50 protein-coding genes and 2 pseudogenes (1 of these 52 cut by a window edge) are annotated in these 56,470 nt (G+C 71.8%); 33 read left to right on the plus strand and 19 right to left on the minus strand.

Annotation, left to right across the window (positions count from 1 at the left end):
- The 7 genes from QQA02_RS00005 to ffh all read left to right on the plus strand — a co-directional run.
- The coding region (locus QQA02_RS00005) for an AAA family ATPase (protein ID WP_284862882.1) at positions 1 to 1,080 on the plus strand (1,080 nt) is incomplete at its 5' end.
- A 93-nt stretch (positions 1,081 to 1,173) separates the two neighbouring features.
- Positions 1,174 to 4,662 carry a hypothetical protein gene (locus QQA02_RS00010; protein ID WP_284862883.1) on the plus strand — a complete coding sequence of 1,163 codons (3,489 nt, stop codon included), beginning with the start codon at positions 1,174 to 1,176 and terminating at the stop codon, positions 4,660 to 4,662.
- Positions 4,663 to 4,772: 110 nt separating this feature from the next.
- Positions 4,773 to 6,656 (plus strand): signal recognition particle-docking protein FtsY, encoded by a 1,884-nt coding sequence (gene ftsY, locus QQA02_RS00015; RefSeq protein WP_284862884.1) that lies wholly within the window; start codon positions 4,773 to 4,775, stop codon positions 6,654 to 6,656.
- Positions 6,657 to 6,838: 182 nt separating this feature from the next.
- Positions 6,839 to 8,140, plus strand: coding sequence for an ammonium transporter (locus QQA02_RS00020; RefSeq protein WP_284862885.1), 1,302 nt, complete (start codon positions 6,839 to 6,841; stop codon positions 8,138 to 8,140).
- Positions 8,141 to 8,182: 42 nt separating this feature from the next.
- Entirely contained in the window at positions 8,183 to 8,521 is a 339-nt protein-coding gene (locus QQA02_RS00025) for a P-II family nitrogen regulator (protein WP_284862886.1), read from the plus strand.
- 4 nt (positions 8,522 to 8,525) lie between these two features.
- Entirely contained in the window at positions 8,526 to 10,694 is a 2,169-nt protein-coding gene (locus QQA02_RS00030) for an HD domain-containing protein (RefSeq protein ID WP_284862887.1), read from the plus strand.
- A 77-nt stretch (positions 10,695 to 10,771) separates the two neighbouring features.
- Entirely contained in the window at positions 10,772 to 12,412 is a 1,641-nt protein-coding gene (gene ffh, locus QQA02_RS00035; RefSeq protein ID WP_284862888.1) for a signal recognition particle protein, read from the plus strand.
- Positions 12,413 to 12,577: 165 nt separating this feature from the next.
- On the opposite strand, the gene QQA02_RS00040 is transcribed toward ffh, so the two are convergent.
- The 3 genes from QQA02_RS00040 to QQA02_RS00050 all read right to left on the minus strand — a co-directional run bounded on the left by QQA02_RS00040 (position 12,578) and on the right by QQA02_RS00050 (position 15,950).
- Positions 12,578 to 14,158, minus strand: coding sequence for a purple acid phosphatase family protein (locus QQA02_RS00040; protein ID WP_284862889.1), 1,581 nt, complete (start codon positions 14,156 to 14,158; stop codon positions 12,578 to 12,580).
- Between the two features lie 368 nt (positions 14,159 to 14,526).
- Positions 14,527 to 15,393 (minus strand): hypothetical protein, encoded by an 867-nt coding sequence (locus QQA02_RS00045; RefSeq protein ID WP_284862890.1) that lies wholly within the window; start codon positions 15,391 to 15,393, stop codon positions 14,527 to 14,529.
- A gap of 80 nt (positions 15,394 to 15,473) precedes the next feature.
- Positions 15,474 to 15,950 carry an ankyrin repeat domain-containing protein gene (locus QQA02_RS00050; RefSeq protein WP_284862891.1) on the minus strand — a complete coding sequence of 159 codons (477 nt, stop codon included), beginning with the start codon at positions 15,948 to 15,950 and terminating at the stop codon, positions 15,474 to 15,476.
- 231 nt (positions 15,951 to 16,181) lie between these two features.
- On the opposite strand from QQA02_RS00050, the gene rpsP reads away from it, so the two are divergent.
- The gene (gene rpsP / locus QQA02_RS00055) at positions 16,182 to 16,712 is read left to right on the plus strand and encodes a 30S ribosomal protein S16 (protein ID WP_284862892.1); all 531 of its coding nucleotides are present in this window, start codon (positions 16,182 to 16,184) and stop codon (positions 16,710 to 16,712) included.
- A gap of 78 nt (positions 16,713 to 16,790) precedes the next feature.
- Here rpsP and QQA02_RS00060 read toward each other — a convergent pair whose 3' ends face one another.
- Entirely contained in the window at positions 16,791 to 17,105 is a 315-nt protein-coding gene (locus QQA02_RS00060) for a cupin domain-containing protein (protein ID WP_284862893.1), read from the minus strand.
- Between the two features lie 651 nt (positions 17,106 to 17,756).
- Positions 17,757 to 19,541, minus strand: a complete 1,785-nt coding sequence (betA, locus tag QQA02_RS00065; protein WP_284862894.1) for a choline dehydrogenase — start codon at positions 19,539 to 19,541, stop codon at positions 17,757 to 17,759.
- A gap of 404 nt (positions 19,542 to 19,945) precedes the next feature.
- On the opposite strand from betA, the gene rimM reads away from it, so the two are divergent.
- Together rimM and trmD are read left to right on the plus strand one after the other, a co-directional pair.
- Positions 19,946 to 20,455, plus strand: a complete 510-nt coding sequence (gene rimM, locus QQA02_RS00070) for a ribosome maturation factor RimM (RefSeq protein ID WP_284773255.1) — start codon at positions 19,946 to 19,948, stop codon at positions 20,453 to 20,455.
- A gap of 10 nt (positions 20,456 to 20,465) precedes the next feature.
- Positions 20,466 to 21,281: pseudogene (gene trmD, locus QQA02_RS00075) on the plus strand (tRNA (guanosine(37)-N1)-methyltransferase TrmD); the annotation flags it as partial.
- A 463-nt stretch (positions 21,282 to 21,744) separates the two neighbouring features.
- Here trmD and QQA02_RS00080 read toward each other — a convergent pair.
- Positions 21,745 to 22,266 (minus strand): CGNR zinc finger domain-containing protein, encoded by a 522-nt coding sequence (locus QQA02_RS00080; protein WP_284862895.1) that lies wholly within the window; start codon positions 22,264 to 22,266, stop codon positions 21,745 to 21,747.
- Positions 22,267 to 22,292: 26 nt separating this feature from the next.
- Here QQA02_RS00080 and QQA02_RS00085 point away from each other — a divergent pair, with 26 nt between their 5' ends.
- Both QQA02_RS00085 and QQA02_RS00090 read left to right on the plus strand, forming a co-directional pair.
- The gene (locus QQA02_RS00085; RefSeq protein WP_284862896.1) at positions 22,293 to 23,123 is read left to right on the plus strand and encodes a sulfite exporter TauE/SafE family protein; all 831 of its coding nucleotides are present in this window, start codon (positions 22,293 to 22,295) and stop codon (positions 23,121 to 23,123) included.
- Between the two features lie 193 nt (positions 23,124 to 23,316).
- Positions 23,317 to 24,702 (plus strand): annotated as a pseudogene (locus QQA02_RS00090) (anaerobic C4-dicarboxylate transporter).
- Positions 24,703 to 24,752: 50 nt separating this feature from the next.
- Here the strand turns inward: QQA02_RS00090 and QQA02_RS00095 are convergent.
- Both QQA02_RS00095 and QQA02_RS00100 read right to left on the minus strand, forming a co-directional pair.
- Positions 24,753 to 25,679: a DUF1648 domain-containing protein gene (locus QQA02_RS00095; protein WP_284862897.1), complete on the minus strand. Its 927-nt coding sequence runs from the start codon at positions 25,677 to 25,679 to the stop codon at positions 24,753 to 24,755.
- A complete protein-coding gene (locus tag QQA02_RS00100) occupies positions 25,676 to 26,095 on the minus strand; it encodes a GntR family transcriptional regulator (RefSeq protein WP_284862898.1) in 420 nt (139 codons plus the stop codon). The genes QQA02_RS00095 and QQA02_RS00100 overlap by 4 nt, the downstream gene beginning before the upstream one ends.
- Positions 26,096 to 26,228: 133 nt before the next feature.
- On the opposite strand from QQA02_RS00100, the gene QQA02_RS00105 reads away from it, so the two are divergent.
- On the plus strand, positions 26,229 to 28,559 hold the full coding sequence (locus tag QQA02_RS00105) for a Tex family protein (protein WP_284862899.1): 2,331 nt from the start codon (positions 26,229 to 26,231) through the stop codon (positions 28,557 to 28,559).
- A 51-nt stretch (positions 28,560 to 28,610) separates the two neighbouring features.
- Here the strand turns inward: QQA02_RS00105 and QQA02_RS00110 are convergent, their stop codons facing one another.
- The 5 genes from QQA02_RS00110 to QQA02_RS00130 are packed head-to-tail and all read right to left on the minus strand — an operon-like array spanning position 28,611 to position 32,621.
- Positions 28,611 to 29,735, minus strand: a complete 1,125-nt coding sequence (locus QQA02_RS00110; RefSeq protein ID WP_284862900.1) for a ThiF family adenylyltransferase — start codon at positions 29,733 to 29,735, stop codon at positions 28,611 to 28,613.
- Positions 29,736 to 29,745: 10 nt separating this feature from the next.
- On the minus strand, positions 29,746 to 30,537 hold the full coding sequence (locus QQA02_RS00115) for a thiazole synthase (RefSeq protein ID WP_284862901.1): 792 nt from the start codon (positions 30,535 to 30,537) through the stop codon (positions 29,746 to 29,748).
- A gap of 2 nt (positions 30,538 to 30,539) precedes the next feature.
- Entirely contained in the window at positions 30,540 to 30,737 is a 198-nt protein-coding gene (thiS, locus tag QQA02_RS00120; RefSeq protein ID WP_284862902.1) for a sulfur carrier protein ThiS, read from the minus strand.
- 49 nt (positions 30,738 to 30,786) lie between these two features.
- Complete coding sequence (gene thiO / locus QQA02_RS00125; protein ID WP_284862903.1) at positions 30,787 to 31,917, minus strand: glycine oxidase ThiO; 1,131 nt, start codon at positions 31,915 to 31,917, stop codon at positions 30,787 to 30,789.
- Entirely contained in the window at positions 31,917 to 32,621 is a 705-nt protein-coding gene (locus QQA02_RS00130) for a thiamine phosphate synthase (protein ID WP_284773266.1), read from the minus strand. Before QQA02_RS00130 ends, thiO begins: the two co-directional genes overlap by 1 nt.
- A 276-nt stretch (positions 32,622 to 32,897) precedes the next feature.
- Here QQA02_RS00130 and rplS point away from each other — a divergent pair, with 276 nt between their 5' ends.
- A complete protein-coding gene (gene rplS / locus QQA02_RS00135; protein ID WP_075664106.1) occupies positions 32,898 to 33,239 on the plus strand; it encodes a 50S ribosomal protein L19 in 342 nt (113 codons plus the stop codon).
- 130 nt (positions 33,240 to 33,369) lie between these two features.
- Here the strand turns inward: rplS and QQA02_RS00140 are convergent, their stop codons facing one another.
- Positions 33,370 to 35,142, minus strand: coding sequence for an ABC transporter ATP-binding protein (locus QQA02_RS00140; RefSeq protein ID WP_284773267.1), 1,773 nt, complete (start codon positions 35,140 to 35,142; stop codon positions 33,370 to 33,372).
- A 7-nt stretch (positions 35,143 to 35,149) separates the two neighbouring features.
- Here QQA02_RS00140 and lepB point away from each other — a divergent pair, with 7 nt between their 5' ends.
- The 7 genes from lepB (at position 35,150) to QQA02_RS00175 (ending at position 41,227) form a co-directional block, all read left to right on the plus strand.
- Positions 35,150 to 35,977 (plus strand): signal peptidase I, encoded by an 828-nt coding sequence (gene lepB / locus QQA02_RS00145; protein WP_423777737.1) that lies wholly within the window; start codon positions 35,150 to 35,152, stop codon positions 35,975 to 35,977.
- A 22-nt stretch (positions 35,978 to 35,999) separates the two neighbouring features.
- Complete coding sequence (locus tag QQA02_RS00150; protein ID WP_284773271.1) at positions 36,000 to 36,659, plus strand: ribonuclease HII; 660 nt, start codon at positions 36,000 to 36,002, stop codon at positions 36,657 to 36,659.
- Complete coding sequence (locus tag QQA02_RS00155) at positions 36,656 to 36,964, plus strand: DUF2469 domain-containing protein (RefSeq protein WP_284773273.1); 309 nt, start codon at positions 36,656 to 36,658, stop codon at positions 36,962 to 36,964. Before QQA02_RS00150 ends, QQA02_RS00155 begins: the two co-directional genes overlap by 4 nt.
- Before the next feature lie 232 nt (positions 36,965 to 37,196).
- The gene (locus QQA02_RS00160; RefSeq protein WP_284773275.1) at positions 37,197 to 37,589 is read left to right on the plus strand and encodes a YraN family protein; all 393 of its coding nucleotides are present in this window, start codon (positions 37,197 to 37,199) and stop codon (positions 37,587 to 37,589) included.
- Positions 37,576 to 39,135, plus strand: a complete 1,560-nt coding sequence (locus tag QQA02_RS00165; protein WP_502870953.1) for a YifB family Mg chelatase-like AAA ATPase — start codon at positions 37,576 to 37,578, stop codon at positions 39,133 to 39,135. Before QQA02_RS00160 ends, QQA02_RS00165 begins: the two co-directional genes overlap by 14 nt.
- Positions 39,132 to 40,295: a DNA-processing protein DprA gene (dprA, locus tag QQA02_RS00170; protein ID WP_284773278.1), complete on the plus strand. Its 1,164-nt coding sequence runs from the start codon at positions 39,132 to 39,134 to the stop codon at positions 40,293 to 40,295. The genes QQA02_RS00165 and dprA overlap by 4 nt, the downstream gene beginning before the upstream one ends.
- Positions 40,296 to 40,300: 5 nt before the next feature.
- Positions 40,301 to 41,227 (plus strand): tyrosine recombinase XerC, encoded by a 927-nt coding sequence (locus tag QQA02_RS00175; protein ID WP_502870954.1) that lies wholly within the window; start codon positions 40,301 to 40,303, stop codon positions 41,225 to 41,227.
- Here the strand turns inward: QQA02_RS00175 and QQA02_RS11640 are convergent.
- The gene (locus QQA02_RS11640; RefSeq protein ID WP_336620392.1) at positions 41,190 to 41,939 is read right to left on the minus strand and encodes a M23 family metallopeptidase; all 750 of its coding nucleotides are present in this window, start codon (positions 41,937 to 41,939) and stop codon (positions 41,190 to 41,192) included. The two genes, QQA02_RS00175 and QQA02_RS11640, sit on opposite strands and share 38 nt — an antisense overlap.
- A 367-nt stretch (positions 41,940 to 42,306) precedes the next feature.
- Between QQA02_RS11640 and rpsB the strand changes: the two genes are divergently transcribed.
- The 6 genes from rpsB (at position 42,307) to QQA02_RS00210 (ending at position 46,871) form a co-directional block, all read left to right on the plus strand.
- Positions 42,307 to 43,143, plus strand: coding sequence for a 30S ribosomal protein S2 (rpsB, locus tag QQA02_RS00185; protein WP_284773282.1), 837 nt, complete (start codon positions 42,307 to 42,309; stop codon positions 43,141 to 43,143).
- 61 nt (positions 43,144 to 43,204) lie between these two features.
- Positions 43,205 to 44,032, plus strand: a complete 828-nt coding sequence (gene tsf, locus QQA02_RS00190; protein ID WP_284862906.1) for a translation elongation factor Ts — start codon at positions 43,205 to 43,207, stop codon at positions 44,030 to 44,032.
- Between the two features lie 81 nt (positions 44,033 to 44,113).
- A complete protein-coding gene (locus QQA02_RS00195; RefSeq protein ID WP_284862907.1) occupies positions 44,114 to 44,350 on the plus strand; it encodes an SGNH/GDSL hydrolase family protein in 237 nt (78 codons plus the stop codon).
- A gap of 156 nt (positions 44,351 to 44,506) precedes the next feature.
- Positions 44,507 to 45,193, plus strand: a complete 687-nt coding sequence (pyrH, locus tag QQA02_RS00200; protein ID WP_284863043.1) for a UMP kinase — start codon at positions 44,507 to 44,509, stop codon at positions 45,191 to 45,193.
- A gap of 58 nt (positions 45,194 to 45,251) precedes the next feature.
- Complete coding sequence (gene frr, locus QQA02_RS00205; RefSeq protein ID WP_284773288.1) at positions 45,252 to 45,809, plus strand: ribosome recycling factor; 558 nt, start codon at positions 45,252 to 45,254, stop codon at positions 45,807 to 45,809.
- A gap of 252 nt (positions 45,810 to 46,061) precedes the next feature.
- On the plus strand, positions 46,062 to 46,871 hold the full coding sequence (locus QQA02_RS00210) for a phosphatidate cytidylyltransferase (protein ID WP_284863044.1): 810 nt from the start codon (positions 46,062 to 46,064) through the stop codon (positions 46,869 to 46,871).
- A gap of 8 nt (positions 46,872 to 46,879) precedes the next feature.
- Here QQA02_RS00210 and QQA02_RS00215 read toward each other — a convergent pair whose 3' ends face one another.
- Entirely contained in the window at positions 46,880 to 47,353 is a 474-nt protein-coding gene (locus QQA02_RS00215; RefSeq protein WP_284862908.1) for a LapA family protein, read from the minus strand.
- A 62-nt stretch (positions 47,354 to 47,415) separates the two neighbouring features.
- Here QQA02_RS00215 and rlmN point away from each other — a divergent pair, with 62 nt between their 5' ends.
- Complete coding sequence (rlmN, locus tag QQA02_RS00220) at positions 47,416 to 48,522, plus strand: dual-specificity RNA methyltransferase RlmN (protein WP_284862909.1); 1,107 nt, start codon at positions 47,416 to 47,418, stop codon at positions 48,520 to 48,522.
- Between the two features lie 81 nt (positions 48,523 to 48,603).
- Here the strand turns inward: rlmN and QQA02_RS00225 are convergent, their stop codons facing one another.
- The gene (locus QQA02_RS00225) at positions 48,604 to 49,089 is read right to left on the minus strand and encodes a DUF2631 domain-containing protein (RefSeq protein ID WP_284773291.1); all 486 of its coding nucleotides are present in this window, start codon (positions 49,087 to 49,089) and stop codon (positions 48,604 to 48,606) included.
- Positions 49,090 to 49,459: 370 nt separating this feature from the next.
- Here QQA02_RS00225 and dxr point away from each other — a divergent pair, with 370 nt between their 5' ends.
- The 5 genes from dxr to map all read left to right on the plus strand — a co-directional run bounded on the left by dxr (position 49,460) and on the right by map (position 55,839).
- Positions 49,460 to 50,650, plus strand: a complete 1,191-nt coding sequence (dxr, locus tag QQA02_RS00230; RefSeq protein ID WP_284862910.1) for a 1-deoxy-D-xylulose-5-phosphate reductoisomerase — start codon at positions 49,460 to 49,462, stop codon at positions 50,648 to 50,650.
- Positions 50,651 to 51,790, plus strand: a complete 1,140-nt coding sequence (locus QQA02_RS00235; protein WP_284862911.1) for a M50 family metallopeptidase — start codon at positions 50,651 to 50,653, stop codon at positions 51,788 to 51,790.
- Between the two features lie 119 nt (positions 51,791 to 51,909).
- Positions 51,910 to 53,088: a flavodoxin-dependent (E)-4-hydroxy-3-methylbut-2-enyl-diphosphate synthase gene (gene ispG, locus QQA02_RS00240; RefSeq protein WP_284862912.1), complete on the plus strand. Its 1,179-nt coding sequence runs from the start codon at positions 51,910 to 51,912 to the stop codon at positions 53,086 to 53,088.
- A gap of 4 nt (positions 53,089 to 53,092) precedes the next feature.
- The gene (locus QQA02_RS00245) at positions 53,093 to 54,946 is read left to right on the plus strand and encodes a penicillin-binding transpeptidase domain-containing protein (protein ID WP_284773298.1); all 1,854 of its coding nucleotides are present in this window, start codon (positions 53,093 to 53,095) and stop codon (positions 54,944 to 54,946) included.
- Positions 54,947 to 54,966: 20 nt separating this feature from the next.
- Entirely contained in the window at positions 54,967 to 55,839 is an 873-nt protein-coding gene (map, locus tag QQA02_RS00250) for a type I methionyl aminopeptidase (protein ID WP_284862913.1), read from the plus strand.
- Between the two features lie 113 nt (positions 55,840 to 55,952).
- Here map and QQA02_RS00255 read toward each other — a convergent pair whose 3' ends face one another.
- Positions 55,953 to 56,330 carry a hypothetical protein gene (locus QQA02_RS00255; RefSeq protein ID WP_284862914.1) on the minus strand — a complete coding sequence of 126 codons (378 nt, stop codon included), beginning with the start codon at positions 56,328 to 56,330 and terminating at the stop codon, positions 55,953 to 55,955.
- Positions 56,331 to 56,387: 57 nt separating this feature from the next.
- Positions 56,388 to 56,470 carry the 3' portion of a hypothetical protein gene (locus QQA02_RS00260; RefSeq protein WP_284862915.1) on the minus strand. The gene runs 259 nt beyond the window's last position, so 83 of the gene's 342 nt are visible here — the last part of the coding sequence; its start codon lies off the right edge, out of view — the gene reads right to left on this strand; it ends in the stop codon at positions 56,388 to 56,390.

Below are 56,470 nucleotides of genomic sequence, written 5' to 3' on the forward strand. Positions count from 1 at the left end.
GAGCTGGCCGCCGCCGTCGCCGAGTCCGCGGGTGAACTGGCCGAACGCGTCGCCGCCGCCACCGGCCGGGCGGCGGAGGCCCGCGAGGCCGCCGCCGAGCGGCGCACCCTGGCCCAGGCGCACCAGAACGAGGCGCGTCGGGCCGAGCAGTCCGCCCGCAGCGAGCGCGACCGGCGCTCCCAGGCCGCCCACGAGGCCGAGATCAAGCTCAGCCAGGCCCAGGTGCGCGCCGATGAGACCGAGCACACCACCGTCGAGCGCCTCGGCGTGCCGGTGGCCGACCTGCTCGCCGAGCACACCCCGGGCGAGGACTTCGACGTAGCCGCTGAGCGCAAGCGCCTCAAGCAGGCCGAGAAGGACCTCGGTGCCCTGGGCAAGGTCAACCCGCTGGCGCTGGAGGAGTACAAGGCCCTCGAGGAGCGCCACAGCTACCTGGCCACCCAGCTGGCGGACGTCGAGGAGGCCCGCGACGACCTGCGCGGGGTCATCGAGGACGTCGACGCGCGCATCCTGCAGCTGTTCACCGACGCCTGGCACGACGTGGCGAAGGAGTTCCCGAGGGTCTTTGCCACCCTCTTCCCGGGCGGCGAGGGGCGCCTCGTGCTCACCGACCCGGAGGACATGCTGGGCACCGGCATCGAGCTGGAGGCCCGCCCGCCGGGCAAGAAGGTGCGTAAGCTCTCGCTGCTCTCCGGCGGCGAGAAGTCGCTGACCGCGCTGGCGATGCTCGTTGCGATCTTCCGCGCCCGGCCGAGCCCCTTCTACGTGCTCGACGAGGTCGAGGCCGCCCTCGACGACGTCAACCTGCGCCGCCTGATCAACCTGCTCGTCGAGCTGCGCGCGGACTCCCAGCTGATCGTGATCACCCACCAGAAGGCCACGATGGACGTGGCCAACGTCCTCTACGGGGTGACCATGCGCGGCGACGGTGTCACACGCGTGATCAGCCAGCGCATGCAGCCCGCCGGCTGGACCGGCCCCGCGGAGTCCGGTGCCGTGTCCTCCCCGGACTCCGCACCCGCGCCCGGCGCCGCGGCGGGGAACCCTGTTCCGGGTGGCGGCGCCGAGGTGCCGAACTAGGCTCGTGAGGCATGCCCCGCGGCCTCGTCCGGGCCGCCGCCACAACTGAAACGACGACAACCGCAGACACCACAGACAAGGAGCCCGTATTCCATGAGCGCCGGCCGCCCCGCCGAGGCCACCCCCTTCGCAGATCCCACCGACACCCTGCTGGGCTGGGCGTCCCGCAGCGAGCTGACCTTCGGTGAGGCGATGGCCGCCCACCCGTGGTTCCCCGCGGCCGGCTACACCGACGACCAGCTCGAGCGCACCGAGCGCCTCTACGGCACCTTCCTGGCCCGCCAGGTTGCCGCCGGAGCGGAGCTGTCCGACCTGCTCGGCGTCACCCCCTCGCTGGCGTGCGCGACGCTCATCGCGCGCGCCGGCCGCCTGCGCGAGCCTGACGCCCTGGCCGGGGAGTACGTCGCCGGTCTCGGCCTCGAGGGTACGGAGGGGCAGGAGAAGCTCATCGCCGAGTTCGCCGACGGGCTCCCCGCCCGCGTCGGCCTCGAGGCACCCGAGTCCGCCACCCCGACCGAGGTGCTCACCCTGCACGCCGGGGTCACCGCCGCGGAGGTGCCGGGTCTGATCGAGATCCTCGACGCCGCCTCGCCGGCCGCCGACGCCGACGTCGGGGCCCTGGTCACCGACCTCGCCGAGCGTGCCGAGGAGCTGCCGCTGACGGCCGCCGTCATGCGCATCGCCCCCGAGCGCGGCCGCGAACTGATCGCCGGCATCGAGGCCGTGCGCGCCTTCAGCCTGGCGCACCCGACCTCCTGGCTCGACCGCGACCGCTCCGGGCTCGAGCCCGCCCTGCCGCGGCGCGTGGAGCTGGCCGTCGTCGCCGAGCTGCGCGAGCGCCCCGTCGGCACGCCCGAGCGCGCCACCGCCGTCGGCGTCGCCCCGCGCGAGCTGCGCCCGCGCCTGATTTTCGACGCCGTGCGTGACCGCGTCTGCCTGCGTCTCCCGGAGCAGCGCGTGGCCGCCGCCCCCGGCGCCGACGACGCCGAGCCGCAGGTGACCTGGCGGGTCACCCAGGGCGGCACCACCCGCGTCTTCCGCACCCAGCGCCCCTGGGGCGAGGAGGTCTACGCCGAGGCCCTCGACGTCGCCGTCGAACAGCCGGTGCGCGAGGTCACCGTCGCCGACACCACCAACGGCATCACCTGGGTCGTCGACGTCGTCGACGGCGAGGACCCGGCCCTGATCTTCGCCGCCAACGGCCAGGACATCACCGACAAGGCCTCGCTGCACCACTCCCGGATGACGGTGCTGGTGCCCGCCGACGCCCGGCTGGTCGACGTCGTCACCGGCGAGGACCTGCCCGTGACCGACTCCGGCGAGATCCAGGGCTGGGCCGGCTGGGAGCACCGCGTCATCGACGCCTCCCAGACCGCCAGCCTGCAGGTCGTGCGCGCCGGCAAGGAGCCCAGCGCCATGCTGCCGCTGCGCTCGGTCGACCCGCGTCAGCGCGTGCGCTTCGTGCACCCCGCCGAGCCCGTCGCGGGCCTGCGCACCCACAACCGCCTGCCGGTCAACCCGGCCGGACTCATCGCCGAGTTCCCGCCGACGCTCTCGGGCAGCGACGAGATCTGGCAGCTGTCCATCTCGGCCTACGCCGGTGTCGGCGAGCCCGCCGAGGAGATCGCCGAGCCCGAGCCGCTCGAGGTGCCCGCCGAGGGCGGCGAGTTCGCCGTCTTCGACCCCGAGGCCTACGACTCGCCCTGGGTCGGCGAGTACCTGGTGCGCCTGAAAGGCCCGCGCAACGAGTCCTTCCGCCACCGCTACGCCGTGGTCGAGGGCCTGGGCCTGCACGGCGAGGTCGAGGGCGAGACGGCCGTGCGCATCCCCGCCGGCGCCGGGCTGTCGGTGGTGCACGGGCGCATCACCTGCGGCGAGAAGGAGTTCACCGCCGAGCCCGCCGAGCCGGTGGTGCCGGCCACCGAGGCCGGCTGTGAGATCGTCTTCGCCACCGCCGACGGCGACCGCCTGCCGCTGATCTGGGCGCCCGAGGCCCTGCGCTTCGAGCTGGTCCTGACCACCGAGCCGCCGCAGTGGCGCACCAGCCGCATCTGGCTGAATTCCCGCGAGGTCGACCCCGCCGGCCGCCTGCGCGTGCGCGCCGGCCGGGGGCTGAAGGACGTCAAGGTCACCGTGCGCAACCGGCACGGCTCGCCGGTGCGCACCGAGACCCTCGAGCTCGAGGACCCGGTGACCTACTCGACCGCCACCGCTGGCATCGCGCACGCCGTGGCCGTCATGCCCGAGGGCCGCATCGACCTGGAGTGGACCGACCCGGCCGCCGGCCGGCGCATCTCGGTGGCGCTGGCCCGGGTCAGCTCCGTGCCGCACGCCACCTCGGTGACCGTCGAGGACGGCGAGCTCGTCTTCGCCGACCTGGCCGCCGACCGGGACCTGGCCGCCTGGGTGTGGCCGGCGACCGCCCCGTGGGCGCCGGCGCGCACCGTCGGAAATCTCGCCGAGCGCACCGCACTGCCGGAAGGCATCGTCGGCGCCGGCGAGCTGACCGTTCAGCTGCACTCGGCCGACCCGTTCTCGGCGCTGCGCGCGCCCGAGCGCCCGGCCGCCGGCGCGCTCACCGCCGAGCAGGACGGCTACCTGACCGACCAGTCGGAGGCCTTGACCGCGCTGTCGGCGTTCTTCTCCGGGGCCACCGAGGAGCCGCCCGCCGGCGGCGAGGTGCTGCCGGTGATCTGGGACCACTTCGGCGCCACCCCGCGCGAGCGCGAGGTCGCCCGCAGCGTCTTCCAGGCCGAGCCGGCCCGAGCGCTGCTGGCGCTGTCGGCCTCGCTGGTGCCCGCGCACCTGCAGCCCGGCCGGATGATCTCCTCGGGTCTGGTCACGCTGCCGATGACCGGCGGCGAGGAGGTCTCGGAGCCGGGCCGGCACCGCTCGGCGTGGATCTCGACGATGCTCACCCTCGGCGAGCTCTCCGAGGCCATCGACGAGGGTGCGGCGGGCCACGACACCGTGCGCGGGCTGCTCTCCCGCCTCGAGGAGCTGGCCGGACACCGCCTGGTGGAGACCGTGCTCACGGGCCGCGACGCCACGCTGGACACCGCGGTGATCGACAGCTCGACGGTGCGCATCAGCCACATGGACCCCGCGCAGCAGGAGCAGCTGATCAAGATGTTCTTCGCCAGCGCGGACATCGTGCCCGGCCCGGCGATGGACGACGGCCAGCGGCTCATGGCGGTCTTCGAGACCTTCCGCCGCCGCGACGAGCTCACCGAGATCGTCGCCAGCGAGGGCCTGATCAAGCCGGCCGTCTCGCTGCTGCGCGCGGTGCGCGGCGCCAACCGCGGGCTGTACTCGGCGGCGCGCGTGCGCTTCGACAAGATCGACGGCGTCAACACCGAGGACCGGGGCAACGCCTGGGCCCTGGCCCCGGTGGTCTCGCTGGTCTTCGCGCTGGCCGCGCGCCTGCACGCCCACGAGATGCTGGGCAAGTCGGCGAAGCTGGACCAGGCCGCCGAGGGCTGGGCGCAGCTCGCCGACGTCGTGCCCGACCTGGTCACCGGCGACCTGATGTCCGCCGAGGCGATGGTCATCGCGGCGAAGGCCGCGCGGTCCGCCCGCTGACCGGGCCGCCGGGTCGGGAGGCGTCTCCCGCCCGGCCATCGGAGGGGTGAGCCGCACGGGGCGGGGGCCTCGTGCTGCGCGGGGGCGGGTGGACCTGCCATCATGGGGCCATGACGAACTCGACCATCCTCATCATCGGCGGCATCGTCCTCGCCGTCGTCATCATCCTTCTCATCGCGCTTGTCGTCATCGGACGCAAGCGCGGTGAGGCCAAGACGGTCTCCTTCACCCCCAAGGAGGAGAAGGAGGAGCCGAAGGAGCTGACCCAGCAGGAGAAGTCCGGCAACTACCAGGCCAAGGGCGGTTTCAACTTCGCCGCCGGCGGGGGAGCGGCCCCGGGCGCGGCGGTCAGCGACTTCACCGGTGAGAAGAAGGCGGAGAAGCAGCCCGTCGCCGAGGCGGCCTCGAAGCCGGAGCCGAAGGTCGTCGACGAAAAGAAGCCGGAGGTCCCGGAGCCGAAGGTCAAGGCCGAGAAGTCTGCGGCTGAGCAGGTCGAGCCGAAGGAGGCCGAGACCGAGAAGCCCCAGAAGGCCGAGCCGGTCGAGGAGAAGAAGCTGGAGCCGAAGGTCGTCGACGAGAAGGAACTGGAGGTCCCGGACTCTGACGTCGACGCACCGGTCGCCGACGAGCCCGCCGTCGTCGACACCGAGGTCGTCGCGCCCGTCAAGAACGAGTCGAAGGGCGCTGCGGGTGCCGCGGCCGTCGGTGCCGCGGGCGCTGCGGGCGTCGCCGGTGCCGCCGCCGCAGCGGGGGACGTCTCCGCCGACGAGAAGTCCGAGGACAAGGCCGAGGCTGAGGCCCCGGCCGAGACCCCGGAGCAGGAGACCACCGAGTCGGAGGCCCCGGCCGAGCCCGAGACCGAGGCGCCCGCCGAGGAGACCCCGGAGGAGATCGCCGACGACGCCGTCGACGAGGCCTCCACCGAGGACGACTCGGCCACCGAGGCCGAGGCCGAGGAGGCCGCCGCCGCGGCCGCCGTCACCGCGGACGCCGCCGAGGAGGCCCGCGAGTCCACCGAGGTGCCGGCCGAGCCGGCCGTCTCCCCGGAGCCGGAGGAGCCGGTCGAGGAGATCGCCCCGGCCGCCGGCCGCCTGGGCCGCCTGCGCGGCCGCCTGTCGCGCTCGCAGAACATGATCGGCAAGTCCGTGCTCGGTATCCTCTCCGCCGGCGACCTCGACGAGGACGCCTGGGAGGAGATCGAGGACACCCTGATCATGGCGGACCTGGGCACCAAGGTGACCATGGAGGCCGTCGAGAAGCTGCGCGAGCGCATCGCCGAGCGCGGCGTGTCCAGCGAGGCTGAGGCCCGCGCCATGCTGCGCGAGGTGCTCATCGAGGTCGGCCGCCCCGAGCTCGACCGTTCCATCAAGGCCATGCCCTACGACGGCAAGCCCGCCGTCGTCCTCATGGTCGGCGTCAACGGCACCGGCAAGACCACGACCACCGGCAAGCTCGGCCGCGTGCTGGTCTCCATGGGCCACAAGGTCCTCTTCGGCGCCGCCGACACCTTCCGCGCGGCCGCCGCCGACCAGCTGGAGACCTGGGGCCGCCGCGTCGGCGCGACCACCGTGCGCGGCAACGAAGGCGCCGACCCGGCCTCCGTCGCCTTCGACGCCGTGGCCCGCGGCATCGAGGAGCACGCCGACGTCGTGCTCGTCGACACCGCCGGCCGCCTGCACACCTCGGTCGGCCTGATGGACCAGCTCGGAAAGGTCAAGCGCGTCGTCGAGAAGCGCGCCAAGGTCGACGAGGTCCTCCTCGTCCTCGACGCGACCGTCGGCCAGAACGGCCTGATGCAGGCGCGCACCTTCCGCGACGTCGTCGACATCACCGGCGTGGTGCTCACCAAGCTCGACGGCACCGCCAAGGGCGGCATCGTCTTCCAGGTCCAGGAGGAGCTCGGCGTGCCCGTCAAGCTCGTCGGCCTGGGGGAGGGCGCCGACGACCTGGCGCCCTTCGAGGTCGAGGGCTTCGTCGACGCCCTGCTCGGCTAAGAGCCACCCCGTCGGCGGCCCGGCCGACAGGCCCGCCGGACAACCCACCAGCTGACCGGCGGGCATCCGGACAAGAACCCGCAGAGTGACATGCCGCACACTCTGCGGGTTTTGTCTTCGGCGATAAACCTATAGGGCTACAGGGAGAAACTGTCAAGACATCCCGACCAGGAGGAAAGACCATGAACCCCACGGAACTGGCGGCCGCGACCGGCGACTCCGCCTGGATGCTGGTCGCGGCGTCACTCGTGCTGCTGATGACGCCCGCCCTCGCCTTCTTCTACAGCGGCATGAACGGCAGGGCCGCCACCCTGAACATGATGATGTCCTTCGGCGCCCTCGGCGTCGTCGCCGTCGTCTACGTGCTGTGGGGCTGGTCGATGTCCTACGGCACCCGCTCCATCGCCTGCGTGGTCGCTGACCCCTTCGAGTGCTTCGGCCTCCACGGCACCGTCACCGACGACGCGGGGGAGTACCTCGTGGGCGCCAACGGCTACGCCAACATCATCGACGTCGGCTTCCAGCTGACCTTCGCGGTGATCTCCACGGCGATCATCTCCGGCTCGCTCGCGGCCGCGCTCTTCGGCGCCGACGCCGAGGACGAGGCGCTCATCGAGCCCATCGACTTCGCCGGCGGCACCGTCGTGCACATCTCCGCCGGCACCGCGGCCCTCGTGCTCGCGCTCGTCGTCGGCAAGCGCCGCGGCTTCCCCGGCAATGTCTCGCGGCCCTCCTCGTTGCCGCTGGTCATGCTCGGCGCCGCGATGCTGTGGTTCGGCTGGTTCGGCTGCAACGGCGGCTCCGCCTTCGCTGCCGACGGCCTGGCCGGCCTGGCCTGGCTGAACACCACCGTCGCGGCGGCCGCGGCCATGCTCGGCTGGCTCTTCTGCGAGCGCCTGCGCGACGGCCGGCCCACCAGCCTCGGCGCCGCCTCCGGCGTGGTCGCCGGGCTCGTCGCCGTCACCCCGGCCGCCGGCGACCTCGTGCCGGCCACCGCGGTGCTTCTCGGCGGGATCGGCGGCGTGCTCGCCTGCCTCGGCGTGGGGCTGAAGTACCGCTTCGGCTACGACGACTCCCTCGACGTGGTCGGCGTCCACCTCGTCGCCGGCCTCTGGGGCACCGTCGGCGTCGGCTTCATCGCCACCGACACCGGCCTGTTCACCGGCGGCGGCGTCGACGGCCTGAAACTGTTGGCCATCCAGGTCATCATCGCCGTCGTCGCCATGCTCTTCGCCGGGGCCGTCACGGCCGTCATCGCCCTGGCGCTGGCCAAGACCGTCGGCTGGCGCGTCGACGCCGAGGCCGAGCACGACGGCATCGACCTCGCCGAGCACGCCGAGTCCGCGCGCGACCTCGGCGGCGACCGCCCCGGCACCTCCCGTGGGGCGCTTGCCGCCCCGGTAGAATCGAAGGCCACGGTCCCGACCGCCCCCGCCGTGCCGCGGGAGGTGCCGGCCACCGGCCGCGACGAGCGCGACGCCTGAGCCGCAGCAGAGTCCACCTCGAGAACAGGAGCCAGTACCGCGATGAAGCTAGTCACCGCGATCGTCAAGCCGTTCACCCTCACCGACATCCGCGCCGCCCTCGACCAGGCCGATGTCCACGGCATGACGGTCACCGAGGTCCAGGGCTACGGCCAGCAGCGCGGCCACACCGAGGTCTACCGCGGTGCCGAGTACGCCACCGACTTCGTGCCCAAGGTCAAGGTCGAGGTCCTCGTCGCCGACGACCAGGTCACCGACGCCCTCGACGCGATCATGCAGGCCGCCTACACCGGCAAGGTCGGCGACGGCAAGATCTGGGTCAGCCCCGTCGACCGGGTGGTGCGCGTGCGCACCGGCGAGGTCGACGACGACGCCCTGTGACCGCGTGACGCCGCCGCGCACCACCCCGCCCCGCGCCCACGGCGCGGGGCGTACTGCACCCGCCGCCGACGGGGCGGGGCCCGCGACGGCGACCGCCGCGGCGTCGGCAATCGAGCGCCGCAGGCTCGCCACGCTGGAACTGCCCGCAGGCACCGCCCTGGCGGCCACCGGCTCGCTCGCCCGCGACGAGCTGACCGGCCACTCCGACCTGGACCTGGTGCTCATCCACCGCCCCGGCGCCGCCCCCGAGGCCGACGCCGTCGAGGCCGTCTGGGACGCCGCGCGCGCCTCCGGGCGCCACGTCGACCACGCGCTGCGCACCCCGGCCGAGAACGCCGAGGTGCTCGCCGCCGAGCCCATCGCCGCGCTGGCGCTGCTGGACCTCTCGGCGGTGGCGGGGGAGGCAGCCCTGGTCGAGGAGGCCCGCCGGCTCGTGCGCACCGCCTGGCGTCGCGAGCTGCCCCGGCGCCTCGACGCCGTGCTCGACGCGGCGATCGAACGCTGGCGGCGCTCCGGCTCCGTGGTCGCCATGACCCGTCCCGACGTCAAGCACGGCCGCGGGGGCCTGCGCGACCACGAGCTGCTGCGCGCCCTGGCCCTGGCCAACCTCTGCGACGCGCCGGCGCTCACCGACGAGCGCGACCTGCTGCTACGCGTGCGCGCCGCCCTGCACCGCCTGGCCCGGCGCCGCCGCGACATCCTCGACCCCGAGTTCGCCGCCGACATCGCCGTCGAACTCGGCTTCGCCGACCGCTTCGACCTCGCCCGCGGGGTCGCCGACGCCGGGCGGGCCATCGACGCGGCGCTGACCGCCGCCGTGGCCGGCAGCCGCGATGTGCTGCGCACCCCGGCGAGGCGGGAACCGCGCCGCCCGCTCGACGTCGACGTCGTCGAGTCCGGCGGTCAGGTGCGCCTGGCGCGCAACGCGGCGCTGGAGGACCCCGGCCTGCCGCTGCGCGTGGCCGCCGTCTCCGCGCGCACCGGCCTGCCCGTGCCGGCGGCGACCTGGGACCGGCTCACCGGCGCCCCGGGGCTGCCGCGGCGTCTGCCCAAGCCCGCCGCCGCCGACTTCGTCACCGCCCTGTCCTCACCGCTGCGCACCGCCGAGAACGTCGCCGCGCTCGACGCCCGCGGCCTGTGGACGCCGCTGGTGCCCGAGTGGGACCGCATCCGCGGGCTGATGCCGCGCGAGCGCACCCACGTCCACACCGTCGAGCGCCACACCCTCGAGACCGTCGCCGGCTGCGCGCGGGTGGCCATCCACGTCTCGCGCCCGGACCTGCTGCTGATCGCCGGGCTCTACCACGACGTCGGCAAGGGCAGCGGACGCCCGCACGCCGCCGTCGGCGCCGAGGCCGTCGCCCGCCTCGCCGGCCGCCTCGGCCTGCCGCTGCGCGACCGCTCCTGCCTGCAGACCGTGGTGGCCGAGCACTCCACCATCGCGCGCATCGCCGCCCGCCGCGACCCCGACGACCCGGCGGCGCTGGGCGAGCTGCTCGACGCCACCGCCCACGACCTGCGCACCATCGAGCTGCTCGCCGCGCTCGTCGAGGCGGACTCGAAGGCGACCGGACCCGGGGTGTGGACCCACCAGCTCGCCCTGTGCCGCGACACGCTGCTTGCCGCCGCGCGCCGCAGGCTCTCGCGCTTCACCCCGGTCGCGCCCGTGGTCTCCGCGCCGGCCGGCGGCGAGATGTCGCTCGTGGAGCGCGGGGAGGGCCGCAGCGTGCTGCACTGGCGCGGCCGGCCCGGTGAGCTCTCCCGACTGGTCGCCGTGTGCAACGCCCTGGCCTGGGTGATTGACCAGGCGCGCTGCCGCGTGGACCCCGAGGGCCTCCTGGTCACCGAGCTCGAGGTGCGTGGCAGTCTCGGCGGGCGCCTGGACCTGCCCGGCTTCCGCCAGGCCTTCCTCTCCGGGGTGCACACCACCCCGCCGGTGCCCGCGCCGGGGCCCGTCGCCGTCAGCTGGGAGGGCCGCTTCGTCGACGTGCACACCCGCGACCGCCCCGGCGTGCTCGCCGTGCTCGCCGACGTCCTGCCCGAATTCGAGTGGCTGACACTGACCACGGCCGGGGCCACCGTCACCGCGCGCGCGGCGTTGCGGGTCCGTCCCGGGGTGGCCGAGAGACCCGCGCTTGATGACGCCGTGCGCGCCGGGCTGGGCGGAATGTGACCGGTCCCCGTTGCGACGGCTACCATGGGTAGGCAATTCGCTTGAGGAGCCACGACCACGAGGGAGCGTAACCACACGTGTTTGAGTCACTGTCCGATCGTCTCGCAGGGGCGCTCAAGGGCATCCGGGGCAAGGGCAAGCTGACCGAGGCGGACATCAACGCCACCGCCCGGGAGATCCGCCTGGCCCTCCTGGAGGCCGACGTCTCGCTGCCGGTCGTCCGCGGCTTCATCAAGCGCATCAAGGAGCGCGCCGCCGGTTCCGAGGTCTCGCAGGCCCTCAACCCGGCCCAGCAGGTCATCAAGATCGTCAACGAGGAGCTCACCGACATCCTCGGCGGCGAGACCCGCCGGCTGAACCTGGCCAAGCGCCCGCCGACGGTGATCATGCTCGCCGGCCTGCAGGGCGCCGGTAAGACCACTCTGGCGGGTAAGCTCGCCCGCCACCTGGCCAAGCAGGGCCACACCCCGATGCTGGTGGCCTGTGACCTGCAGCGCCCGGGCGCGGTCCAGCAGCTGCAGATCGTCGGCGAGCGCGCCGGGGTGCCCACCTTCGCCCCGGAGCCGGGTGCCACGCTCGAGTCCGCCAACGAGGAGGAGGCCCACTCGGGCACCGTCTCCCACGGCGACCCGGTGGCCGTGGCGCGCGCCGGTGTCGAGGAGGCGCGGCGCACCCAGCACGACGTCGTCATCGTGGACACCGCCGGCCGCCTGGGCATCGACGAGACCCTGATGACGCAGGCCCGCGACATCCGCGACGCCGTCGAGCCCGACGAGGTCCTCTTCGTCATCGACGCGATGATCGGTCAGGACGCGGTGACCACCGCCGAGGCCTTCCGCGACGGCGTGGACTTCACCGGTGTGGTGCTCACCAAGCTCGACGGCGACGCCCGCGGCGGTGCCGCCCTGTCGATCCGCGAGGTCACCGGCAAGCCGGTCATGTTCGCCTCCACCGGTGAGAAGCTCGACGACTTCGACGTCTTCCACCCGGAGCGCATGGCCAGCCGCATCCTGGGCATGGGCGACGTGCTCACGCTCATCGAGCAGGCCGAGGGCATGGTCGACGAGCAGACCGCCCAGAAGACCGCACAGAAGATCGGCACCGGCGAGCTGACCCTCGAGGACTTCCTCGAGCAGATGCTGATGATCCGCAAGATGGGTCCCCTGGGCAACCTGCTCAAGATGCTGCCCGGCGGCAAGCAGATGGACCAGATGGCCGACATGGTCGACGAGAAGCAGCTCGACCGCATCCAGGCCATCATCCGCGGCATGACCCCGGCCGAGCGTGAGAACCCCAAGATCCTCAACGCCTCGCGCCGCAAGCGCATCGCCAACGGCTCGGGCGTGAAGGTCTCCGACGTCAACCAGCTGGTCGACCGCTTCTTCGAGGCCAAGAAGATGATGGGCAAGATGGCCGGCCAGTTCGGCATGGGCGGCTCCAAGCGCAGCGCCACCAAGAAGCGCCCGAAGGGCCGCAAGAACAAGAAGGGCAAGCGCAAGGGAGGCGGCGGCCGCAAGGCCCCGCAGATGCCGGGCATGGGCGGCGGCATGCCGAGCATGGCCGAACTGCAGAAGATGCAGGAGCAGATGGGTGGCGCCATGCCCGGGATGGGCGGCGGCATGCCGGGCCTGGGCAAGATGAGCATGCCCAAGCTGCCCAAGGGCATGGAGAACATCGACCTGGACAACCTCGACTTCGGCCAGGGAAAGAAGAAGTAGGGGAGAGTCCCCGGACGGCGGAAGGCGCCACCAGCAGAGATGCGCAGGTGGCGCCTTTGCCGTGGGCGGGGCCGGCGATGGTCCGAGCCGGGGTGGCCGAGGCCGTCAGGCCCGCCGGGGCCGGCCGGGGCCGGGGCCGTCTGGCGCCCGGCAGGCCGCGGTGGGTTACTGCTTGGCGATGCCGTAGGAGTTGTAGAGCTTGACGGTGCGCTCCTCGCCGCCGTGGAGGTCGCCCTCGACGAAGTAGAAGTCGATCTTGAAGGTCTCCGGGGTCACGGTGTAGACCGCGAAGGTCTGCAGCTGCGACTGGCGGTCGTTCTCGTGCGACTCGGCGAAGCGGTCGACCTGGTTGGGCTGCTCTGCGATGTCGTAGAGGCCGTTCCAGAGCTCGACGTCCTCCTCGGTCATCCAGTCGAGCTTCGGGCGCACGTGGTGGACGTGTTCGGCGCCCTTCTGGTAGATCGCGTCGTAGTTCTTGGTGCCCGAGGTGTTCGGGATGACGTAGGTGACGCCGTCGGGGTTGATGTGGTGCTCGACGCCGTCGATCTCCTTCTTCTCGGTCTCCTCGACCTCGCCGTAGGCGTAGTTGTCGGGGGTGTAGACCAGCGACTTGGTGCGCGTCAGGTTGTGGTCGTGGCCCTGCATGACCACGTCGACGTCGAGCTCGTCGGCGAGCTTGACGAACTCCTCGCGGGTGACCTGCACGTCCTCGTCCTGCAGCGCGTGGTAGGACGCGGAGTAGACCGGCTTGTGGTAGGCCAGCACGATCCAGTCGGCGTCGTCGGCGCGGGCCTTCTTGATGTCGGCCTTGGCCCACTCCAGCTGCTTGGTGCCGACGGCACCCTCCTCCGGGTTGTCCTCCGACTCCTTGTTGTCGTTGGTGTTGAGGACGACGAAGTGGGCGCCGGCGTAGTCGTAGGAGTAGTAGGAGCCGCCGTCGACGGCGTCGTTGGCCGCCGGGACGTTGGTGTGCTCGTTGAAGGCCTCGGTGTCCTTGCCGTCCTGCCAGCCGACGGTGTACTCGTCGTGGTTGCCGGAGGTGTAGGCGTGCGGCAGCTTCATGTTGGGCTCACGTGACATGTCCAGGTTGTCGACCCACTCGTCCTCCACCTGCGCGGTCTCGACGAAGTCGCCGGTGTGCAGGGCGAAGTCGGCGTCGGGCGCGACCTCGAGGGCGTGGTTGAGGGTGTCGGCGCCGTAGGCGGCCTCGTTGTTGACGTTGGCGTTCCAGTAGGCGTTCTGGGTGTCGGTGTAGTGGATGAACTGGAACTCGTCGCTGTCCGCGGCGGCGGTGCGGAAGGAGCCGGTCTCCGAGAAGCCCTCGGCCTCGCTGCCGAGCTGGTAGTAGTACTGCGTGTCCGGCTGCAGGCCGGAGGCGGTGGCCTTGTTGGTGTGCTCCTTGACCTCCTGCAGGCCCAGGTAGCCCAGGTCGCTGCCCTCCGCGGTCCACTGGGTGTTCTCCAGGGTGATCTGCTCGTCGGTGAAGTAGCCGAGGATCTCCTCGGGCTCGCCGTTGTCGTCGAGCAGGAACTCGCCCTCCTCGTCCGTGGTCACCGAAGCGTAGATGTAGTAGCCGTCGGCGTCGCGCTCGGCGTACTCGGAGGTGACCTCGGCGGTCTCGGCGGGGAACTCCTGGGCGTCGGCGAGATCCTCGGAGGTGGACACGCGCACCACGGGGGAGTCCGTGGCGTCGGTGGTGTACCAGTTGAAGGACATCGAGGTCGAGGGGTCCTCGGGGATGTTCATCGCGATGCGGTTGGGCTCGTTGCTCTTCTCGACCTCGGCGACCTCCGGCTTGGTGTCGCTCAGCTCGATCAGGTCGAGGCCGTTGCGCTCGCCGTATACCGGATCGACCTCGGAACTGGCCGAGGTGGTGGTCTCCTGGGACTGCTCGGAGTCGGTGCCGGAGCAGCCGACGAGGACGCCGCGGCGGCGACCACGGCGGCGGTGGCCCGGCAGGGGCGGAGGGTGGTGGACACGGGTGGGCTCCTGTCGGGTTCAAAGGCTGGGTTCCACCTGAAAATTATCGTCGCTTATAAGTAATGCCAGGTGACCGACAGGTCTCTGCAAGATGAGTTTTTTGCCTGTTGAACAGAGATTCGTACGGAGGCCCGTCACGGTCGCATCCGTGCTACTGCGTCGAGGAAGACGCCCCTGTCGTCGCAGTAGAACTCGATCGCCGTGACGTCAACACGCCCCTTGTGCAGGTCCTCCGCGGTCACCGGCGGATCCGTCACGAGGCGGACGTTGACCTCGCTGAGCACCGGGACCCGGGCCTCGCCGTCGTCGATGACGAGATCGCCCCCTTGTCCGGGGCGCACCGCCCGCGCGCCGTCCAGGTTCTCCCAGGGAATCTCGCAGACGAACCTGTCGCCGTGGCGCAGACGCAGGCCCCGCGGCCCGAGCAGGTGCGGATTCCTGCGCACCGAGGTGTAGAAACCGAGCAGCAGCATCAGCGCGTAGACGCTCAGGATGAACAACAGGATGCGCCAGAAGCGGCCGGGCACCGCCAGGTGGACGACGACGATCTCGACGGCGACCAGCCCGAGGATCAGAAAGACCACGGTCCGGAGATTCCGGTACCCCGGATGCGCCTCATCTCCGGCGGGGACGGCTGGGCGGCCGAAGACGCCGGCGAAGGATCGCAGCGAGTTGACCTCGGAGACGAGCAGCGCCAGCGCCTTCCTCGGGACCCCGAACCTCGAGGCGGTTGCGGACAGCGAAACGGCCCACGAACCCGCCCGCCGCCGGTCGACCACCATGCCGGTGAACAGCAGCGCCAAGGCCACGGCGACGACATTGAGAGGCACCGGCACCCACCAGACTGACAATGACGAGGACACCGCAGTGAAGACCAGTAGTGCGATCTCGGCGCCGACGCCGATCGCCAGCAGCGCCCGGAATGCGGTCTTCATTGCCTTGCCCTCCTCGTGGTCGGGAGGGCCGCTGTGCGGTGCATCACTCATCTCTTCGGCGATCATAACATTCGGTGGGGCGGCCCGGGCTCAGGGAGCCGCGGCTCGCCCGCTCGGCCTCGAGCGTGCCGGCCACAGGCTTCCGTCTAGAGCATGTCCTCCGGGCAGACCCCGTTGCGGTCGCGCGCGAAGCGGTCGGCGCCGGCGCGCAGCAGCATGTCGACGATCTGCGAGTCCGGTAGGTTGTGCGCGCAGGCCTGCCACAGCGCGGTGCGCCCGTCGTTGTCGCGGGCCTCGATCTCGGCGCCGGCGGCCAGGAGCTGCTCGACGACCGCCTCGGCGCCCGCACGGGCGCCGTGGTGCAGGGCGGTGGCCCCCGCGACGTCGGAAAGCGCCACGTCCGCGCCACGGTCGAGCAGGGCGGCGGCGACGAAGAGGTTGTTGCGCCCGGCGGCCAGCATGAGGGCCGTGCGCCCGTCGGTGGTGCGCGCGTCCACCCCGGCGGTGGCCAGCAGGCGGTCGAGGCCCGCGATATCGGCGGTGAGCACCAGGGACTCGAGACGCGAGTCGTCGACGTAGCGGATCACCGCGTAGCCGCGCCGGGCGGCGGGAAGCAAGCTCACGCGTGCATATCTTACCCCTGTGCGCAGGCGATTTCCATGCTCGTGCGGTCGCGGGTAACCTTGATCGGGTTGTGTGCCGTTACCTGGCGCGCACACCCCTGCGTCATCGCCGCAACCGACCCCGGTCGGCCGGCCTGATCACGGCGCAGGTTAATCCCAAGGGTTGAACCGGCCCGCCGGACGAGACGGCGGGTGTCAGAACTGCCCAGTGACCAGAAAGGTGGCCCCTCCATGGCCGTCAAGCTCAAGCTGCAGCGCATCGGTAAGCTGCGCACCCCGCACTACCGCATCATCGTCGCCGACTCCCGCTCCAAGCGCGGCGGCAAGGCGATCGAGAACCTCGGCATCTACCAGCCGAAGGTCGAGCCCTCCTACATCCGCCTCGACTCCGAGCGCGTCCAGTACTGGCTCGGCGTCGGCGCCCAGCCGACCGAGCCCGTGCTCGCCATCCTGAAGGTGACCGGCGACTGGCAGAAGTTCAAGGGCCTGCCGGGCGCCGAGGGCACCTACAAGGAGCCGGAGGCCAAGCCCTCCAAGCTCGACCTGTTCAACGCCGCCCTCTCCGAGGCCAACAACGGCCCGTCCGCCGAGGAGGTCCTCGAGGCCAAGCGCAAGGAGCGCGAGGCCGCCGAGGCCAAGGCCGCCGCCGAGAAGGAGGCCGAGGAGAAGGCCGCCGCCGAGGCCGCCAAGGCTGAGGAGGAGGCCGCTGAGGCCTCCGAGTCCGAGGAGTCCACCGAGGAGGCCGAGGAGAAGTCCGAGTAAAGGATCTCCCGGCCCCGGGTGCACCCCGGGACTGAGACAAAGGGCCGCAGGTTGTTCCTGCGGCCCTTTTTCGTGCGCTCAGTCCTCCGCGCCCGCCTCGTCCGGCGTGTGATCCGCGCCCGCCGCGCCCGCCTCGTTCGGGTCCTGCGGCACCGAGTGCCGCTCGCCGGTGAGCATGCTCAGCAGGAACACCGACTCGCCCTCGTTGTCGGCCAGGGCCTCGATCCAGTGCACCAGACCGGCGGGCATGTGCACCACCACCCCGGGCACCAGGTCGACGACCTGCCCGCAGCCGCACTCGCAGCCGTAGCGCACGTGGCCGGTCAGGCACTGCACCGTGATCGGGTGGGCCGCCGAGTGCCGGATCATCGACTGACCGGGCCGGAAGCGCATCGTGATCAGGTTGACCCCGTCGCCCTCGAGCAGGCGCTGGACGGCCGGCCGGTTGCCGGAGCGCGGCGCAGGGGCGAGGCGCAGGACCTTCTCGCCGACGCGGGTGAGCGGCCAGTGCCCGGACGCGTGGGCGGCGGCGCGGCTGGCTTGGGCAGCGGAGCGGTGGTGGCCATGAGGTCGACCTTACCCCGGAAGAGTCATTTGAGCCGAAGAGAGTCGTGGAAAAGATTTGGCGGGACGCATGCGTTGACGCCTTCCGGCGGTGGTCGGTCGCCTACAGACGTCCGGCCGGCGCCCTCAGAGGCCTTCCCAGCAAGGCCGCGTATAGCAAGGGCGTTCCTCGACCCAGCAAGGCGTCCGCCTGCTATAGAGGAGCTTGCTGGGTAGGAGCGCCACGGGCAGGGTAGGAGCGCCACGGGCAGGGTAGGAGCGGTGCGGGGCCAGGGTAGGAGCGCCGCGGGCTGGGTAGGAGCGCCACGAGCAGGGCAAGGGCGGTGCGGGGTCGGGGCAGGAGCGCTGCGCCCCCAGCACACCGCACGGCTGCCGGTGCCGCCTGTCTCCGCTGCCAACTACCGACCCGGCCGCCACACACAAGCGTCGCCCGGCCCCACATGGGGAACCGGGCGACGCTCAGGCGTTCAGCCGCGGACCTTACTTCCCGCCGCGCGGGGCGGTGGTGTGGTCCTTGGCGGTCTCACCCTCGGCGTAGAGCGGCATGTCCGCCTTCGCCTTGTAGTACGGCGCGTTGTTCGGCGCCAGCGGCTTGCGGCCGCGGATGAGGTCTGCGGCCTTCTCGGCGACCATCATCGTCGGCGCGTAGATGTTGCCGTTGGTGATGTTCGGGAAGACGGAGGCGTCGACCACGTAGAGGTTCTCGGTGCCGTGCACGCCCATGGTGTCCGGGTCGACCACGGCCATCGGGTCGGAGGCCGACCCCAGCTTCGCGGTGCAGGAGGGGTGCAGCGCGGTCTCGGCGTCGTTGCGGACCCACTCGAGGATCTCCTCGTCGGACTCGACGTCCTTGCCGGGCGAGATCTCGTAGTCCCAGTACTCGCGCATCGCCTTGGTGTCGAGCAGGCGGCGGGATACCCGCACGGCCTCGACCCACTCGCGGCGGTCCTGCTCGGTGCGCAGGTAGTTGAACAGGATCGACGGCTTCTTGCGCGGGTCCTTGCTGGTGATGCACACGTGGCCCTTGGTGTCGGAGTACATCGGGCCGACGTGGAACTGGAAGCCGTGGTCGGAGTCGGACTTCGTGCCGTCGTAGCGGATGGCCGCCGGCAGGAAGTGGAACATCAGGTTCGGGTAGTCCTCGTCGTCGTTGGAGCGGGCGAAGCCGCCGCCCTCGAAGTGCGAGGAGGCCACCGGGCCGGTCTTGGACAGGATCCACTGCAGGCCGATGAAGGGACGCTTCCACAGCTTCAGGGCCGGCTGGATCGAGACGGGCTTGGTCACGTTGTACTGGATGTAGACCTCGAGGTGGTCCTGGAGGTTCTCGCCGACGCCGGGCAGGTCGGAGACGACGTCGATGCCGTTGGACTCCAGCAGCTTCCGGTCACCGACGCCGGAGAGCTGCAGCAGCTGCGGGGTGTTGAAGGCGCCGCCGCAGAGGATGACCTTGTCGGCGGTCACGCGGCGCTTCCTGCCCTTCCACTCGTACTCGACGCCGACGGCCTTCGCGCCCTCGAAGAGCACCTTGGTGGTGAAGGCGCGGGTGCGCACCTCGAGGTTGTCGCGGTCCTTGACCGGGTACAGGTAGGTGCGGGCGGCGGAGAGTCGCTTGCCCTTGTGGATGTCGCGGTCGAAGGGGGCGAAGCCCTCCTGGCGGTAGCCGTTGACGTCGTTGGTCAGGTTGTAGCCGGCCTCCTGCACGGAGCGGAAGAAGGCCTGGAACAGCGGGGAGGTGGCCGGCCCACGGGTCAACTTCAGCGGGCCGTCGTGGCCGCGGCGCGGGTCGTCCGGGTCGGCGGCCAGCGCGGTCTCCATCTTGTTGAAGTAGGGCAGGCAGTGGGCGTAGTCCCAGTTCTCCATGCCCTCGTGGTTTCCCCACTTCTCGTAGTCCATGGGGTTGCCGCGCTGGAAGATCATGCCGTTGATGGAGCTCGAACCACCCAGCACCTTGCCGCGCGCGTGGTAGATGCGCCGGCCGTTCATCTCCGGCTCCGGCTCGGACTCGTAGCCCCAGTCGTAGTGCTTGTTGCCGATGGGGAACGAGAAGGCCGCCGGCATGTGGATGTAGAGGTCCCACCAGGAGTCCGGGCGGCCGGCCTCGAGGACGAGCACGTCGGTCTCCGGGTCCTCGGTCAGCCGGTTGGCGATCACGGAGCCCGCGGAGCCGCCGCCGACGACGATGGCGTCGCGGTGCTTGTCCTGGATGAACTCGTAGTCGTCGGACTTGCCGGTCAGCTTGCTGAAGAAGTTCGAGATTGCGCTCATGCGTTCCTTCCGTTGGCTGTAGAGGGACGGCGATTACCCGGGCGCAATTCTGCGGGTCACGCCCGGTCGGTCGTAGTCGCCGGAAGCGTTCCTTCTCGCGCTTTTCACGCGATTGGACAAAGTACTACTTTAATCTAAATGGACCTATATGTCAACTATAGAAGCCTGGGGTGCTGGCTATAAAACCTGGTTAGAACATATTTCCGCACGGGTGGTCGAAGCCGTCGGCGCTGGCAGCGTCGTAAATTTCCAGCTTTATGCAAGCGCATTGTGGGACGTTTAACGCAAAGTAAACAGGCGGAATAAAAAGTGTTAATGCGGGTGGAAATGCGGTCAATTGACGACGCCCCCGGCCGGGCGCGCGCTCACCGTGTGCGCGGGCGGTGCGGGTAGCATTGCCGGACATGGAACTGAGGATCGGACGGGTGGTCAAGACCCACGGCATCCGCGGCGAGGTCGTCGTCGACCCGACCACGGACACCCCCGCGGAGCGCTTCGCCGTCGGCGAGCACCTCGTCGGGCGCCGGCACGGACGCACCCACGAGCTGACCGTCGCCGGCGTGCGCCCGCACAAGGGCCGCCTGCTCGTCAGCTTCGAGGAGATAGCGGACCGCACCGCCGCCGAGAGCCTGCGCGGCACCCAGTTCTTCGCCGCCCCGCGCGAGGACGCCGACGACGACGGCTACTACGACCACCAGCTCGAGGGCCTGGCCGTGCTGCGCGCCGGCGAGCGCATCGGCACGGTCACCGGTGTCACCCACGCCCCGGCGCAGAACCTGCTCGAGATCGGGCTGGACGGCGGCGGCGAGGCGCTGGTGCCCTTCGTCGCCGACATCGTCCCCGAGGTCGACCTGGACGCCGGGACGCTGACCGTCGACCCGCCGGAGGGTCTGCTCGACCTCCAGGGCGGCTAGACTGCGCCACGTGCGCCTCGACGTCATCACCATCTTCCCCGAGTACCTCGACCCCCTGCGCCACGCCCTGCTGGGCAAGGCCATCGAGCAGGGCCGCCTCACCGTCGGCGTGCACGACCTGCGCGACTGGGCGCCGGGCGTGCACCAGTCCGTCGACGACTCGCCCTACGGCGGCGGGCCCGGCATGGTCATGAAGCCGGAGGTGTGGGGCCCGGCCCTCGACGACGTCGCCGCCGGGCGCGCCGGCCACGAGCTGGCCAGCGCCGAGCCCCACCGCGACGCCGCGCGCCACGACGAGCTCAACGGCGTGGCCCCGCAGGCCTACCCCGGCGAGGACGCCGACCTGCCGCTGCTGATCGTGCCGACGCCCGCGGGCCGGCCCTTCACCCAGTCCGACGCGCGCGCCTGGTCCGCCGAGGACCACATCGTCTTCGCCTGCGGGCGCTACGAGGGCATCGACCAGCGCGTCATCGACGACGCCGCCGGCCGCTACCGTGTGCGCGAGGTCTCCATCGGCGACTATGTGCTCATCGGCGGCGAGGTCGCCGCCCTGGTCATCGCCGAGGCCGTGGTGCGGCTCATCCCCGGCGTGCTGGGCAACCGGCGCAGCCACGAAGAGGACAGCTTCTCCGACGGGCTGCTCGAGGGGCCCTGCTATACCAAGCCGCGCAGCTGGCGCGGGCTCGACGTGCCCGAGGTGCTCTTCTCCGGCGACCACGCCCGCGTCGACCGCTGGCACCGCGAGCGCTCCCTGGAGCGCACCTGGCGGCGCCGGCCCGAGCTGCTCGACGCCGCGGAACTCACCGCGGCGGACAGGGACTTCCTCGCCGGACTCGCCGAGGCCGCCGAGGCCGAGCCGGCGGGCGCTGGAGACGACGCCGCCGGGGCGGCCGCCGGCCGCGCGGTGCACTGCGACCTGCAGCTGCTCATCCCGCCGGTCGAGTGGCCCGCGATCGCCGAGGCGATGCCGGGCACGCTCGCCGCCGCGGGTGTGGCCGGCGCGCAGATCTGGGCCGCCGAGACCGACTTCACCTGCGAGCCGGACAACATGCTGGTCACCGAGTACGCCCAGCGCGAGGGCCACCCGCCGATCGCCGAGGTGCTCCACCGGGTCACGGTCACCGGCACCACCGAGCTGGAGCTTCGCGAGGTGACCAAGGCCGTCGTCGCCGCCCTGCCCAAGGGCGCCTACTGGTACGGCTCCTCCTACGAGGGCGGCGTCGACCCCGAGGCCGGCGACGCCGGCTCGGCCGCCTGCGCCTGGCAGGGCGACGACTGACGCTCGCGGGTCACCGCGCCCGGCGCCGGTGGCGGCGCACCGCCTCGCGGTTGGCGCACGCCGGCGAGCAGTAGCGCTGGGTGCGGTTGCGCGAGCGGTCGGCGAAGACCGCCTGACAGCCCTCGGCCGCGCAGGTCGCGATCGCGTCGGTGCCGCGCTCGATGAGGAAGAGAGCGGTGCCCACCGAGAGCATCGTGCACACGATCCGCGCCGTGGACGCCGGCGCCGGGCGGTAGTGCAGGTGCCAGCCGTCGCCGGCGTGGTTGGTCAGCTGCGGCGGGCCCGCCCAGGCCGCCAGGAGCTCGTTGACCCGCCCGATGCGTGCGGCCTCGTCCGTTCCGGGGTCCGGCACCGCGGCCCAGTCGTCGAGGAAACCCAGCACCTGCTCGAGGTCCCTCCCGGTCGTCTTCTCCTCGAGGTTGAGACCGTGCTCGGCGCAGACGGCGTCGAGCTCGACGGGGGAGGAGGGCGGCCGATTGCGCAGTGCACAGGCGAGAACCGCCGCGTCCGAGCCGTAAGGGTTGATATGCATAATGCCATTACACCAGACTGAGGTCCATGACTGACGTACTTGCCGCGGGACTGCCCTGGGAGGGTTCCCTCGGGGACGCGGGCCTGTGGCTCGCGCTGCTGGCACTGCTCGCCGTCGGGATCGCCGCCGGCATCGTCGACGCCACCACCGGTGGTGGCGGCATGCTGCAGATCCCCGCGTTGTTCGCCCTGGCCGGCCCCGGCGCCGGTGCCGTGGCGCCGATCATGGCGCTCAATAAGGTCTCTGCTGCGGTGGGAAACGCCGTCTCCTTCACCCGCTTCCGGCGGACCGAGGGCGTGGCCAGCCCTGACGGGCGCACCACCGCGGTCGCGCTCGGGGCGGGGCTTCCCGGCGTGATCGCCGGCGTGTGGCTGGCCAGCAGGCTGGACACCGACCAGTTCACCCCGTTGCTGGTCGCCTCCCTGGTCGTCGTGCTCGCCTACGTCCTGCTTATCCAGCCGAAGGTGCGCGTGCCCGAGCGCGCCGGGGTGCCCACCGCCGGGGTGCTCGCGGGCATGGCCAGCGGTGTGATCGTGCTGGGCTTTTACGACGGCCTGCTGGGGCCTGCCACCGGCAGCGTCCTCATCCTCGTCATGCAGTTCGTGCTGGGGGCGGGCCTGCGCACCGGCCTGGCCACCGCCAAGCTGGTCCAGCTGTCGTTCAACCTGACCGGCGCGATCTCCTATGCGCTGGTCGCCATGCCCGCGCTGGCCGCCGTCGTCGCACTCTCGGCGGGCAACGCCGTTGGTGGCTGGCTGGGCACCAAGATCGTCGCGCGCATCGACGACCGCGTGCTGCGCCTGCTCGTCGCCGCCGGCGTGGCCGGTGCCATCGTGCTCACTGTCACCACGCGCTGACCGGCGGGCCCTCGGCCGTCCTGGCGCGGTCGGCCGACCGCTGAAACCGGAAGTTTAATTCTTTCGAATGTGTCTGAAAATACGCGGAAGTGTGTCCGATTAGACGTGGGATCGCGCCCGGTTGGTTTCCGGTTTCCTGGTTAAGCGAAATGATATTGACAGGCACTGTCAATCGATCCGAAAGTGAGCTACCATGCTGGCTTCACTTCTCGACCCCTCCTCCGGGGTCGCCATCGTGCTGCAGATTCTGGTGATCCTCGGCTGTCTGCTGATGGGCACCCGCTTCGGCGGCATCGGGCTGGGCCTCATCTCCGGCATCGGCCTGGTCATCCTCGTCTTCCTTTTCGGCCTGACCCCCGGCGAGCCGCCGGTCTCGGTGATGCTGACCATCGTCGCCGTCATCGGTTGTGCGGCCACCCTGCAACAGGGCAAGGGCCTCGACGTGATGATGCAGTTCGCGGAGAAACTGCTGCGCAAGAAGCCGGAGATGGTCACCATCCTGGCGCCGATCACCACCTGGTCGCTGACCGTGCTGTGCGGCACCGGCCACGTCGTCTACACGATGTTCCCGATCATCCAGGACATCGCGCTGAAGAAGGGCATCCGCCCCGAGCGCCCCATGGCCGTCTCCTCGACCGCCGCCCAGATGGGCATCACGGCCTCCCCGGTTTCGGTGGCCACCGTCTCCCTGGCCTCCATCCTCGCCGAGAACGCCGGGGTCACCCACACCTCCTTCTCCATCCCGTAGATCCTCATGGTCGCTATGCCGGCCTCCCTGTGCGGCGTGCTGCTCGCCGCACTGTGGTCGATGCGCCGCGGCAAGGACCTGGACAAGGACCCGGTATTCCAGGAGCGCCTGAAGGACCCGGAGTTCGCCGCCCAGCTCGAGGGCCAGGGCCAGACCCTGATCGGCAAGACCTTCCCGCCGTCGGCCTACCGGGCCGTGTGGATCTTCTTCACCGTCATCATCCTCGTGGTCATCCTCGGCGCCTTCGAGTCGCTGCGCCCGTCCTTCCCGGACGACGACGGCGCCGCCAAGCCGCTGTCGATGAACCTGGTCATCCAGATGCTCATGCTCGTCGGCGGCGCGATCATGCTGATCGCCTGCAAGGTCAACCACAGGAAGATCGCCTCGACGGCCGTCTTCAAGGCCGGCATGACCGCCGTGTTCTCCGTCTTCGGCGTCGCCTGGATGGCGGACACGTTTTTCTCCGCGCACCTCGACCAGCTCACGAACGTCCTCGGCGAGGTTGTCGCCGCCGCCCCGTGGACCTACGCGCTGGCGCTGCTGATCACCTCGAAGCTGGTCAACTCCCAGGGTGCGGCCCTGGTGGCCATCGCCCCGATCGGCCTGGCCCTCGGCGTGGACCCGGTGGTCGTCATCGGCTTCTGCGGCGCCGCCTATGGCTACTGGATCCTGCCGACCTACCCCTCGGATCTGGCCTGCATCGGCTTCGACACCACGGGAACGACGCGCATCGGCAAGTTCGTGATCAACCATTCCTTCCTGATCCCGGGCGCGATCTGCGTGCTGACCTCCTGCGTCGTCGGCTCCGGCCTGGCGCAGCTGCTGCTCTAGGCGTGATCGATCCGGGAGAACCCGGACCAGGCGCGCCCGACCGGCTGCGCCTAGTCCCGTCCGCCCGCGTACCGGTTGAGCACCGCGGCCGCGCCCTCGGGGTCTGAACAGGTGGCGGCGAAGATCCGCCCGCCGGTCAGTTTCAGGCGCAGCGCCGTGCCGCCGCGGGTGACTAGGGCCGTGGCCCCGGGCTGGGTGCGGTAGCCCCACCCGCCCCACTGGCCGGGACGCAGGTCGAAGACCTCGGCTGACTCGATCTCGGCGGCCGGCACCAGCGAGTCCGGCCAGCCGAAGACCCCGGTGTAGTGCAGGCCCTCGGAATCGGCGCGCAGCCGCCAGCCGCCGGCGAAGAGCACGGCCGCGACCGTCAGCGCGGTCGCCCCCAGGGCGAACAGGCTCGCGGTCACGATGGTCAGCGCCACCATCGCCAGCACCAGCACAACGAGGAAGGCGCGCATCCCGGCGGGGTAGACCGCCGCGCCGGCCCACGCCACCGCTCCGCCCGCCGGTACCTCGGCGGGCGCGGGCGTGCGCGCGGCGTCGTCAATCGTGGGCCTCGGGGGAACGAGGCCGATGAACACGGCCACGCCCATGCCGAAGAGCAGCGTGGCGGCGACGTCGGTGAACCCGAGCCGGGCCGCGGCGGCGTCGGCAAGGCCCGCGTTGGCCGTCGCGATGCTGACCTGGACCGCCGAGGTCACGCCCAGGCTGAAGGCCCAGGTCGCTGTGATCCAGCGGCTGCCGGCCACGCGCGCGGTAGCGACGAAGGCGACGAGGAGCAGCACGTTGAGCGCGAGCATCCCGGCCCAGGCCGCCCAGGGGGAGGCGAAGCCGTCGGCCACGCCGTTGGGGTCGAAGTGCACGGCCGCCGGGTCGGGCGACTGCGGCACGCGCAGGGCCGACCAGACGGCGGCACCCGCGACGACGAGGGCGCCGAGGCTTCCGGTGACCATCGGGTATCGGGCGGTGAGTGTCATGACAGTCCTTTCCGGTGCAGCAGGTGCACCACGTCATCGAGGGAGGCGTCGGCGGCCAGGGCGGCGTCGGCCATCCGCGCGGCGAGCGCGTCGAGGTCGGGGTCGGTGGGGGAGTCGGGCGGGGTCGGGGAGGGGCTCGGAGCGGGGGTCGGGGCGGCATCCCGTGCGGGTGCCGGCGCGGCCGCACGCACCACGGCCCCGCGGCCGCGGCGCAGGTCGATCAGGCCCTCGTCGCGCAGCAGCCGGTAGGCCTGCAGCGTGGTGTTGCGGTTGACCTCCAGCGAGCGGGCGAGCTGGGCCGCGGTGGGCAGCCGCTCGCCGCGGGCGAGCGTGCCGTCGCGGATCTGGGCGGCGGTCTGCAGCGCGATCTGCCGGTAGATCGGCGTGGGGTCGGAGGGGTCGGTGCGGATGATCACGGTTCAAGTATAGATGAACTAGTACAACTAGTTCAATAGTAACCTTTTGTGGATCCGCGCACACCCGCGTGGCCGGGCGACCCGCGCACACCCGCGCGAGGCCTGGCACCGCGTGCCCCCTAGAATCACCCCAATGATCTCCACCCGTATCGCAGAGGAACTCGGGGTGCGCACCGACCAGGTCGACGCCGCCCTCGCGCTGCTCGACGAGGGCAACACCGTGCCCTTCATCGCCCGCTACCGCAAGGAGGCCACCGGCGGCCTCGACGACACCCAGCTGCGCCGCCTCGAGGAACGCGCCACCTACCTGTGCGAACTCGAGGAGCGCAAGGAGACGGTGCTCGCCGCCATCGAGGAGCAGGGCAAGCTGACCGACACGCTGCGGGAGCTGATCGCCGCCTGCGAGACCAAGGCGCGCCTGGAGGACCTCTTCCGGCCGTTCAAGAAGCGCCGCAAGACCCGCGCCGACAAGGCCCGCGAGGCCGGACTCGTCCCGCTGGTCGAGAAGCTCGTCGCCGAGCCCGGCGCCGACCCGGCCGCCCTCGCCGAGGCCTTCACCACCGAGGGCTACGAGGACACCGCTGCCGCGCTCGAGGGCGCGCGCGACATCCTCGTCGACGACCTGGCCATGGACGCCGACCTGGTCGGCGAGGTGCGCGAGGAGTTCTACTCCCGCGGTACCGTAAGCTCCCGGGTCATCGAGGGCAAGGAAGCCGAGGGCCAGAAGTACCGCGACTACTTCGAGTTCTCCGAGCCGCTGACCGAGCTGCCCGGCCACCGCATCCTCGCCCTGCTGCGCGGCGAGAAGGAGGGCGTGCTCCACCTCGGCCTCGACGGCGGCGACGAAACCTTCTACACCGGGCTGATCGCGCGCCGCGCCGAGCTGCCCGTCGAGCGTTCCAGCTGGATTGCCGACGCCGTGGGCTTCGGGTGGCGCACCAAGCTCGCCGTGAGCGCGGGACTGGACGCGCGCATGCGCCTGCGCGAGCGCGCCGAGGACGACGCCCTGGGCATCTTCGCGACCAACCTGCGCGACGTCCTGCTGGCCGCCCCGGCCGGCCAGCGCGCCGTGCTGGGGCTGGACCCCGGCTACCGCAACGGCGTCAAGTGCGCCGTCGTCGACGCCACAGGCAAGGTGCTCGACACCGTGGTCGTCTACCCGCACGCCCCGCAGAACCGCTGGGGCGCCGCCCGCGACACCCTCGCCGGTCTGGCCGCCGAGCACGGCGTCGAGCTGATCGCCGTGGGCAACGGCACCGCCTCGCGCGAGTCCGACAAGCTGGCCGGCGAGGTCGCCGACCTCATCGCCGCTGCCGGCGGGACACGTCCGACCCCGGTCGTGGTCAGCGAGTCCGGCGCCTCGGTCTACTCGGCCAGCGAGGTCGCCGCCGCCGAGTTCCCGGACATGGACGTCGCCCTGCGCGGCGCGGTCTCCATCGCCCGCCGCCTGCAGGACCCGCTCGCCGAGCTGGTCAAGGTCGACCCCAAGGCCATCGGGGTGGGCCAGTACCAGCACGACGTCAACCAGACCCGCCTCGCCCACACCCTCGACGACGTCGTCGAGGACGCCGTCAACGGCGTCGGCGTGGACCTCAACACCGCCTCGGTGCCGCTGCTCGAGCGCGTCGCCGGCATCTCGGCGACCGTGGCCGGCAACATCGTCGCCTACCGCGACGAGCACGGCAGCTTCACCACCCGCAAGGAACTGGGCAAGGTCCCGCGCCTGGGCCCGAAGGCCTTCGAGCAGTCCGCGGGCTTCCTGCGCATCAACGGCGGGGCGGACCCGCTGGACGCCTCGGCCGTGCACCCGGAGGCCTACCCGGTGGTGCGCCGCATCGCCGAGGCCACCGGCCTGGGGGTCGCCGAGCTGATCGGCAAGAGTGACGTGCTCAAGAAGCTCAAGCCCGCGGACTTCGCTGACGAGCGCTTCGGCGTGCCCACGGTCACCGACATCATCGCCGAGCTGGACAAGCCCGGCCGCGACCCGCGCCCGGAGTTCCGCACCGCCGAGTTCCGCGAGGGCGTGGAGAAGGTCTCCGACCTGACCCCGGGCATGGTGCTCGAGGGCACCGTGACCAACGTCGCCGCCTTCGGCGCCTTCGTCGACGTCGGCGTCCACCAGGACGGCCTGGTGCACGTCTCGGCGATGTCGCGGTCGTTTGTCAAGGACCCGCACGACGTCGTCCACTCCGGCCAGGTGGTCAAGGTCAAGGTCATGGACGTCGACGTCGAGCGCCAGCGCATCGGGCTGTCCCTGCGCCTCGACGACGAGCCCGGCGGGGACAACAACAAGGGCAGGGGCTCGTGCGGCGGGCGGGACAACTCCCGCGGCCGGAGCAAGAACGGCGCGCGCGGCAACACCCGCGGCAACGGCCGCTCCGGTCGCGGCGCAAACGGCCGCGGCGGCAACACGGGTGGCGGCGCGATGGCCGACGCCCTCAAGCGCGCCGGGCTCGCGGACTAGGCGTCACCCGGGCCCCGGTGCCGCGCCGGCCGGGCGGAACCGCCGCCCGGCTCAGCGCTGCGCGGCGGTCCCACCCGGCAGGCTGACGATCTCGACGCCGTCGAGCTCGACGTTGTCGACGACCATGCCGCTGCGCACCCCCGAGGCGCAGTAGACCACGACCTTCTGCGCCTGACCCACCGCCTCGGCCAGCGCGTCCGGGTTCAGCTGCGAGAGCGGCAGCTTGACCGACTCACAGTCGAGGTCCTCGACGAGCACCTCGTGTGGCTCGCGCACGTCGACCGCCACCGCCTTTCCCGCCCGCACCTCCTCGAGCAGACGGCGCGCCTCGGCGCGCTCGGGGTCGAACGCGACGTCGTCAATCGAGGCCGCGCACGCCGCACCGTAGAAGTCGCGCAGCCCCGTCACCGGCTCGCGCGCGGCGTCGGCGCGCACCGTCAGCGCGCGCACGGTGCCGGCCAGCGCGTCGTAGTTGAGCACGCGGCCCGCAACCGACGCGGGCTCCCCGTCGGGGCGGGTCAGCCCCGCGAGGCACTTGACCGCCTCGGTGGCCATGAGGTTTCCCACCACGGCGGTGGTCGCGCCCAGCACGCCGGCGGTGGCGCAGTCGGGGGCGAAGGCGGCGTCGGGCTGCTCGGGGAAGAAGTCGCGCAGGCCCACCCCGCGGTCCGCCCCGCCGCCGGGCCCGGAGTGCCACAGCGCGGCCTGGCCGGCGAAGCGCAGCACCGTGCCCCACACCAGCGGGGTGCCGGTGGCCTCGCAGGCGTCGGCCGAGAGGTACTTGGTGGCGAAGGTGTCCGAGCCGTCGATGACCAGGTCCGCCGCCTCGCACTCGGCGAGGGCGTTGTCGGTGGTCAGCCGGGTCTGGGCGGCGTCGACGACGATTCCCGGCTGCAGGGCGGTAAGCCGCTCGGCGGCGACCTCGACCTTGCGGCGGCCGACGTCGCCGGCGCCGAAGAGGACCTGGCGGTGGATGTTGGTGAGATCCACCGTATCGTCGTCGAGCAGCCGGATGTGGCCGACCCCGACGGCGGCCAGGGACTGCATGAGCGGGCAGCCCAGCCCACCCGCGCCGATGACCAGCACGCGCGCTTCATTCAGCCGCTCCTGCTGGGCGGCGGTGATCAGGTTGAGCTGGCGGGCGACCCGGCGCAGCTCGCCTTCCTCGATCGTCATCGGCTCACCCCTAGAGCACCTGGTCGGCCCAGCTGGCCAGGCCCTCGAAGCTGGAGGAGGCGCGGGCGTGCTCGCGCTGGGGGATGCGCCCGGCGGTGCGCGCCAGGCGGCCGGCCTCCACGGCGTGGCGCATCGCGCGCGCCATGGCCACCGGGTCCTGGCAGCGGTTGATCGCGCTGGCCAGGAGCACCCCGTCGCAGCCGAGCTCCATGGCGCGGGCGGCGTCGGAGGCGGTGCCCACCCCGGCGTCGAGGATGACCGGCACGTCCTGGCGGTGGGCCTCCGCACAGATCAGCTCGATGTTGTGCGGGTTGAGGATGCCCAGCCCGGTGCCGATCGGCGAGCCCAGCGGCATCACCGCGGCCACGCCCACGCCGACGAGGTGGCGGGCGACGACCGGGTCGTCGGGGCAGTAGGCCAGCACGGTGAAGCCCTCGGCGGCGAGGAGCTCGCAGGCGTCGATCAGCTCGACGGCGTCGGGGAGCAGGGTGTGCTCGTCGGCGATGACCTCGGCCTTGATCCAGTCGGTGCCCAGCGCCTCGCGGGCGAGCTTGGCGGTGGTCACCGCATCGCGGGCGGTGCGGCAGCCGGCGGTGTTGGGCAGCGGGGCGATGTCGAGGCGGCGCAGCATCTCGAAGATGCTCTCGCCGCCGCCGGTGGCCGCGGAGTGACGCCGCATGGCCACGGTGGTCAGCTGGGTGCCGCTGGCCACCAGCGACTCCTCGAGGATGGCCTGCGAGGTCGCCCCGCCGGTGCCCATGATCAGGTGCGAGTGGAACTGCTTGTCGGCGATGGTGAGCATTCTTAACCTCCCTGGACGGCGGTGAGCACGTCGACGCGCTCGCCCTCGTTGACGCGGCGGTCCCACCCGGAGGCGGGCACGACCTCGCCGTCGACGGCGACGGCGACCCCGGTGCGGGTGCCGACCTCGGCGTCGACGAGCTCGGCGACGGTGAGCGGCTCGCCCTCGCGGGGCTCGTCGTTGACCGTGTAGTGGATCATGGTGCTGTTTCGCTCCTTTTCCTTTTGGGCTTGTCTGGTGCGCGGCGCGTCAGCGTCGCGCACGGCGCGGGTCGCAGGCGGCGATGAGTTCGGGGGCCTCGGCGCCGAGCGCCATCTCGGCGCCGACGGCCGCGCCCAGCGCGGTCAGCAGGATGCCGTGGCGGAAGTACCCGGTGGAGATCACCAGGTTCCTGCCCTCCCGGCCCAGGTACGGCAGGTCGTCGGGGGTGCCGGGGCGTGCGCCGGTGCCCCACTCGACCATGCCCGCCTCCTCGAGGCAGGGCGCCACCCGGCAGGCGTCGCGCAAAAGGTCGCGCACGGCGAACAGCGGGGTGTCGGCTCGGTGGTCCTCGCGGCTGGTCGCCCCGATGGCGATGCGCCCCTCGGCGCGCGGGATCAGGTAGATCGGCCGGTCCTCGACGAAGCCGCGCACCACGCGGGTGATCAGCTCCTCGCCGTGCGGTGCGGCGGCGATGAGGATGTCGCCGTAGACCGGGCGCAGTTGCAGCGGTGCGTTGACGCCCTCGATTTCCGACGCCCCGAGCCCCGTCGCGAGCACGACTGAGTCACCGTCGGCGACGGGCAGCGTGTGCGACTCCGTGCGCACGGCGGTCACCGCGGCCGCCGCGTCGTCTGCGGCCCGGACCAGGGCGGTGGCCTTCTCGGCGATGAACTCGACGCCGCGGGACCTCAGGGCGTCGATGAGCGCCTCGGCGAACTGGCGCGGGGCGACCTCGTGGTCGCCGGGGATGGACACGGCGCTGGCCAGGTTGGGGGAGAGCCCCGGCTCCAGGTGGCGGGCCTCGCGCACGGTGATGCGCTCGACGGTCATCTCGTGGGCCGACTGGTGGGCGGCCAGCTCCGCCAGGTGGGTGGCGTCGGCGCGGTCGGCGGCGACGACGAGCGTGCCGTCGGTGCGGTGGCCGGTCGGCAGCTCGGTGGCGGCCGAGACCCGCTCGATCAGGTCCGGGTAGCGCGCCGCGGAGTCGAGCATGAGCGGGTAGAGCGGCTCCTGGCGGTACTGCACCTCGGCGACCGGGGCGAGCATGCCGCCGGCGAAGTGGGTCGCCTGGCCGGCGGGGGCCGGGTCGACGACGGTGACGTCCGCCCCGCGCTCGGTCAGCTCGAAGGCGGTGGCCAGGCCGACCAGGCCGGCGCCGATGACGGTGACGTGGCTCATCAGAATTCCTCGTTTCCGTGTCCGTTGGCCCCGCCGGGCGCGGCGCCCGCGGGGGAGAAGGCCGCGACGATGCGGGCGGCGTATCCGGCCGGGTCCTCGGCGTTCATCAGGGCGCGCACCACGGCGACCCCGGCGACACCTGTGGCAGCCAGGGCGGGGGCGTCCTCGGCGGTCACCGAGCCGATGGCGACCATGGGGACCTCGCAGAGCTCCGTGAGCTCCCGGTAGGCCTCGACGCCGAGGGGATTGCGCCCGGAGTCCTTGGTCGGGGTGGGCTTGTAGGGCCCGCAGCCGACGTAGTCGATCAGGCCTGCGGCCGCGTGCACGTTGGCGGCCTCGACCAGCTCGCGGGTGCCGGTGGTCAGCCCGATGATCGCGTCCTTTCCGAGCAGGCGGCGCACGTCGGCCACGGGCAGGTCGGTCTGGCCGACGTGGACGCCGTGGACGTTCTCGCCGCGGGCCATGGCGGCGGCGGCGACGTCGACGCGGTCGTCGACGAGCACCCTCGTGACGGGGTTGGCCTCAGCGACGGCGCGGGCGACCGAGACGGTCAGCTCGAGCAGGTCGCCGGCGTCGATGGGCTTCGAGCGCACCTGGATGACCCCGGCTCCGCCGCGGGCGGCCGCGGCGGCGACCTTCGTGATGTGCTCCGGGGTGCCGGCCCCGGTGACCAGGTAGCATCTCAGGTCTGGTTCTGCGGCCACGACGGCCCGACCTCTCTTCCTCCGCCGGTGCTGGCCGGACAGGTTCAAACGGTTTCGCGCGCCGCACGCGCTCTCTCAGCCCCTGGGGCCTCCGGCGTGACCGGGGCAGGGCTCCCGTGGATTTCTGGTTGCGATGCGCAAGTGTAGGCCCGCCGGCCGTGATTTGTCCGCGAGCCTGCGGTTATGGCACAATGTCCCAGTTCCATGTAGCGGATACGAACCGGTCGAGCCTCACCGCCGCCAGGGTCCTCTGTCCAGACTCATCGAAGGATTTCAATGAACATTCTTGACAAGGTCGACGCAGCCCAGCTGCGCGACGACATCCCCGACTTCCGCCCGGGCGACACCGTCGCCGTCGACGTGAAGGTCATCGAGGGCTCCACCGAGCGCACCCAGCTCTTCACCGGCGTGGTCATCCGCCGCCAGGGCTCGGGCATCCGTGAGACCTTCACCGTGCGCAAGGTCTCCTTCGGCATCGCCGTGGAGCGCACCTTCCCGGTGCACTCGCCGAACCTGGCCTCGATCAAGGTCGAGCGTCGCGGCAAGGTCCGCCGTGCGAAGCTGTACTACCTGCGCAACCTGCGCGGCAAGGCGGCCCGCATCAAGGAGCGCCGCTAAGCGCATCCCGGGCCGGGTACCACCCGGCCCACCGCATCACCCCGTCCCCGGACCCGGTCCGGCGGCGGGGTTTTCGCGTCCCCGGGGCCGGCCACCCGGGTCCCCGGCGGCGGCGCGTCAGCGCCGTCGCCTACTGCATGAGCTGGCGGCTGGCGAGCTCCTGGTAGACCTCGTTTCCGGCCATCAGCTCGTGGTGGGTGCCGCGGCCGACCACCCGGCCCTCGTCGAGGACGATGATCTGGTCGGCGTCGGTGACCGTGGACAGCCGGTGGGCGATGACCACCACGCTGCGGCCCCGGGAGGCCGTGGCCAGCGCATCGAGGATGAGCTGCTCGTTCATGGAGTCCACCGCGCTGGTCGGCTCGTCGAGGAGCAGCAGCGGGGCGTCGGCCAGCAGCATGCGCGCCAGGGCGAGGCGCTGGCGCTGACCGCCCGATAGCGTCATGCCGCGCTCGCCGAGGACGGTGTCCAGCCCGCCGCGCTCGCGCAACGGGGAGTCCAGGCCGACCTGCTCGAGGACGCGCCAGCACTCCCCGTCGGTGGCGTCCTCGGCGACCAGCCGCAGGTTCTCGCGCACGGTGCCGGCGAGCACGGCGGCCTCCTGCTCGACGTAGCCGATCGCCGGGCGCAGCGCGGCCGGGTTGAGCCCGGCCGTGTCGCGCCCGGCGACGAGCACGCGGCCGGAGTCGGGGGAGTAGAAGCGCTCGATGAGTGCCAGCGCGGTGGACTTGCCGGCGCCCGAGGGGCCGACGAGCGCGGTGGTGGTGCCGGCCGGCACCGTGAAGGAGACGTCGTGGAGCACCACGGTGCGGGCGCCTCCGGCGTCCGCACGCGCGGCGTCGTCAATCTCTTCTTCCCCCTCCTCCGTCGTGTGCGCGTAGGAGAAGGTGACGCGGTCGAACTCGACGGCCGGGGCGCCGGGCACCGGCTCGAGCTCGGCGCCGGCCTCGGACTCGACGGGCTCGCCGAGGATGCGCTGGATGCGCTCGATCGCGCCCATCGCCTGGCGCACGGTGGTCACCGCGCCGAAGACCGCGCCGAGCGGGGAGGCCAGCATGAACAGGTAGAGCACGAAGGAGACCAGGTCGGCCACGGTGATCGCGCCGGCGGCCACGCGCATGCCGCCGATGCCGAGCACGGCGAGAAACGCCACCTGCAGGGACAGCCCCGTGGCGGGGAAGAGCAGGCCCTCGACCTTGGCCACGTCGCGGCCGTGCCCGAAGGCGCGGCGGGCGTCGCGGCCCAGGGCGGCCTCGATGCGGCCCTGGGCACGGGCACCGGCCGCACGGATGGTGCGCACGGCGACCAGCGCGCGCTCGAGGCCGGCGCCCAGCTCGCCGACGGACTTCTGGGCGGCCTTTGTCGAGCGCTGGATCCTGCCGGAGGCCACGATCACCGCCAGCAGGGCGAGTGCGACCACGGTGAGCACCACGCCGAGCATGACGACGTCGATGAGCCCCATGAGCACCACGGAGCCGACCATGGTCACCGCGCTGCCGACCGCGCCGACCAGCCCGCCGGTGAACGCGGAGCGCACCAGGGTGGTGTCGGCGCCCACACGGGTGACCAGGTCACCGGTGCGCAGCCGGTCGTAGGCCGTGACCGGCAGGCGCAGCACCCGGTCGATCAGGCGGGTGCGCGTGTCGTAGACGGCGGACTCGGCGGTGCGCGTCATCACGTAGATCGACGCGCCGTCGGCCACGGAGCTGACCGCCAGGAGCGCCACGAGGATGCCGGCGCGCCCGGCGACCCCGTCGGGGAAGTCGGCGATCATCCGGTTGACCACCAGCGGCTGGACCAGGGCGACCACGGAGCTGACCAGGCTGAGTGCCACCGCGAAGGCCAGGGCACCGCGGTGGTGGGCGAGCATGCCCAGCAGCGTGACAAATGGTCTCGTTCGCATTCCGCGAATGCTAGTCCGCGAATACCGGGACCGCCGGCTGTGGCTGCTAGAGTTGCCGGGCGTGAGTGCAGCAGCAGCCGAGAACGCCGCCGAGAGCGGGACCGCCGGGCAGGACGAGGGCGACAAGAAGGAGCTGCCCTGGTTCGTGGAGATTCCCCTGGTGATCGTCGCCACGTTTTTGGTGATCTTCCTCGTGCAGACCTTCATCGGCCGGATCTACCTGATCCCCTCGGCCTCCATGGAGCCCACGCTGCACGGCTGCGCGGGCTGCACCGGCGACCGCATCTTCGTGGAGAAGATCTCCTACTACGCCTCCGACCCGGAGCCCGGCGACGTCGTCGTCTTCGCCGGCACCGACTCCTGGAACGAGTCGTTCACCTCCCAGCGCTCCGAGAACGCCGTGGTCCGCGGCCTGCAGAACGTCGGCGCGCTAGTCGGCCTGGTCGCCCCGGACGAGAACGACCTGGTCAAGCGCATCGTCGCGACCGGAGGCCAGACCGTCAGCTGCCAGGAGGGCGACCCCTCGGTGATGGTCGACGGCGAGCCGACCGACCAGTCCTTCACCCTGCAGCCCCCGCAGTACCCCGTCGACCCCGCCACCGGGTCGACCGAGTGCGGCGGCGACTACTTCGGCCCGCTGACCGTGCCGGAGGGCAACGTCTTCGTCATGGGCGACAACCGCACCAACTCCCAGGACTCCCGCTACCACATCGGCGACGAGTACCAGGGCACGATCCCCGAGGACAACATCCGCGGCAAGGTCGTCGCCCGTGTGTGGCCGCCCTCGCGCATCGGCGGCGTCGAGCACGCCGACCTGCAGGCCGCGGCGAACTAGGCGCGGGGGACACGCGGCGATAATGCGCCGACTGACCCAGATGCGCACCCACGAGGTCGCGCTGTGCCGCGCCGGGCTGGGCCCGGTCGCCGGCGTCGACGAGGCCGGACGAGGAGCCTGTGCCGGCCCCTTGACCGTGGCCGCCTGCGTGCTGCCCGAGCGCACCTTCCCGCAGCTCAAAGAGCTGACCGACTCGAAGAAGCTCACGTCCAAAGCCCGCGAGCGGCTCTTCCCGCTCATCCAGAAGGCCGCGCTGGCCTGGTCGGTGGTGCACATCCCCGCCGCCGAGTGCGACTCGCGCGGCGTGCAGCGCGCCAACCTCGCCGGCATGCGCCGGGCCGTCGCCCTTCTCGACGTCGCGCCCGGCTACGTGCTCACCGACGCCTGGTACGTCGCGGGGCTTACCGCCCCGCACCTGCCGGTCATCGGCGGAGACGCGACCTGCCGCTGCATCGCCGCTGCCAGCGTGCTGGCCAAGGTCTCGCGCGACCGGCTGATGGCAGGGCTCGACGAGACGTACCCGGGCTACGGCTTCGCCGGGCACAAGGGCTACGGGACACGCGCGCACATGGACGCGGTGCGCCGCCACGGCGTGAGCCCGGTGCACCGTTACACTTATGCCAATGTCGCGGCCGCCAACCGCGAGTTCGTGCAGCACGGGAAGGACGGTTCAGCCCCATGAGCGCTGAGGACCTGGACAACTACGAGGCAGAGGTCGAGCTCTCCCTGTACCGGGAGTACCGCGACGTCGTCAGCCAGTTCTCCTACGTCGTGGAGACCGAGCGCCGCTTCTACCTGGCCAACGCCGTCGAGCTGATCCCGCACACCAAGGAAGGCGACGTCTACTACGAGGTGCGCATGTCCGACGCCTGGGTGTGGGACATGTACCGCCCGGCGCGCTTCGTGCGCTACGTCCGCGTGATCACCTACAAGGACGTCAACATCGAGGAGCTCGACAAGCCCGACTTCGTGCTCCCCGAGCAGTAGTCCTCCGCGGGGACTGACCCGCACCCGGACCCGACGCGGCCTGCGCTGCGCCGGGTCCTTCCGCTGTCCGCGGGTGGTTGTGCGGTGGGGTGGCGTCGGCGCAAGTGGGCTGTTGCGGGCCTGTGGACGCAGCCGAGTTGTCCACAGAATTGCCGACGTCGCGTCGCACCCGCCGCGCGACCCCGTCAGGGTGGTGCGTGGACAACGACCACAGCTGAACGGGGAGCAGATGATGACCACCAGACCACGACCGAGACCCACGGGACCGCCTGCGCAGGCCGCCCTCGGGCGCCGCGGGGAGGACCACGCCGCCGCGGCCTACGAGAAGGCCGGCGCGCACGTGCTGGGGCGCAACGTGCGCGAGGGCCGCGACGAGATCGACCTGATCGTCGAGGAACCGGACGGCACCGTCGTCTTCGTGGAGGTCAAGACCCGCCGCGGGCACGGCTTCGGCGCGGCGGAGGCCGTCACCGCCGCCAAGCTGCACCGCATGCGCCGTGCCGCGGCCGCCTGGCTGGGCGACAAGCTCTGGGCCGAGGTGCGCCTGGACGTCGTCGAGGTGGTGGTCGCCGGCGACGGCACCGCTGCGCTGACCTTCTTCAAGGGGGTCGATGAGGGTGCCTGAGTTGGCCGGGAGACTCGGGCGCACCCGCACGGTCGCCCTCAACGGGGTGGACGCCCACCTGGTCACCGTCGAGGCGGACATCGGCCCGGGGCTTCCCGGCGTGCACGTCGTCGGGATGGGCGACACCGCCGTGCGCGAGTCGCGCGACCGGATCCGCACCGCGGTGACCAACAGCGGGCTGGACTGGCCGCGCACCAAGATCGTCGTCTCGATGTCGCCGGCCGACCTGCCCAAGGCCGGCTCCCAGTTCGACCTGGCCATGGCGCTGGCCATCCTCAGCGGCGCCGAGCGCGGCCGCGGGGAGCACAGGCTGCGCGAGGCGATGGTTATCGGCGAGATCGGACTCGACGGCACCGTGCGCGAGGTGCCCGGCGCGCTGCCGGCGGCACTGGCGGCCCGCGCCCACGGCCTGGACACGGTGGTGGTGCCGCCGGGCAACGCCGCCGAGGCCTCGGTGCTGGTCTCGGTCGAGGTGCTCGTCGCCCCGACGCTATCCGCCGCGTGGGACTGGGCGCGCGGTTACGCCGAGCTGCCGCGCGCCGGGCGGCCCGGGGATTCCGGGGGACCGGGTGAGCTGCGCGCCGGGCAGGCGGCCCGGGTGCCGGACCTCGCCGACGTGGCCGGCCAGCCCGAGGCCCGCCTGGCCCTCGAGGTCGCCGCCGCCGGCGGCCACCACATGATGATGGTCGGCCCGCCGGGCTCGGGGAAGTCGATGCTCGCCGAGCGCCTGCCCGGGATCCTGCCGCCCCTCACCGAACGCGAGATGATCGAGGCCACCGTCGTGCACTCGGTCGCCGCCGCCACCGGTGCCGGACCTGTGACCCGCCCGCCGTTTGTCGCCCCGCACCACACCGTCACCCGCGCGGCACTCCTCGGCGGGGGAGCCGGCCACCCGCGGCCCGGGGCGGTGAGCCTCGCCCACCGCGGGGTGCTCTTCCTCGACGAGGTCTCCGAGGTTCCGGCCGCCGTGCTCGACGGGCTGCGCCAGCCGCTGGAGACCGGGGAGGTGCACCTGCTGCGCTCGCGCAGCCGGGTCACCCTGCCCGCAGGCTTCCAGTTGGTGCTCGCCGCCAACCCGTGCCGCTGCGGGGCCGCCGAGCCCGCCGCCTGCCGCTGCAGCCCCGCCGAGCGGGCCCGTTACCTGAATAACCTCTCCGGGCCGCTGCGTGACCGCCTCGACATCTTCGTGCGCACTCAGGCCACCGGGACGCTCAGCGCCCCGGCCGGCGAGTCCAGCGCGGCCGTGGCCGAGCGGGTCGCCGCCGCCCGGCAGCGCGCCGACGCCCGCTGGGCCGGTACGGGCGGGGCGGGCCGACGCGTGCCCGGACCGGTGCTGCGCCGCCGTTTCCCGGCCACCGAGGAGGCCATGGCGCTGCTCGAGGCCTTCCTCGCCGAGGGCTCGGTCAGCCAACGCGGCGTCGACCGTACCCTGCGGCTGGCTTGGACGCTGGCCGACCTCGAGGAGGTCGCCCGCCCGGGACTCGACCACGTCCACCGCGCCGTGGCGCTGCACGCCCCGGCCGCCGACCTGCAGGAGGCCGCATGAGCACCGACCCCCACGCCGAGCTACTCGCCTGGGCCTATCTCAGCCGCGTGGTCGAGGGTCCCTCACGCGCGCTGCAGTCGCTGCTCGAGGCCGGTTGGAACGCCCGCGACATCGCCGCCGGCGTGCACACCCGCGATCCCGCGGTCGGCGGGCTGATCAGGGAGACCGCCGCGCGCCACCGGGAGTGCCACCCGGAGGCCGACCTCGAGGCCGCCGCCGCGGTGGGCGCCCGGCTGATCCACCCGGGGCATCCCGACTGGCCGGCCGCCGAGTTGGATGCCGCCTTCGGCTTCGCCGGCCAGCAGGCCGGCGGGCGGGCCGACGCGGTTGCCCCGCACGCGCTGTGGGTGCGTGGCGGTTCGCCGGCCGCACTGTGCGCCCAGGCCGTCGCCCTGGTGGGCACCCGGGCGATCTCCCGCTACGGCGCCGAGGTCACCGGCTCGCTTGCCCGGGGACTGGCCGGCCACCGCTGGACGGTCGTCTCCGGCGGGGCGCTCGGCGTGGACGCCGTGGCCCACACCGCCTGCCTCGACGCCGGGGGATCCACCGTGGTCGTGGCCGCGTGCGGCATCGACGTCGACTACCCGCGCCGGCATGCCCGCCTCTTCGACCGGGTGACCGAGCACGGTGCGGTGGTCAGCGAGTACCCGCCCGGGGCCACCCCGCACCGCCACCGTTTCCTGACGCGTAACCGCCTGGTCGCCGCGCTCAGCCTCGGCACCGTGGTCACCGAGGCCGCCTGGCGCTCCGGCGCGCTGAACACGCTCAGCTGGGCCGAACACCTGGGCCGGGTGTGCATGGCCGTGCCCGGGCCGGTGACCACCGCCGGTTCGGTGGGCTGCCACGAGCGCATCCGCACCCGCACCGCCGAGCTGGTCACCAGTGCCGACGACGTGCGCGCCCTGGTGGGGCCGGCCGGCACCCCGGACTCGGGCGAGCAGTACGAGCTCGACTTCGGCCCTGACCCGGTCCAGCGCCTCGACCGCAACCAGCTGCGGGTCTTCGACGCCCTCGAACCGGGCGAGGGACGTAGGGCGGGGGAGGTCGCCGCGACCGCGGGGCTGCCGCTGCCGCTGACCGTGCACCTGCTCGTCGGGCTCATGCGCGCCGGGCTGGTGCGCCTGGAGGGGGAGCTCTGGCACCGCGGCCAGCTACCATGAGCCCCATGGGAGCACACGAGTCACAGATCGAGGCGGCGGCGGGCGACTTCGCCGAGTACCAGGAACTCGTCCTGGGCCGCTCGCCGGCGACCGTGCGCTCCTACCACTCCGACCTGCTCGACCTGGCGGGTGTGATCCCCACCTTCGCCGAGTTCACCCTGGAGAACCTGCGCGCCTGGCTCGGCGAGGCCGCCCACCGGGGCCTCGCCCGCTCCACGCTGGCGAGGCGCACCGCCAGCGCGCGGGCCTTCTCCACCTGGGCGGTGCGCCACGGACACCTCGAGCGCGACGTCGCCGCGCGCCTGTCGACGCCGGCACCGAAGCGCCACCTGCCGCACGTGCTCAGCGAGAACCAGGCCCGCGAGGTCCTCGACGCCGGCGACGCCGCCGCGGGGTCCGAGGAGGCCGGGCCCGAGGAGCTGCGCGACGCCGCGATCCTCGAGCTGCTCTACGCCACCGGCATCCGCGTCAGCGAGCTGACCGGTCTGGACGTCGACGACGTGGACCTGAAATCCGGCACCCTGCGGGTGACCGGTAAGGGGGACAAGCAGCGCACCGCACCCTTCGGCAGGCCGGCAGCCGCGGCGCTTTCCGCCTGGCTGGACCGCGGCCGCCCGCAGCTCATCCGCCCGGAAAACGCAGGGCGCGCGGCCGACCGGAACGCGGTCTTCCTCGGCGTGCGCGGCGGGCGGATCACCGACCGGCAGGTCCGCCGCGTGGTCTCCGCGGCCGTCGAGGCCGTCGGCGCCGGCGAGGCCAGCCCGCATGACCTGCGCCACTCGGCGGCCACCCACCTGCTCGAAGGAGGCGCGGACCTGCGCGAGGTCCAGGAGCTGCTCGGCCACTCGTCGATGCAGACCACGCAGATCTACACCCACGTCTCCACCAACCGCCTCAAGCGCGTCTACCAGCAGGCCCATCCCCGGGCCTGAGGGGCTTGAGCCGGATGACGGCGGCCTCGAGAAGCGCCAGCGGGTCGACGTAGGCGGTCGGCGAGTCGCCGGGACGCGCACCCCAGTGCAGCCCGTCGTGGGCGGCATCGCCGGCGCCCGCATCCGCGTCGCCTAAGGCCTCGCCGTGCGCCGGAGCCGCGGTGACCAGAACCCCGATGCGCTCGCCGCCGGCGACCTCCTGGCCGCGGCGCACCGCGGCGCGCACCGGCTGATAGGTCGTGCGCAGCCCGTCGGCGTGGTCGATCGACACCACCGGGGTGCCCGCGACCTGTCCCGCGAAGGCCACCGTGCCGGCCGCGGCCGCGAGCACCGGGGTGCCCGGCGTGGCCGCCAGGTCCACGCCGCGGTGGCCGGGCAGCCAGTCGTGGGCCGGCGGGTCGAAACCCCGGGTCACCCGCGAGGGCGTGCGCCCTCCCGTCAGCGGGTCCGTGTAGCGCACGGTGTTCCGCCGGCGCGGCTCGGCGTCGGCGGTCAGACGGTAAGCGTCAGAGGCTTCGGAAGCGTGGGCGGCGGTGCGGGCCACGGGGCCGGTGGCGGGGGAGTGGCCGGCCGGAGTCGCGGACGAGGCGGCCAGCGCCACCACCGCCACGACCGTGACCGCGGTGCGCAGCGCGCGTCGGGCGGCGGCCACGCCGGGAAACAGCCGGCGCCGGGCGGCGACGCGTGGGGCGCGTGAGAATGAGTGCTCCATGCCCGCAAGCCAAGCGGGAACCGCCCACGGCGGCCACCGGGAGGTCGTCAATCTGTGGAGACCGGGGCGGATGAAACGGGTGGTACGGGTGTGACCGCCGCCTGTGGATTCCGGCGCGTACCGTTTGGCCTGGGGCGATCCGGCAGGTATTATCGCGCGCAGCAGTGTGCCCTCCGGGCGTGCTGACTACGCTGCGGCACCCGCACGCAGGCTCCGGGAGTCTGCGACCCGAGGACCCGACACGGTCCCCGACCTTCACCGGTAGGGGCGTTGGGTTTGGGCGCGGAGGTCGCCAGGGCGCAGGACAAAGCCACAAATCCTGTCGCGGAAAGACAACCAAAACCCAAAAAGAGAAAGGGAAGAACCCATGGCAGTCGTTACCATGCGCGAGCTTCTCGATGCCGGTGTCCACTTCGGCCACCAGACGCGTCGCTGGAACCCGAAGATGCGCCGTCACATCTTCACCGACCGCAACGGCATCTACATCATCGACCTGCAGCAGACGCTGACCTACATCGACGAGGCCTACGAGTTCGTCAAGGAGACCGTCGCCCACGGCGGCAACATCCTGTTCGTCGGCACCAAGAAGCAGGCCCAGGAGGCCGTGCAGGAAGAGGCCGAGCGCGTCGGGATGCCGTTCGTCAACCACCGCTGGCTCGGTGGCATGCTGACCAACTTCCAGACCGTCTCCAAGCGCCTGCACCGCATGAAGGAGCTGCAGGCCATGGACGCCGCCGAGGACGGCTACCTCGGCCGCACCAAGAAGGAAGTCCTGATGCTCACCCGCGAGCGCACCAAGCTGGAGCGCGTCCTGGGCGGCATCTCGGACATGACCAAGGTGCCCTCCGCCCTGTGGATCGTCGACACCAACAAGGAGCACATCGCCGTCGCCGAGGCGCGCAAGCTCAACATCCCGGTCGTCGCCATCCTCGACACCAACTGCGACCCCGACGAGGTCACCTACCCGATCCCGGGCAACGACGACGCGATCCGCTCCGTCAAGCTGCTGACCCACATCGTCGGCGAGGCCGTCGTCGAGGGCAAGAAGGCCCGCGAGGAGCGTCAGCTCGCCGCCGCCCGTGAGGCCGCCGGCGACACCGACGAGAAGGCCGCCGCCGATGCCGCGGACGCCGCCAAGGCCGACGAGAAGGCCGCGGAGGCCCCCGCCGAGAATGACGGCGCCGAGGCCAAGCAGGGCGAGTAGCCCTCGGCTAGCATGGCCACCCGGTAAACCCTTTTTCACGAACTAGGAGGATCGCCCGCCAATGGCGAACTACACCGCTGCGGATGTCAAGAAGCTGCGCGAGAAGACCGGCTCCGGGATGCTCGACTGCAAGAAGGCGCTCGACGAGACCTCGGGCGACTTCGAGAAGGCCGTCGAGATCCTGCGCGTCAAGGGCGCGAAGGACGTGGGCAAGCGCGCCGAGCGCAACGCCCTCGAGGGTCTGATCGCCGTCTCCGGCAACACGATGATCGAGGTCAACTCCGAGACCGACTTCGTGGCCAAGAACGCCGAGTTCAAGGAGACCGCGCAGAAGATCGCCGACGCCGCCGCCGAGGCCAAGGCCAACAGCGCCGAGGAGCTCAACGAGGTCCAGGTCGAGGGCCAGTCCGCCCACGACTACCTCGAGGCCCTCTCCGCCAAGATCGGCGAGAAGCTGCAGCTGCGCCGTGCCGCCACCGTCGAGGGCGAGCACGTCTCCGTCTACCTGCACCAGCGTTCGGCGGACCTGCCGCCGGCCGTCGGTGTGCTCGTGGCCTACACCGGTGAGGGCGAGGACGCCGAGGCCGGCGCCCACGCCGCCGCCATGCAGGTCGCCGCTCTCAAGGCGAAGTACCTCACCCGCGAGGACGTCCCCGCCGACGTCATCGAGAAGGAGCGCGGCATCGCCGAGAAGATCACCCGCGAGGAGGGCAAGCCCGAGAAGGCGATCCCGAAGATCGTGGAGGGTCGTCTCAACGGCTTCTACAAGGACGTCGTGCTGCTGGACCAGCCGTCCGTGGCCGACAACAAGAAGACCGTCAAGCAGGTCGCCGACGAGGCCGGCGTGACCCTCACCGGGTTCGCCCGCTTCGAGGTCGGCCAGGAGTAACTCCGGCCCGACCGCTTTTTCCGGGGAACACTCCCCGGGCAATGCAGACGCGGCGGTGGTGTGTGTCATAGGGTGCGCCCTATGTCCGCCACCGCCGCGTCTTCAATTTCCGACGCCCCCGCAGCGCCGACGGGGCCTGCGTCCCTGTCCGCCGTCGCCGACTGGTGCCACGCCGCCAAAGCGGACCAGTCGAAGCTGCGCGAGGACCTCGTCCACCCGACCCCGGAGGGGGCCGCGGCCTCCTCGCACGCGGTGCGCGACGCCCTGGAGCACCGGCGTGCGGGCGACCGCACGGTGCCCGGGGTCAGCGGGGTCTGACGCGGCCGGGGCGGCACTCGGGGCACGGGCACCGGCGCGGTAGGATGTCCGCGAGGCGCAGACCGCCCGGCAGTGACCGACCACCAGGAAAATAAGGAGCCGACAGTGACCCTCTCGGAGGAGACGACCCGCCAGCGCACCGGATACAAGCGGGTGATGCTCAAACTGGGCGGTGAGATGTTCGGCGGCGGACAGGTCGGCATCGACCCCGACGTCGTCGAGAACGTCGCCCGGCAGATCGCCGAGGTCGCCAACGCCGGCACCGAGGTCGCCGTCGTCATCGGCGGCGGCAACTTCTTCCGCGGCGCCCAGCTGCAGCAGCGTGGCATGGACCGCGCCCGCTCCGACTACATGGGCATGCTCGGCACCGTGATGAACTGCCTGGCTCTGCAGGACTTCCTGCTCCAGGAGGGCGTCGAGTGCCGCGTGCAGACCGCCATCAACATGGCACAGATCGCCGAGCCCTACCTGCCGCTGCGTGCCTCCCGCCACCTGGAGAAGGGCCGCGTGGTCATCTTCGGCGCCGGCATGGGCATGCCGTACTTCTCCACCGACACCACCGCCGCCCAGCGTGCCCTCGAGATCGGCTGCGAGGTGCTGCTGATGGCCAAGGCCGTCGACGGCGTCTACTCCGCCGACCCGCGCGTGGACTCGAACGCCGAGCTCTTCGACGAGATCACCCCGCGCGAGGTCATCGAGCGCGGCCTGAAGGTCGCCGACGCCACCGCGTTCAGCCTGTGCATGGACAACAACATGCCGATCCTGGTGTTCAACCTGCTCACCGAGGGCAATATCGCGCGCGCCGTCAGCGGCGAGCGCATCGGGACCCTGGTGCAGTCCTGATAGATTTGTCCTGTACGCGAAAACCCTCCGAACCGAGACGTAAGGACCTGATTTTCCGATGATCGACGACATTCTGCTGGACTCCGAGGAGCGCATGGAGGCCACGGTCGAGCACACCCGCGAGGACCTGACCACCATCCGTACCGGCCGCGCGAACCCCTCGATGTTCAACGGGGTCATCGCCGAGTACTACGGGGTGCCGACGCCGATCACCCAGATGTCCACCATCTCGGTGCCGGAGCCGCGCATGCTGCTGATCAAGCCCTACGAGCCCTCCGTGATGGAGGAGATCGAGAAGGCCATCCGCAACTCCGACCTCGGCGTGAACCCGACCAACGACGGCCAGGTGCTGCGCGTGACCGTGCCGCAGCTGACCGAGGAGCGCCGCCGCGACATGGTCAAGGTGGCCAAGTCCAAGGGCGAGGACGGCAAGATCGCCATCCGCAACATCCGCCGCAAGGGCATGGAGCAGCTCAAGAAGCTGCAGAAGGACGGCGACGCAGGCGAGGACGAGGTCCAGGCCGCCGAGAAGGAGCTCGACAAGCTCACCCACACCCAGGTGGGCAAGATCGACGAGCTCGTCGAGGCCAAGGAAGGCGAGCTGATGGAGGTCTAGCCTCCGCCACACCGGTCGTACCCGCGGCCGGACACCCCGGACGCTCCGGCGTCCGGGTATGTGAGAACCAGCCAGCCGCAGCCTCGGCCGCCGGGGGAGACCTCGCGGGCGAGAACGACAAAGGAGCCAGCTCAGGTGAGTGAGACCCCCAGCGGGCAGCCGGGGCGGGCAGATGCCCGCACGGCGCCCGAGGCCGCACCGGCCAAGGCCCGCCGCCTCGGCTTCAAGCCGAAGAACTCCGCCGGACGCGACCTGAAGAAGGCGGTCGCCGTGGGCGTGGGGCTCGGCCTGCTGGTGCTCATCGCGGCCCTGACCGGGCCGTTCGCCTGGTACCCGCTGGTGGCCGCCGCCGCGGGGCTGGCGACCTGGGAGGTCTGCAGCCGGCTGCGCGAACACGGCTACGTGGTCCACCCGATCACGCTGATCGTCGGCGGCCAGGTCATGCTCTGGGCCTCCTGGCCCTTCGGGGTGACCGGCATCGCCACCGGCTTCGTCGCCGCCGCCCTGGTGGTCATGTTCGGCAGGCTCTTCCACCGCGGGCGCAACCACGCCCCGGAGAACTACCTGCGCGACACCGGCGTCTCCATCTTCGTGCTGACGTGGGTGCCGCTCTTCGCGGCCTTCGCCGCGATGATCTCGCGCCTCGGCGGGCCGCACCTGGACGCGGGTGCGTTCATCATCACCTTCGTCGTCTGCGTGATCGCCTCCGACACCGGAGGCTACGTCACCGGCGTACTCTTCGGCTCGCACCCCCTGGCCCCGGCCGTGAGCCCCAACAAGTCCGTCGAGGGCTTCATCGGCTCCGTGGTCTGGGCGGCGGTGGCCGGCACGCTGCTGGTCTGCCTGCTGCTCGACCACGCCTGGTACCTGGGCCTGGCACTCGGTGCCCTCATGGCCGTGTGCGCCACGCTCGGCGACCTGGTCGAGTCGCAGTTCAAGCGCGACCTGAAGATCAAGGACATGTCGGGCATGCTGCCCGGCCACGGCGGCCTGATGGACCGCCTCGACGGGCTGCTGCCGGCGGCGATGGTCAGCTGGCTGCTGCTCAGTATCGTCGCCTGATCCGGCGGCTACCCGCGCTTGGCGGCGCGGCGCAGCTCGAACATGCGCACCCCGCCGACCAGCGCCATGATCAGCGCGCCGACGATGGCGGCCAGGAGGAAGCCCACGCCCGAGGGCACGGAGAACTCCCAGGCGAACAGCTTCAGCTCGACGGCCTCGGGGTTCTGCATGATGAAGACGAGCAGCAGGATCAGCAGCAGCGCGCCGATGATCATCGCCACCCACGTCGACCCGGCGACGGTGCGCCCGGTCCCGCGCGGCTCATCGCGGCGCTCCTCCCGCGGCTCGGAACGCTCCGAGGGCTCCACGCGCTCGGCGCGCTCGGCGCGCCGCGCACCCTCGGCGGGCGTGCCCTCCTCCCGGACCACCGGGACGTCGGAAATCGGGGCCTCGTCGAAGGCGTCGGGCGTGGCCCCGGCGTAGGGGTCGGCGGGGGAGTGGGCGTCGTCGGCGCCGCGGCCGGCGGGGTAACTGTTCGTCATGGCTCCATTGTGCCCGAGCGCGATTCGAAAACGGGGCCGTGGGGTGTGAGAATGGGGCCACTATGGCTACTCCCGTTCCCCTGCAGTTCGCCGCCCCCAAGCGCGGCATGCCGCCGAAGCACTTCGCCGACCTCTCCGAGGACGCGCGCATCGAGGCGCTCGCCGAGCTCGGCCTGCCCAAGTTCCGCGCCGACCAGATCGCCCGCCACTACTACGTGCGCCACGAGGCGGACCCCCTGACGATGACGGACCTTCCCGCCGCCGCCCGCGAGGAGGTCGCCGAGACGCTCTTCCCGCAGCTGATGCAGCCGCTGCGCCACCTGACCACCGACGACGGTGAGACCCGCAAGACGCTGTGGCGCCTGCACGACTCCACGCTGCTCGAGAGCGTGCTCATGCGCTACCCGGGCCGGGCCACGCTGTGCGTGTCCTCCCAGGCCGGCTGCGGCATGAACTGCCCGTTCTGCGCCACCGGGCAGGGCGGTCTGGACCGCAACCTGTCCACCGGCGAGATCGTCGACCAGGTCCGCAACGCCGCCGCGACGATGGCCGCCGAGGGCAAGCGCCTGTCCAACGTCGTCTTCATGGGCATGGGCGAGCCGCTGGCCAACTACAAGCGCGTCGTCTCCGCCGTGCGCCAGATCACCGCCCCCGGCCCGCACGGCTTCGGCATCTCCCAGCGCGGCGTGACCGTCTCGACGGTGGGGCTGGCCCCGGCGATCCGGCGTCTGGCCGACGAGGAGCTCTCCGTGCGCCTGGCGGTCTCGCTGCACACCCCGGACGACGAGCTGCGCGACACCCTGGTGCCGGTCAACAACCGCTGGCCGGTCGCCGAGGTCCTCGACGCCGCCCGCTACTACGCGGACAAGTCCGGCCGGCGCGTCTCGATCGAGTACGCGCTCATCCGCGACAAGAACGACCAGCCGTGGCGCGCCGACATGCTGGGCAAGAAGCTGCACAAGGCGCTCGGCCCCAAGGTGCACGTCAACGTCATCCCGCTGAACCCGACCCCGGGCAGCGAGTGGGACGCCTCGCCGAAGGAGCGCCAGGACGAGTTTGTCCGCCGCGTCATCGCCCAGGGCGTGCCGTGCACGGTGCGCGACACCAAGGGCTCGGAGATCGCCGCGGCCTGCGGCCAGCTCAAGGCCGACGAGCAGCAGTCCGCCTGATCCGGCGCACAGAAAGGTCCCCCGTCCACCAGGAAGGTGGGCGGGGGACCGTCGTCTGTAGGCGCGCGGCGCGCGCGGTGCCTAGTGCTGCTCGGTCGCGGCGTGGGCGCCGCCCTCGGTCACGGCGTGCGCGGCCGGGGCCTCGGACTGCGGCAGGCGGCGCAGGTCGGCCACCCGGGAGGGCTCGATGTTCAGCGCGCGCAGCTGCGAGTCGGTCAGGTCGGCGTAGGCGCCGGACAGGGTGGCCTGGTCGTAGGCCCAGTCGGGCTCCTGGTGGCCGACCGGCTTGTTGCGCGCCGACAGGGTGCGCACCTGGCTCAGCTTCGGCTGGAAGAGCAGCAGGAGCAGGCCGAGGGCGATGACGATGGCCAAGCCGTTGAGCCAGATGGTCTCAACGTGGCCGCGGTGGTTACCGAAGTTCATCGCGAGCAGGAAGATCACGGAGATCCAGCCGGCCAGCTGGATGGCGCGGTTGCCGATGCCGTGCCAGCCCCACGCCGCGGAGGGCTCGTCGAGGGTGGACACGCCGTTGTAGATCTCGGCCTTGGGCTCGTGGTTACCTGCCACGGTGCAATCTCCTTTGCGCGCGCTGGGAAAAGCTCGTTCTTCGCGTCCATTCTGCCACACGGAGGGCCGAAACCGGCCACGGGACCGACCTTGGAATAGGCCCGGTCATTCTTTCGTCTGCCCCCTCCCGGGGCGGGTGGACGGCCTCCGCGGGGTGGTGCGGTGCCCGTACGTTCAATTTCCGACGTCCCGCCCCACTCCGTGGGCGGTTCCCCCGTCGTGGGCGGGCGGCGCCCGCGCGGGGCGCGGCCGGGGCGTGGTCCGGGCGCAGCCGGGGCGCACCGCGCACGCATTGTCCGCGAACGCAGCGTCACCGCGTGGTCCGGGCGCAGCCGGGGCGCGCCCGCGCGGGGCGGGCGAAAATGGAACAATGGTCGCCGTGACTGAGCAGAACAGGAAACGCATCGTCCTTCTGGGCTCCACCGGATCCATCGGCACGCAGGCCCTCGAGGTCGTCTCCGAGCACCCCGAGCGCTTCGAGGTCGTCGGCATCGCCGCCGGCGGCGGCAACCCCGCCGCGCTGGCCGAGCAGGCCGAGACCCTGGGCCTGGCGCCCGGGCGCGTGGCCGTGGCCGACGATTCGGCTGCCCGCCGGGTGGCCGAGCGCCTCGGCGGCGAGGTCATCGCCGGCGCCGACGCCGCCCGCGTGCTCGTCGAGGAGACCGCCGGCGAGGTCGACACCGTGCTCAACGGCATGGTCGGCTCGCAGGGCCTGCCCGCCACCCTGGCCACCATCGACTCCGGGGCCACCCTGGCCCTGGCCAACAAGGAGTCCCTCGTCGCCGGCGGCCACCTGGTCACCCGGCGCGCCAAGCCCGGCCAGATCGTGCCGGTCGACTCCGAGCACTCCGCCATGGCGCAGGCCATGCGCGGCGGCTCGCGCGCCGAGGTCGCCCGCCTGGTGCTCACCGCCTCCGGCGGGCCGTTCCGCGGCTGGGACCGGCGCCGCATGTGGCCGGTCACCCCGGAACAGGCCGGCAAGCACCCGGTGTGGTCGATGGGCCAGATGAACACGCTCAACTCCGCCACCCTGGTCAACAAGGGCCTGGAGCTCATCGAGGCGACGCTGCTCTTCGACGTCGCCCCCGACGACGTCGACGTGGTGGTCCACCCGCAGTCGATCATCCACTCCATGGTCACCTTCGCCGACGGCGTGACCATCGCCGAGGCCTCCCGGCCCTCGATGCGCCTGCCGATCTCGCTGGCGCTCGGCTGGCCGGACCGCGTGCCCGAGGTCGAGCCCTTCCTCGACTTCGGCAGCACCTACTCCTGGGACTTCGCGCCCCTGGACAACAAGAACTTCCCGGCCGTGGAGCTGGCCCGGGACACGGCCCGGCGCGGCGGGACGTGGCCGGCGGTCTACAACGCCGCCAACGAGGAGGCCGCCGACGCCTTCCTCAACGGGCGCCTGCGCTTCCCGCAGATCGTCGACGTCATCGAGGAGGTCCTCGCCGGTGCCGACGACTTCGCCGGCCGCCCGCGCGACATCGAGGACGTCTACGCCGCCGAGCGCACCGCGCGCGAGCGTGCGCGTGCGGCCGCGGAGAAGGCGGCCGGCTAGGTGGTCGCCTACATCGCCGGGGTGACGCTGTTCGCCCTGGGCATCGCGGTCACCATCGCGCTGCACGAGGCTGGCCACCTGGTGGCGGCCCGCAGCTTCGGCATGCGCGTGCGCCGCTACATGATCGGCTTCGGCCCCGAGGTCTTCTCCAGGAAGATCGGCCAGACCCGCTACGGCGTGTGCGCCCTGCCGCTCGGCGGCTTCTGCGAGATCGCCGGCATGACGGCCCTCGACGAGGTCACCGAGGACGAGGAGCCCTACGCCATGCGCAACCAGGCCCGCTGGAAGCGGGTCGTGGTGCTGCTCGGCGGGATCCTGATGAACCTCTTGATCGGCTTCACCATCCTCTACGGGGTGGCCGTCACCAGCGGCATCCCCAACCCCTACGCCGACCGCACCGCCGTGGTCGGCGAGGTGCTGCCCGACGGCACGGCCGCGGCCGCCGACATCGAGGTCGGCGACCGGATCCTGGCCGTCGACGGCGAGGAGATCCCGGACTTCCTCACCCTGCGCGACACCGTGCGCGGCATGCCCGGCGGTGACGCCGAGCTGACCGTCGAGCGCGACGGCGCCGAGCGCACGGTGACCGTGGACGTCGCCGACGCCGGGGAAGTGGGCGCGGTCGGCCTGGTCGGCGCCCCGGTGCCCGAGGCCGTCAAGCGCTTCGGGCCGGTGGAGGCCGTGCCGGCCACCGGCGCCTACACCGGCGAGCTGCTGCAGGGCACGCTCACCGCGCTGGGCAAGCTGCCCGCCCAGATCCCCGGGGTGGTCGCCAGCATCTTCGGTGCCGAGCGCTCCCAGGAGTCGCCGATGAGCGTCGTCGGCGCCTCCCGCGTCGGCGGCGAGCTGGTCGAGCGGTCCCTCTGGGACATCTTCTGGATGATGCTGGCCTCGCTGAACTTCTTCCTGGCGCTGTTCAACCTCATCCCGCTGCCGCCCTTCGACGGCGGGCACGTCGCCGTCGTCGTCTGGGAGGCCGTGCGCGACCGGATCCGCGCCCTGCGCGGGCTGCCGCCGGCCGGTCCGGCCGACTACACCCGGCTGCTGCCGCTGACCTACACCGTCGGCGCCGCGCTGCTGGCACTGGGCGCGGTGGTCATCGTCGCCGACGTGGTCAACCCGGTACGCCTCTTCGGCTGAGCCGGCGCCCGCCGGGGCGCCCGTCGCGGCGCGCACCCGCCGCGGCCCGGCCTCCCGACCCGCAGTGACGCCGGGCGGTAGAATCGGCGCGAACCCGTTTGACCCAAGGAGCATGCACAGTGTCGAATACCGTCGGTCTCGGACTCCCCGACGCACCGCCGCCCACCCTGGCCCCGCGCCGCAAGACCCGCCAGCTGATGGTGGGCGACGTCGGTGTCGGCTCCGACTATCCGGTCTCCGTGCAGTCGATGACCACGACGCGCACCCACGACGTCAACGCGACCCTGCAGCAGATCGCCCAGCTGACGGCGACCGGCTGCGACATCGTGCGCGTCGCCTGCCCGAAGACGGTGGACGCCGACGCGCTGCCCGCGATCGCGAAGAAGTCGCCGATCCCGGTCATCGCGGACATCCATTTCCAGCCGAAGTACATCTTCGCCGCCATCGACGCCGGCTGCGCGGCCGTGCGCGTCAACCCGGGTAACATCCGCGAGTTCGACGGCCGCGTCAAGGAGGTCGCCAAGGCCGCCGGTGACGCGGGCGTGCCGATCCGCATCGGAGTCAACGCCGGTTCGCTGGACAAGCGCCTGCTGGAGAAGTACGGCAAGGCCACCCCGGAGGCCCTGGTCGAGTCCGCCATCTGGGAGGCCAGCCTCTTCGAGGAGTACGGCTTCGGCGACATCGCCATCTCCGTCAAGCACAACGACCCGGTCGTCATGGTCGAGGCCTACCGTCAGCTGGCCGCCAAGACCGACTACCCGCTGCACCTGGGTGTCACCGAGGCCGGCCCGGCCTTCCAGGGCACCATCAAGTCCTCCGTGGCCTTCGGCTGGCTGCTCGGCTCCGGCATCGGCGACACCATCCGGGTCTCCCTGTCGGCCGACCCGGTCGAGGAGATCAAGGTCGGCGACCAGATCCTGCAGTCGCTGAACCTGCGCCAGCGCGGTCTCGAGATCGTTTCCTGCCCGTCCTGCGGACGCGCCCAGGTGGACGTCTACACCCTGGCCGAGGAAGTCACCGCCGGCATGGAGGGCCTCGACATCCCGCTGCGCGTCGCCGTGATGGGCTGCGTGGTCAACGGCCCGGGCGAGGCTCGCGACGCCGACCTCGGCGTGGCCTCCGGCAACGGCAAGGGCCAGATCTTCGTCAAGGGCGAGGTCATCAAGACCGTGCCCGAGTCCAAGATCGTCGAGACCCTGCTCGAGGAGGCCCAGCGCCTCGCCGAGGACATGGACCCCGACGAGCTGTCCGCCGCCCAGAACAACGGCGCCGGCCCGTCCGTGCGCGTCACGGGGTAGCACCGTGCGCAGGCTGCTGGCGTTTCTTCTCACCGCGGCCCTCGCTGCCGCGGGCCTGGTCGCCTGCACCCCGAAGCCGCCGTCGGCCGAACCGGTCGCGGCGGACTTCCTGGCGGCGCTGGCCGAGGCCGACCTCGACACGGTGGCCGGCCTCGTCGACTCACCCGACGAGGCCCGTGCCGCGACCGAGCAGACCTGGTCCGGACTGCAGGCCGAGGGCCTCGACGCCGAGCTGACCGGGCTGGACACGCCCGAGTCGACCGACGCGGCCACCGCGACCGCGCACGCCCGCCTGACCTGGCACCTGCCGCGCGGGCGCGACTTCGCCTACGACACGGACGTGAACCTGCAGCGCGAGGGGCGCGACTGGACCGTGCACTGGCAGCCGACCGTGCTGCACCCGCGCCTGGGTGCGCACCAGCACCTCGAGCTGCGCCCCGTCGTCGCCGAGAAGGCCAGCGTCGTCAGCTCCGACGGCGTCGCCCTGCTCACCCCCGGCGTGCGCCACCGCCTGCTCGTCGACGGCTCCAAGACAGACACCCCCGGCAAGCTCTCCCGCGAGATCACCGAGGCCCTGCACGCCGCCGACGTCGACGCCGGCATCGACCCCGCGGAGCTGGAGAAGAACCTGCGCGAGACCGACGGGCCGTACTCGGTGACGATGCTCGACGACGCCGCGGCCGACGGCGTCGCCAAGCGCTTCGCCGGGGACGACGCGGTCACCCTCAACGACGAGGCCGCGATGGTCACCCCGGAGCCCGGCTTCGCCCCGGACATCCTCTCGCGCGTGCGTGCCGCCGTCGGCGACGAGCTCGACGGCGCGAACGGCTGGCGGGTCGCCGTGGTCAACCCGGAGGGCAACGAGCTTGACGACGTCGAGCACCACGACGCGCGGCTGGCACCTGCGGTGCGCGTGAGCATCGACCACTCCGTCCAGCTGGCCGCCCAGCGTGCTCTGGAGGCGCACGCGAAGCAGAAGGCCGTGATCGTGGCCGTGCGTCCCTCCAACGGCGACATCCTCGCCGTCGCCCAGACCCCGGAGGCTGACAAGGACGGCGACATCGCCCTGACCGGGCAGTACCCGCCCGGATCCGTGTTCAAGATGATCACCGCCACCGCCGGCGTGGCCGACGAGGGGCTGACCCCCGACTCGACGGTGCCGTGCCCGGGAACGATGGACATCTACGGGCGCACGGTGACCAACTACAACGCCTCCGGCGTCGGCGACACCTCCCTGGAGACCGCCTTCGCCCGGTCGTGCAACACCACCTTCGCCGACATCTCCACCAAGCTGGAGCCCGGCCAGCTCGAGCACACCGCCAAGCAGTTCGGTCTGGGGCTCAGCTACGACATCCCCGGCCTCGAGACCGTCACCGGCTCGGTGCCCTTCGGCGAGACCCCGCTGGACCGCACCGAGTCCGGCTACGGCCAGGGCCTCGACCTGGCCAGCCCCTTCGGCCTGGCGATGGTGGCAGCCACCGCGGCGGCCGGGCGCACCCCGACCCCGCAGCTGGTCACGGGGCGTGAGACGACGGTCGACGAACAGATCGAGCCGCCGGACCCGGAGGCCATCGCGGCGCTGCAGCGCATGATGCGCACGGTGGTCACCAACGGCACGGCCGCCGGCATGAGCGCCGGGGGAGAGATCCACGGCAAGACCGGTGAGGCCGAGGTCAACGACGGCTCGCACGCCTGGTTCGCGGGCTACCGCGACGACATCGCCTTCGCCACGCTCGTCGTCTACGGCGGCGGCTCCGAGACCTCGGTGGCCATCACCGACGAGTTCTTCCGGCACCTCGACGGCGACGCGAACCCCGAGGAGATCGGCGCGGCACCCGGGGAGGCCGGGCAGCCGTAGCCGGTATTACTATGAGGCGCATGACCGAACGCGCGAAGCTGACTGAAGGCAAGCCCACCCCCATCCGGACCGTCCCGGAGTCCATCGAGCGACCCGAGTACGCCTGGAAGGACGAGGTCCAGGAGAACGTGGGCGAGCCCTTCGTCCAGACCCCGGAGACCATCGAGGCGATGCGTGAGACCTCGGAGATCGCCGCCAACGCGCTGGCCGCCGCCGGCGCGGCCGTCGCCCCGGGGGTGACCACCGACGAGATCGACCGGGTCGCCCACGACTACATGTGCGACCACGGCGCCTACCCGTCCACTCTGGGCTACCGCGGCTTCCCCAAGTCCTGCTGCGTCTCGCTCAACGAGATCGTCTGCCACGGCATCCCGGACTCGACCGTCATCGAGGACGGCGACATCGTCAACATCGACGTGACCGCCTACAAGAACGGCGTGCACGGCGACACCAACGCCACCTTCCTGGCCGGGAACGTCTCCGAGGAGCACAAGCTGCTCGTCGAGCGCACCAGGGAGGCCATGATGCGCGGCATCAAGGTGGCCAAGCCGGGTCGCGAGATCAACGTCATCGGCCGTGTCATCGAGAGCTACGCCAAGCGCTTCGGCTACAACGTCGTCACCGACTTCACCGGCCACGGTGTGGGCCCGACCTTCCACAACGGCCTGGTGGTGCTGCACTACGACTCGGAGGCCTACCGCGACATCCTCGAGCCGGGCATGACCCTGACCATCGAGCCGATGATCAACCTGGGCGACCTGGCCTACGACATCTGGGACAACGGCTGGACCGTGCAGAACCGCGACGGTAAGTTCACCGCCCAGTTCGAGCACACCCTGGTCATCACCGAGGACGGCAACGAGATCCTCACCCTGCCCACCGAGACCTTCTGATCCGGTGAGCCCCCGGCGCCCTCGTGGCCGCCCGGGGCACACGAAAGACCCGCCGCGCACTCGCGCGGCGGGTCTGTTCTTTCGGTGGAAGTCGGTCCTTTTCCGGAGGGGAGTTAGCCGGGCAGGATGCCGTTGTACTTCAGCCAGTTGACGGCGCCGATGATGCCGCCGATGACGGTGCCGATGAGGCCGGCGTAGGTCACGGCGATCCAGGTCTTGGCCGGGTTGTTGACCTTGTCCCAGCGGGTCTCGTCGCCGAAGGCGTCGTGGCCGATGAAGTCGCGGTCGTCCTCGATGTCCGGGGTGCGCTCGCCGTCCTGCTTGAAGGAGTCGAAGAACTCGGAGTTGTTGGACGGGGCGTGCGGCTCGCCCTGGCCCTCGGACGCGGCGGTCGGCTGCTGGTCGGAGGACTGGGCGGAGGCGACGGTGGTACCGGTCAGGGTGACGGCGGCGGTGGCGACGGCCACGGCTATGGTGCGGAAGGAACGCATGGGTTCTTGTCCTTTACCTTTCGGGTCGTGTGGTGGTGCGGAGCGGGACGCCCCGAGTTAGCCGTGGTTGATGAAGTTGACGATCGGGCCGACGACCAGGCCGAGGATGGAGCCGATGGTGCCGATGATGGTGCCGGCGA

The organism is Corynebacterium sp. MSK006, from assembly GCF_030232385.1.
GTDB classification, from domain to species: Bacteria; Actinomycetota; Actinomycetes; order Mycobacteriales; family Mycobacteriaceae; genus Corynebacterium; species Corynebacterium frankenforstense_A.

What these genes read in the sequence shown, in the direction of transcription:
- frr (WP_284773288.1), top strand. Translation starts at nt 45,252, where the DNA reads ATGATCGACGACATTCTGCTGGACTCCGAGGAGCGCATGGAGGCCACG.
- rlmN (WP_284862909.1), top strand. Translation starts at nt 47,416, where the DNA reads ATGGCTACTCCCGTTCCCCTGCAGTTCGCCGCCCCCAAGCGCGGCATG.
- QQA02_RS00215 (WP_284862908.1), bottom strand. Translation starts at nt 47,353, where the DNA reads ATGACGAACAGTTACCCCGCCGGCCGCGGCGCCGACGACGCCCACTCC.
- QQA02_RS00010 (WP_284862883.1), top strand. Translation starts at nt 1,174, where the DNA reads ATGAGCGCCGGCCGCCCCGCCGAGGCCACCCCCTTCGCAGATCCCACC.
- map (WP_284862913.1), top strand. Translation starts at nt 54,967, where the DNA reads ATGACCGAACGCGCGAAGCTGACTGAAGGCAAGCCCACCCCCATCCGG.
- ftsY (WP_284862884.1), top strand. Translation starts at nt 4,773, where the DNA reads ATGACGAACTCGACCATCCTCATCATCGGCGGCATCGTCCTCGCCGTC.
- QQA02_RS00020 (WP_284862885.1), top strand. Translation starts at nt 6,839, where the DNA reads ATGAACCCCACGGAACTGGCGGCCGCGACCGGCGACTCCGCCTGGATG.
- dprA (WP_284773278.1), top strand. Translation starts at nt 39,132, where the DNA reads ATGAGCACCGACCCCCACGCCGAGCTACTCGCCTGGGCCTATCTCAGC.
- tsf (WP_284862906.1), top strand. Translation starts at nt 43,205, where the DNA reads ATGGCGAACTACACCGCTGCGGATGTCAAGAAGCTGCGCGAGAAGACC.
- QQA02_RS00150 (WP_284773271.1), top strand. Translation starts at nt 36,000, where the DNA reads ATGCGCCGACTGACCCAGATGCGCACCCACGAGGTCGCGCTGTGCCGC.
- QQA02_RS00155 (WP_284773273.1), top strand. Translation starts at nt 36,656, where the DNA reads ATGAGCGCTGAGGACCTGGACAACTACGAGGCAGAGGTCGAGCTCTCC.
- pyrH (WP_284863043.1), top strand. Translation starts at nt 44,507, where the DNA reads ATGCTCAAACTGGGCGGTGAGATGTTCGGCGGCGGACAGGTCGGCATC.
- thiO (WP_284862903.1), bottom strand. Translation starts at nt 31,917, where the DNA reads ATGAGCCACGTCACCGTCATCGGCGCCGGCCTGGTCGGCCTGGCCACC.
- rimM (WP_284773255.1), top strand. Translation starts at nt 19,946, where the DNA reads ATGGAACTGAGGATCGGACGGGTGGTCAAGACCCACGGCATCCGCGGC.
- QQA02_RS00165 (WP_502870953.1), top strand. Translation starts at nt 37,576, where the DNA reads ATGAGGGTGCCTGAGTTGGCCGGGAGACTCGGGCGCACCCGCACGGTC.
- thiS (WP_284862902.1), bottom strand. Translation starts at nt 30,737, where the DNA reads ATGATCCACTACACGGTCAACGACGAGCCCCGCGAGGGCGAGCCGCTC.
- QQA02_RS00115 (WP_284862901.1), bottom strand. Translation starts at nt 30,537, where the DNA reads ATGCTCACCATCGCCGACAAGCAGTTCCACTCGCACCTGATCATGGGC.
- QQA02_RS00140 (WP_284773267.1), bottom strand. Translation starts at nt 35,142, where the DNA reads ATGCGAACGAGACCATTTGTCACGCTGCTGGGCATGCTCGCCCACCAC.
- QQA02_RS00175 (WP_502870954.1), top strand. Translation starts at nt 40,301, where the DNA reads ATGGGAGCACACGAGTCACAGATCGAGGCGGCGGCGGGCGACTTCGCC.
- QQA02_RS00045 (WP_284862890.1), bottom strand. Translation starts at nt 15,393, where the DNA reads ATGATCGCCGAAGAGATGAGTGATGCACCGCACAGCGGCCCTCCCGAC.
- QQA02_RS00080 (WP_284862895.1), bottom strand. Translation starts at nt 22,266, where the DNA reads ATGCATATCAACCCTTACGGCTCGGACGCGGCGGTTCTCGCCTGTGCA.
- dxr (WP_284862910.1), top strand. Translation starts at nt 49,460, where the DNA reads ATGGTCGCCGTGACTGAGCAGAACAGGAAACGCATCGTCCTTCTGGGC.
- QQA02_RS00105 (WP_284862899.1), top strand. Translation starts at nt 26,229, where the DNA reads ATGATCTCCACCCGTATCGCAGAGGAACTCGGGGTGCGCACCGACCAG.
- rpsB (WP_284773282.1), top strand. Translation starts at nt 42,307, where the DNA reads ATGGCAGTCGTTACCATGCGCGAGCTTCTCGATGCCGGTGTCCACTTC.
- rpsP (WP_284862892.1), top strand. Translation starts at nt 16,182, where the DNA reads ATGGCCGTCAAGCTCAAGCTGCAGCGCATCGGTAAGCTGCGCACCCCG.
- rplS (WP_075664106.1), top strand. Translation starts at nt 32,898, where the DNA reads ATGAACATTCTTGACAAGGTCGACGCAGCCCAGCTGCGCGACGACATC.
- QQA02_RS00060 (WP_284862893.1), bottom strand. Translation starts at nt 17,105, where the DNA reads ATGCGCTTCCGGCCCGGTCAGTCGATGATCCGGCACTCGGCGGCCCAC.
- QQA02_RS00195 (WP_284862907.1), top strand. Translation starts at nt 44,114, where the DNA reads ATGTCCGCCACCGCCGCGTCTTCAATTTCCGACGCCCCCGCAGCGCCG.
- lepB (WP_423777737.1), top strand. Translation starts at nt 35,150, where the DNA reads ATGCTAGTCCGCGAATACCGGGACCGCCGGCTGTGGCTGCTAGAGTTG.
- QQA02_RS00085 (WP_284862896.1), top strand. Translation starts at nt 22,293, where the DNA reads ATGACTGACGTACTTGCCGCGGGACTGCCCTGGGAGGGTTCCCTCGGG.
- QQA02_RS11640 (WP_336620392.1), bottom strand. Translation starts at nt 41,939, where the DNA reads ATGGAGCACTCATTCTCACGCGCCCCACGCGTCGCCGCCCGGCGCCGG.
- QQA02_RS00095 (WP_284862897.1), bottom strand. Translation starts at nt 25,679, where the DNA reads ATGACACTCACCGCCCGATACCCGATGGTCACCGGAAGCCTCGGCGCC.
- QQA02_RS00160 (WP_284773275.1), top strand. Translation starts at nt 37,197, where the DNA reads ATGACCACCAGACCACGACCGAGACCCACGGGACCGCCTGCGCAGGCC.
- QQA02_RS00255 (WP_284862914.1), bottom strand. Translation starts at nt 56,330, where the DNA reads ATGCGTTCCTTCCGCACCATAGCCGTGGCCGTCGCCACCGCCGCCGTC.
- QQA02_RS00040 (WP_284862889.1), bottom strand. Translation starts at nt 14,158, where the DNA reads ATGAACATCCCCGAGGACCCCTCGACCTCGATGTCCTTCAACTGGTAC.
- QQA02_RS00110 (WP_284862900.1), bottom strand. Translation starts at nt 29,735, where the DNA reads ATGACGATCGAGGAAGGCGAGCTGCGCCGGGTCGCCCGCCAGCTCAAC.
- QQA02_RS00025 (WP_284862886.1), top strand. Translation starts at nt 8,183, where the DNA reads ATGAAGCTAGTCACCGCGATCGTCAAGCCGTTCACCCTCACCGACATC.
- betA (WP_284862894.1), bottom strand. Translation starts at nt 19,541, where the DNA reads ATGAGCGCAATCTCGAACTTCTTCAGCAAGCTGACCGGCAAGTCCGAC.